This is a genomic window from Streptomyces roseoviridis (assembly GCF_039535235.1).
GTDB classification, from domain to species: Bacteria; Actinomycetota; Actinomycetes; order Streptomycetales; family Streptomycetaceae; genus Streptomyces; species Streptomyces roseoviridis.
The window spans coordinates 5,066,438-5,124,108 of sequence record NZ_BAAAWU010000001.1 but is presented as its reverse complement, the minus strand read 5'-3'; the positions used below and the strand labels follow the sequence as shown (position 1 = coordinate 5,124,108).

Below are 57,671 nucleotides of genomic sequence, written 5' to 3'. Positions count from 1 at the left end.
AGGTGTTGAAGTCGCAGTAGCCGCACCGGGTGGCGCAGTACGGCACGTGCAGATAGAACCCGAGCGGACGCTCCCCGGCCCCCTGCAGGGCGTGCGCGGGCAGCGCCCCGTCGTCGGGCATGGGCTCACCATCGGGCAGTACGGAAGGCATGAGCCCATTGTCCCGTACCGCCCGACGTGACCGCCGAGCCTGTGGAAAACCCCGGACGGGCTGCCGGATCAGGCCTCGCGGGCGCCCTCGTACATCTCGTCGATCAGGTGCTGGTAGGTCCGCTCCACGACCGGCCGCTTCATCTTCAGGCTCGGCGTGAGCTCGCCGTGCTCGATGTCGAGGTCGCGCGGCAGCAGCCGGAACTTCTTGATCGTCTGCCAGCGCTGCAGGCCCTCGTTGAGGCGGGCGACGTAGCCCTCGATGAGCTTCTCGGCCTGCGGGGAGGCGACGACCTCCGCGTAGGACTTGCCGCCGAGCCCGTGCTCGGCGGCCCAGCCGAGGATGGAGGGCTCGTCGAGGGCGATGAGCGCGGTGCAGTAGTTCCGGTCCGCGCCGAGCACCACGATGTTGGAGACGAAGGGACAGACGGCCTTGAACTGGCCCTCGATCTCGGTCGGGGCGATGTACTTGCCGCCCGAGGTCTTGAACAGGTCCTTCTTGCGGTCGGTGATCCGCAGGTAGCCGTCGGCGGACAGTTCGCCGATGTCGCCGGTGTGGAACCAGCCGTCCGCCTCCAGGACCTCGGCGGTCTTCTCCGGCAGGCCGTGGTAGCCCTCCATGATGCCGGGCCCGCGCAGCAGGATCTCGCCGTCGTCGGCGATGCGGACCTCGGTGCCGGGCAGCGGCTTGCCGACGGTGCCGGTGCGGTAGGCCTCGCCGGGGTTCACGAAGGAGGCCGCGGAGGACTCGGTGAGGCCGTAGCCCTCCAGGATGTGGATGCCGGCGCCAGAGAAGAAGTAGCCGATGTCCGGGGCCAGGGCGACCGAGCCGGAGACGGCGGCGCGCAGCCGGCCGCCGAACGCCTCGCGGAGCTTCTTGTAGACGAGGGCGTCGGCGACCTTGTGCTTGACGGTGAGGCCGAAGGGGGCCGAGGCGGTGCCGGTGCGGCGGAAGTTGTCCTGGGTGACCTTGGCGTACTCGCGGGCGACGCCGGCCGCCCACTGGAAGATCTTGTACTTGGCCGGGCCGCCTTCGCGGGCCTTGGCGGCGACGCCGTTGTAGACCTTCTCGAAGATCCGGGGGACGGCGGCCATGTAGGTGGGCTGCACGACCGGCAGATTGACGATGATCTTGTCGATGCGGCCGTCGACGGCGGTGACGTGACCGACCTCGATCTGGCCGGAGGTGAGCACCTTGCCGAAGACGTGGGCGAGCGGCAGCCACAGGTACTGCACGTCGTCCTGGGTGACCAGGCCGGTGGCGGCGATGGCCTTGGCCATGTACGACCAGTTGTCGTGCGGCAGGCGGACGCCCTTGGGGCGGCCGGTGGTGCCGGAGGTGTAGATCAGGGTGGCGAGCTGGTCCTTGGTGATCGCCCCGACCCGCTCCTTGACGACCTCGGGGTGCTTCTCCAGGTACGCCTGGCCGCGTGCCTCGAGCTCGGCGAGGGTGAGCACCCACTCCTCGGAGGTGTCGGCGCCCTCGGGGTCGATGACGACGACGTGGTGGAGCTGGGGCAGGTCGGCGCGGCGCTCGACGGCCTTGGCGAGCTGGTCGGCGTTCTCGGCGATGAGGACGCGCGAGTCGGAGTCGGAGAGGATGAAGGCCGACTCCTCGGCGTTGGTCTGCGGGTAGACCGTGGTGACCGCGGCGCCGGCGCACATGACGCCGAGGTCGGCGAGGATCCACTCGACGCGGGTGGAGGAGGCGAGGGCGACCCGCTCCTCCGGCGCGACGCCGAGGTCGATGAGACCGGCGGCGATGCCGTAGACCCGCTCGGCGGCCTGCGCCCAGCTGAGCGACTTCCACTCGTCGGGGCCCTGGCCGGAGGCGGAGGGGACCGGGTAGCGGTAGGCCTCCGCGTCCGGGGTCCGCTCGACGCGCTCAAGGAAGAGGGCCGCGACGGACGGCGGCCGGTTCTCGATCAGGGTCTGTGTGTCGCTCACGACGTCCTCCGGGCGGCGGCGGTGCGGTCAGGCGGTGTGATCGGGCAATGCGCGTGGCGTGGGGCGTTGCGTGACCACGTGACGCATCTAACTGGCGAGTAACCTTCGAGCGGCTTCAGAGTAGAGCTCCTGAGACTGGCGCGTAAGAGCTTGCATATAACGAACGGGTCTGTGCGCACATGGCGCACAGACCCGTTCGGTGTACACGGCAGCTACCGCGCGGTCTACTTCTTGGCCTTGCCGCCCGCCGCGTCGTCGCTGGAGAGGACGGCGATGAAGGCCTCCTGCGGGACCTCCACGGAGCCGACCATCTTCATCCGCTTCTTGCCTTCCTTCTGCTTCTCCAGCAGCTTCCGCTTACGGGAGATGTCACCGCCGTAGCACTTGGCGAGGACGTCCTTGCGGATGGCGCGGATGGTCTCGCGGGCGATGACCCGGGAGCCGATCGCGGCCTGGATCGGCACCTCGAAGGCCTGCCGGGGGATGAGCTCGCGCAGCTTGGCGACGAGCCGCACACCGTAGGCGTACGCGGCGTCCTTGTGGGTGATCGCCGAGAAGGCGTCCACCTTGTCGCCGTGCAGCAGGATGTCGACCTTGACCAGGCTGGAGGCCTGCTCGCCGGTGGGCTCGTAGTCGAGCGAGGCGTAGCCGCGGGTCTTGGACTTCAGCTGGTCGAAGAAGTCGAAGACGATCTCGGCCAGCGGGAGGGTGTAGCGGATCTCGACGCGGTCCTCGGAGAGGTAGTCCATGCCGAGGAGGGTGCCGCGCCGGTTCTGGCACAGCTCCATGATCGAGCCGATGAACTCGGTCGGGGCGAGGATCGTGGCGCGTACGACGGGCTCGTACACCTCGCTGATCTTGCCCTCGGGGAACTCGCTCGGGTTGGTGACGGTGTGCTCCGTGCCGTCCTCCATGACCACGCGGTAGACCACGTTCGGCGCGGTCGCGATCAGGTCGAGGCCGAACTCGCGCTCCAGGCGCTCGCGGATCACGTCCAGGTGGAGCAGGCCGAGGAAGCCGACGCGGAAGCCGAAGCCGAGGGCGGCGGAGGTCTCCGGCTCGTAGACCAGCGCGGCGTCGTTGAGCTGGAGCTTGTCGAGCGCGTCGCGCAGCTCGGGGTAGTCCGAGCCGTCCAGCGGATACAGACCGGAGAAGACCATCGGCTTCGGGTCCTTGTAACCGCCGAGCGCCTCCTGGGCGCCCTTGCTCTGGGAGGTGATCGTGTCACCGACCTTGGACTGGCGGACGTCCTTCACACCGGTGATCAGGTAGCCCACCTCGCCGACGCCGAGGCCGTCGGCCGGGAGCATCTCGGGCGAGTTGGTGCCGATCTCCAGGAGCTCGTGGGTGGCGCCGGTCGACATCATCTTGATGCGCTCGCGCTTGTTGAGCTGGCCGTCGACGACACGGACGTAGGTGACGACGCCCCGGTAGGAGTCGTACACGGAGTCGAAGATCATCGCGCGGGCGGGGGCGTCGGCGACGCCCACCGGCGCGGGGATGTCCCGGACGACGCGGTCGAGCAGCGCCTCGACGCCCATGCCCGTCTTGGCGGAGACCTTGAGGACGTCCTCCGGCTGGCAGCCGATGAGGTTGGCCAGCTCCTCGGCGAACTTCTCCGGCTGGGCGGCCGGGAGGTCGATCTTGTTGAGGACCGGGACGATGGTGAGGTCGTTCTCCATCGCCAGGTAGAGGTTGGCCAGGGTCTGCGCCTCGATGCCCTGCGCGGCGTCCACGAGGAGGATCGTGCCCTCGCAGGCGGCGAGCGAGCGCGAGACCTCGTAGGTGAAGTCGACGTGCCCGGGGGTGTCGATCATGTTCAGGATGTGCGTCGTGCCCTGGTCCGGCCCCGCGCTGGGGGCCCAGGGGAGACGGACCGCCTGGGACTTGATCGTGATGCCGCGCTCACGCTCGATGTCCATCCGGTCGAGATACTGGGCGCGCATCTGCCGCTGGTCGACCACACCGGTCAGCTGGAGCATCCGGTCGGCGAGCGTGGACTTGCCGTGGTCGATGTGCGCGATGATGCAGAAATTGCGGATCAGAGCCGGGTCGGTTCGGCTCGGCTCGGGCACGTTGGTAGGAGTCGCGGGCACGCAGGGTTCTCGTCTCGGGCGATGTTCAGAACGGATACGTAGGCTCCATGGTCCCATGACTGCGGGCCGGTGCTCGGTTTGGGCGGCGTGGAGAGCGGCTGATACCGTGGACAGCTGTGTCTCGTGTGCCCTCTCCTGGGGGTGCCTCCCGTGCCCGGAGGGCTACGGGGGAGTGGCACATCCTGAAGAAACATCGAACCTGTAAAGGCTCTTTCGTGGCGAACATCAAGTCCCAGATCAAGCGGAACAAGACCAACGAGAAGGCGCGCCTGCGCAACAAGGCCGTCAAGTCGTCGCTCAAGACCGCGATCCGCAAGGCCCGCGAGGCTGTCGCCGCCGGCGACCTCGAGAAGGCCACTGTGGCCGCTCGTGCCGCTTCGCGTCAGCTCGACAAGGCTGTCTCGAAGGGTGTCATCCACAAGAACGCCGCCGCCAACAAGAAGTCGGCGCTGGCCACCAAGGTTGCCTCCCTTCAGGGCTGAGCTCTGATCTCACGGCTTCACCCGGCCGCACGGGACCCAGCGGGCCCTCTCATCCGCTCCCGGTCGGCCACCCCGGCCTCGTACGCGAGACGCGTTCGCCACGCGTGTACGAGACCACCAGCTTGAACGCCGAAGGCCCCGCCGCCCTCCTTCCCCAGGAGGCGGCGGGGCCTTCGGTGTGTGCGTGTGTGCGGAGGATGGGGGACGGCGCACGCCGGGGCGGGGCGAAGCCGCCCTGATACGGGGCGGTGTCCGGCCCCGGGGGGTCAGGGGCGTCGCAGGCGGGCGGCGCGGGCGACGGTCACCACGGCCTTCTCCAGGGCGTACTCCGGATCGTCGCCGCCGCCCTTCACCCCCGCGTCCGCCTCCGCGACCGCGCGCAGGGCGAGGGCGACGCCGTCGGGGGTCCAGCCGCGCATCTGCTGGCGGACGCGGTCGATCTTCCACGGCGGCATGCCCAGCTCGCGCGCGAGATCGGCCGGGCGGCCGCCTCGGGCCGAGGAGAGCTTGCCGATCGCCCGGACGCCCTGGGCCAGCGCACTGGTGATCAGGACGGGCGCGACACCCGTGGAGAGCGACCAGCGCAGGGCCTCCAGGGCCTCCGCCGCCCGCCCCTCGACGGCGCGGTCGGCGACCGTGAAGGACGAGGCCTCGGCGCGGCCGGTGTAGTAGCGCCCGACCACCGCCTCGTCGATCGTGCCGTCGACGTCCGCGGTGAGCTGCGCCACCGCGGAGGCCAGCTCCCGCAGATCGCTGCCGACGGAGTCGACCAGCGCCTGGCACGCCTCGGGCGTGGCCGAGCGCCCCAGCGAGCGGAACTCCTGCCGTACGAACGTCAGCCGCTCGGCCGGCTTCGTCGTCTTCGGGCAGGCCACCTCCCGGGCGCCCGCCTTGCGGGCCGCGTCGAGGAGTCCCTTGCCCTTGGCGCCGCCGGCGTGCAGCAGCACGAGCGTGATCTCCTCGACGGGCGAGTCGAGATACGCCTTGATGTCCTTGCTCGTGTCCGCCGACAGGTCGTGGGCGTTGCGCACGACCAGGACCTTCCGCTCGGCGAAGAGCGAGGGGCTGGTCAGCTCGGCCAGCGTGCCGGGCTGGAGCTGTTCGGGGGCGAGGTCACGGACGTCCGTGTCGGCGTCGGCGGCCCGGGCCGCCGCCACCACCTCCCGGACCGCGCGGTCGAGCAGCAGGTCCTCCTGGCCCACGGCGAGCGTGACGGGGGCGAGGAGGTCGTCGGTGGAAGTCTTTCTGGTGGCCATCGCGCTCCAGCATCCCACGCGGCACCGACAGTCCGGCCATCGTCGAGAATGTGCACGTGAGCGATGTGAGACACGTACTGGTCCTTCCCGACCGCGACGCGGCCGAGGAGGTCGCCGAGGAGCTGCCCGACCGCTTCGGCGTGGCCGAGGAGCCGCAGCTCGTCCGGGACGCTCTGGCGGGTGAGGACGACGCCGAGGACGCCCAGTGGCTGGTGGTGGTCGAGGATCCCGAGGGCCGGCTGGATCCGGCGGCGCTGGACGAGCTGGCGGCCGAGTACGAGGGCTGGCTGGAGGCGCCGTAGGGCGTCAGGCCGGTGCCGCGGCCTTGGGCACGATCTGGATGTCCAGGTCCACGGTGATGCTGGAGCCGACCGCGGCGATGCCGCGCGCGAGCAGCGTCTGCCAGGTCAGGGTGAAGTCCTCGCGGTGCAGTTCGGTGGTGGCCCGGCAGGCGCACCGCCTCTCGCCCTGCAGCCCGTTGCCGAGGCCCAGGTACTGGGTGTCGAGGGTGACCGTGCGGCTGACGCCGTGCAGGGTGAGGGCGCCGGTCACGGCCCAGCGGCTGCCGCCCTTGTGGACGAAGCGTTCGCTGAAGAACTCCATCGTCGGGTAGGCGCCGACGTCGAGGAAGTCGCCTGAGCGCAGGTGGTCGTCGCGCATCCGCACACCGGTGTCGATGGAGGCGGCGTCGATCACGACGTGCAGGGCGGACCGCTCCATGCGCTCCGCGATGCGGACGGCGCCCGCGAAGGCGTTGAACCGGCCGTGGATCCGGGCGAGGCCGATGTGCCGGGCGGTGAAGCCGATCTGGGAGTGCATCGGGTCGATCTCCCAGTCGCCCGGCTCGGGCAGCGGCTGCTGGGGAGCGATCTGGAGCAGTACGTCGCCGAGGCCCGCGTGGGCGTTCTCGGTGACCAGGGCGTTTCCGTGGTACGGGGTGTAGCCCTCCGCCGTGACCGCGAGCCGGTACTCGCCGGCCGGCACGGTCGCGAGGACGCTGCCGTACGGGTCGGTCTCCCCGGCCAGGACCTTGCGGCCCGCGGTGTCGGTGAGCACGAACCCGGCCTGGCGGACCGGCTCGCTGACGGGGTCGAGCACCCGGCAGCTCAGGACGCCCGCCGACCGCGGCACGGGCAGTCCCGCCAGCGGGCCGCCCCGGGAGGCTCGCCCACCACTCTTACCGAACAGACCGAACACTTTCACGTACCCCCGGACAAACCGCACACGCCTTTTTGCTTCGACGAAGACGCATTCGATCACTGTTGCGGCGTTCGAGGCAAACGGCGTAAGTGTTACCGGAGGTCCGAATTGGGGAAGTCGCCACCGACGTCCGCCCGGCCTCGTTCACGGCTGCGGGACGACGGACGCCTTCTCCGGCAGGTCCCGCAGCCGCGACAGCGGCGAGGGCAGCACCCACAGCACCGCGAACACCGCGCCGACGGTCGCGATCCACAGCGTGGGCCGCAGTCCGAGGCCGGCGCCGAGCAGACCTCCGACGAGTGCGCCGACCGGCCGGAAGCCGTGGTTCAGCGTCCGGAACGCCCCCATCACCCGGGACCGGATGGCGTCGGGTATCAGCGCCATCTGCAAGGAACCCGCCGCGACGTCGACCACCATCACGCCGACGCAGGACAGGAACTCGGCGGCGAACAGCAGCCCGACGACCAGCGGCAGGGGGCCCTCGGCCGCGGGTATGAGCAGCAGCGGAAGCGTGAAGCCGAGGTAACCGGCCACGAGGGACGGTCCGATGCCGATCCGCCGGACGACGGCGCCGCTGGCCACCGCGCCGATCAGTCCGCCCACCGCCCCTGCCGCGAGCACCGCGCCCAGGACGCCTGCGCTCAGGCCGAGCTCGGTCGTGGCGTAGAGCACGAAGAGGGTGTGGAACATGTAGTTGAAGAGCTGGACCGTGCCGGCCGAGGCGAACAGGGCACGCATCGACGCGTCCCCCAGCAGCCAGCGCAGCCCCTCGGTGAAGTGCCCCTTCTCGACCGGCGCGGGGGGAGGTTCCACGGCGCGGATCCTCGCCAGGTATCCGGCGGAGACCAGATAGGTGAGCGCGTCGGCGAGCAGCGCGATGGGGGCGGTGAGGATCTGCACCAGCACGCCACCGATGCCCGGGCCCGCCAGCCAGGCCATCGAACGGCTCCCGTTGACGAGGGAGTTGGCCTGCACATAGCGCTCGGCGGGGACCAGCGCCACGAACAGGGTGGTGTTGCACGCCTCGAACAGCACGGACAGCGCCCCGACTCCGAAGGCGACCGCGTACAGCTGGCCGAGCGTCAGCGCGTCCAGGAGGTAGGCGACGGGGAGGGTCAGCAGCAGCGCGGCCCGGCCGATGTCGGCCGCGATCATCGCCCGTCTCCTGCGGGCCCGGCGGTCGGCCCAGGCTCCGAGCGGCAGGTTGAGCAGCAGTGCGGGCAGCAACTCGGCCGTCTTCAGCCAGCCCATCTCGGCTGCGTCGGCCCCCAGGACGAGCACGGCGGCGAGCGGGAGCGCCATGAGCGAGATCTGGTCGCCGACGAGCGAGACCGTCTGGCCGGTCCAGTACCGCCGAAACCGACGCTCGCGGAGCAGTACGGGTATGCGGGTGCCGAGCGCCATGGTCACTGCTCCTCGTCGTCGCCGGCCGCGCCTCGCGGGTGGACGGTGCGGGGTGCGCCCTCGGGGAACTCGCGGTCCAGGTAGGCGATGCGCACGAATGTCACGGGCCTGGCCCCTTCGGGCCGCCGGGCCGGATCGAGGTCACGGTCCTCGTAGGGGCGCAGCAGTTCCTGGATCCGCCGGCCGAGGCCGGCGAGCTCCTGCGGAGTGAGGTGGACCAGCGTGTCGCCGAACTGCTCGGCCTCCTTCCACTCCGGGGGGAGGGTGTGGCGGTTCTCCACGGCCCGCAGGACCCGTCGGAAGTACAGCTCGATCGCGGCTCCGCTCAGCGCGTTCGCCGCCTCGGCGACCGCCGCGTCCTCGCTGTGGTCGGGCCACTCGGTGAACTGGGCCGTCGCCCGCCACGGCTTCTCCCGCCCCTTGCCGCCGGGCGCCTGCTCGACCAGCCCGTACTTGGCGAGTATCCGCAGGTGGTACGAGCAGCTGGCGACGGATTCGCCGGTCAGCTCGGCCGCCTGGGTGGCGGTGAACGGCCCGCTGCGCCGCAGCAGCCCCACGAGGGTCATCCGGGTCGGGTGGGCGTAGGCGCGCAGGGCGCGGGGATCGGTGAGCCGGATGCTGCGCGGCTGCTGCTCAGTCATGATGTAAACATATCTTTAGAAAGACTCCTTTACAATGATCTCGACGCTGCACACGGGCGGTTCCCGGGCGTTCGCTCACGGGGACGCCACGGCGAACGTGTGCGCCGCGAGCCCTTGGCCGGCACCCGTCACCGCGATCGCCCCGTCCCGGTCCGTGCTCAGCACCCGCGCCCCGCCGGCCCGCAGCGCCCCCACCGTCAGCGGCGAGGGATGGCCGTACGGGTTGTCCCGCCCCGCCGACACCAGGGCCAGCCTCGGCCGCACCGCCCGCATCAGCCCCGGGTCCTGGTGGGCCGAACCGTGATGGGCGACCTTCAGCACGTCCACCGCGCCCAGCCCCGGATGGTCCCGCAACAGCGCCTGCTGCGCCGGGGGCTCCAGGTCACCGAGCAGCAGCAGGCGCACCCCGCCGGCGGTCCGGACGAGCAGCGTGACGCTCGCGTCATTGGGCCCCTCCGCCAGGTGCCGCCCACCGGCGGCGTGGTTCCTGGGCCACAAGACCCGCCATTCCAGCAAGCCGAGCACCCGCCGCTCCCCCGCCCCTGCCCGCACCACCGGCACCCCTGCCGCGAGCGCCGTCCGCCGCACGAACGCGGCCTGTCCGGGCGGCTCGTCGAGCCCGGTCGTCTGGATCGCGCCCACCGCCCGCCCCCGCAACACCCCCGGCAGCCCGGTGACGTGATCGGCGTGGAAGTGGGTGAGCACCAGGAGCGGGATCCGGCGCACCCCGAGGTCCCGCAGACAGCGGTCGACGGACGCCGGGTCCGGCCCGGCATCCACCACGACGGCGGTGTCCCCTCCGGCCGAGAGGACGGTGGCGTCGCCCTGGCCCACCTGGCACATCGCGAACACCCAGCCCGGCGGCGGCCATCCGGTGACCAGGCGGACCAGCGGAGGCGGCCGCACCACCGCGAGGAACAGCAGCACGGCGCAGCCCGCCCCGATCCACCGCCGTGCCGGCAACCGCCGCACCGCGAGGAGGACCAGGCCGGAGACCAGCGCCAGCAGCAGGCCGCCCCGCCAGCCGTCCGGCCAGGCCGTCTCCGCGCCGGGCAGCTCCGCCCCCGTCCGGGCCACCCGTGCGATCCACCCGGCGGGCAGACCCGCGACCCGCGCCACCGCCTCGGCCGCCCCTGGCCACACGGGCGCGAGCCCCAGGGCGGCGAACCCCAGCACCGTCGCCGGTGCCACGGCCGGCTCCGCGAGCAGGTTGGCGGGCACCGCCACCAGGCTCACCCGTGCCGCGAAGACCGCCACGACGGGCGCGCACACCGCCTGTGCCGCCAGCGTCGCCCCCAGTGCCTCGGCGATCCTGCCGGGCACCCGTCGCCGCCGCAGCGCATCGCTCCAGCCCGGGGCGACCGTGAGCAGCGCTCCCGTGGCCAGGACCGACAGCAGGAACCCGTAACTGCGCGCCAGCCAGGGGTCGTAGAGCACGAGGACCAGCACCACGGCGGCGAGCGCCGGGATCAGTGAGCGGCGCCGGCCGGTCGCGATGGCCAGCAGCGTGACGAGTCCGCACGCCGCCGCCCGCAGCACGCTCGGATCCGGGCGGCAGACCACCACGAAAGCGAGCGTCAGTCCTCCTCCGGCAAGAGCCGTGGCCCTCAGCGGGATGCCGAGCCTGGGCGCGAGCCCACCGCGCTCCGCCCGCTGGGCCGTCCCGGGTCTGCCGATCAGGAGCAGCAGGACGACGGTGAGGTTGGAACCGGAGACGGCCAGGAGGTGCGTCAGATCGGTGGCCTCGAAAGCCTCCTTCAGCTCCGGTCCGATCCGCGAGGTGTCGCCCACGACCAGCCCCGGCAGCAGGGCCCGGGCGTCCGGGGGCAGTCCGTCCGTCGCCCGCCGCAGTCCGGCGCGCAGATCACCGGCCGTGCGCTGGAGCGTGCTCGGGCGGCCCGCGATCCGGGGCGGTCCACCGCCGTCGGCCCGGAGGACCGCGGCGAAGACGTCACCGGAGCGTGCCGGCGCCAGCCTGCCCCGCACGGCGAGCCGGGTCGAGGGCAGCAGCGTCAGCCACTCCCCCCTGCCCTCGCCCGCGGGCACGAGGACCAGGACCGGTGCCCTCGTCCGGTGCGTGGTGCCGTCCCGGTCCCGGACCCTTGTCACCTCACCCGTCACGACCACGAGGCCGGGCGCCGCCCGGCCGCCGTCCACCCCGGGCCGGATGAGCCGCGGGTCGGCGGTGACCGTCACCTCGGTCTCCACCCGGCCGCCGACGGCGGCGAGTTCGGGCACGGGGCCGCGCCGTAGGTCGGCCGCGTGCAGACCACCGGAGGCGGCACCCGCGGCGGCACAGAGCAGGACCCCGGCACAGGCGGTCGCCCGCAGTCCGCGCCGCGCGGCCGGCACCAGCAGCAGCGCCGCCCCGGCCAGGCAGAGCAGCACGCCCGCGAGCGTCCACCAGCCGGCGACCCCCACAGCGAGCGCGGCACCGCCCCATGCGGCCAGGGCCGGCGGGACGAGCCGCAGATCGGCCGGGCCCTCGTCCCGGGGGGCCGCCTCGCGGAGGTCCTCGCTCATGGCCGGACCAGCGGTGCGAGCTCCGCGAACCGGCGTTCGCCGATGCCGTTGACGTCCCGGAGTTCGGCGACCGACCGGAACCCGCCGTGCCGGGCGCGGTGTTCGACGATGTGCCGGGCGAGCACGGGGCCCACCCCGGGCAGCTCGTCGAGCTGTTCCGCGGTCGCCGCATTGAGGCTCAGCGGGCTCGTCGGGCTCGGTGGCCCCAGTCCCGCACCCGACCCCGTGCCGGCCGCTCCCCCGGCTCCCGCACCGCTCGGCCCCGCCGGGAGTCCGACCACGACCTGTTCACCGTCCTGCAGCACCCGGGCCCGGTTGAGACCGGTCAGGTCCGTGCCCGGCCGGATCCCGCCGGCCGCGCGCAGGGCATCGGTAACGCGCGACCCGGCGGGCAGGGTGAACACCCCGGGCCGGCGCACCTTGCCCCCGACATCCACCACGACCACCGCACCCGCTGCCGGGCCGGCACCCGCCCCGGCCCCCGTGCCCGGCCCCGTCGGTACGGAGGGCACGGAAGACCCGGCGGACGTGAGAGACCCGGTCGGCCCGGACTCCGGGAGCGAGGGCGTGGCCCCGGGCAGGGGCCGGGCCGCCACGACGACCTCGGGCGCCCTGACCTGCTGGGGCCGGCCCGTCCAGAAGGAGGCTCCCGCGACGCCGGCACCCACGACCAGGACCACCGCGAGCGCCGCAAGCGAGCGCCGCTCCAGGCCGCACCGGGACTGGACCCACAGCGGCAGCCGCTCGCGCACCGCGAGCCGTAACCTCTCCGCGCGCCGCATGGGCGGCTCCGGTCCCGCCCGCTCCCCCGTGGCAGGTCCGGCCGGCTCCGGGGGCCTCGGGGCGGGCGGCGGAGGCGACGACGCCGGGAACAGTGCCTCGCCCCGTCGTCGCACCGTCTCCGGCGCCGGTCGTGCCGGACGAGTCGCCCCCGCCGTCCGTGGGGGCCGCCGTGCGGCGCGGCCGTCCGATCCCGGGGCCCGCCCGGGCCCGCTGGTCGCCGTACCGCGTCCTGATCCGATGTGTGTGCGAAGAGTCATGGATCCGACGGTAGGCAGCTTCACCGGAATCCGCTGAGACGCCTCAAATCCGGTGGACAACCACCCAGTTGTGGATAACTCCACCACCCGAACGAGGGACGGCACGAGGGACGCCACGGGACGGCACGCGGCAGGAAGCACGGCCAGGGACCGGAACGCCTCGTGGCCCGGCCGCGGATCAGCGCGGCGAGACGACCACCGCGAGCAGACCCGGTCCGGTGTGGGCGCCGATGACCGCGCCGACCTCGGTGACCTGGAGCTCCCCGAGGTCCGGCAGCCGCGCCAGCAGCCGCTCGGCCAGGGCGGCGGCCCGCTCGGGCGCGCACAGGTGGTGCACGGCCACGTCCACGGGGCCGGCTCCGGCCCGCTCGACCGCGATCTCCTCCAGCCGCGCGATCGCCTTCGACGCCGTCCGCACCTTCTCCCGCAGTTCGATCCGCCCGCCGTCGAGTTCGAGCAGCGGCTTCACGGCCAGCGCGGATCCGAAGAGGGCCTGCGCCGCCCCGATGCGCCCGCCGCGCCGCAGGTAGTCGAGCGTGTCGACGTAGAAGAAGGCGGAGGTGTTCGAGGCCCGCTTCTCGGCCGCCGCCGCGGCCTCGTCGACCGAGCCGCCCGCCTCGGCGACCTCGGCCGCGGCCAGCGCGCAGAAGCCCAGCGCCATTCCCATCATCCGCGTGTCGACGACCCGGACCGGCACGGGCGCGTCCCGGGCGGCCAGCACGGCGGCGTCGTAGGTGCCGGAGACCTCGGCGGACAGGTGGAGCGAGACGATGCCCTGGGCCCCGGCCTCGGCGGCGGCGCGGTAGGTCTCGGCGAAGACCTCGGGCGCGGGCCGCGAGGTGGTCACCGAGCGCCGCTTCTGCAGCGCTTCCGCGAGCGAGCGGGCCGAGATCTCCGTGCCCTCCTCCAGCGCGCGGTCCCCGATGACGACGGTGAGCGGAACGGCCGTGATGGCGTGCCGCTCCATCGCCTCGGGTGGCAGGTAGGCCGTGGAATCGGTGACGATCGCGACATGCCGGGACATGAGCGGGAGGTTACCCGCCGAGGCCGCCGCGCGGCAGCCCGGGCCCCGTCAGCGCTCTCCCGCGCGGCTCCCGGAGCCGCGCCCGGCCGGCCGCCGGGGCAGGTCTCAGGTGGTGCTCTCCGGGCGGGTGGACTTCTGCCACGGGTACGCCGTCAGACGGGGGTCGGGGCCGGTGATCGCCTGCGGCTGCTCGGGCGCCGCGGCCTCCGGTCCCGGCGCGGCCGCTCCCCGCTGTCCCGGAGCCGTGGCCTCGCCCGGGCCGTCGGTGTGGGTCCAGTGGCGCAGGGCGCCCGCCTCCATGTCGATCTGGGCGCTCAGCGAGGAGAGGTCGTCCTGGGCGAACTGGCGGGCCCGGTCGCGCGCCGCGAAGCGCAGCGCGTCGGCGGAGTGGGTGATCTGCTCGGTGCGCCGGCGGAGATCGGGCAGCTGTCCGGCGACGTGGGCCCGGTCCGGCTCGCGCTCCAGCCTCTTGAGGTCCTCGTCCAGCTCCCGCCCATGGGCGGTCAGCCGCTGGAAGAGGTCCAGGGACTCCCTCAGGGACGCGTCCTCGGCGACGCCCGCCTCCAGCGCGTCCTGGGTGGCGCGCATCGAGGTGCGCAGCGAGAGCCGCAGCTGGGCCAGCTCGCCGGCGACGCCGGTGTGGCCGAAGCTCTTGGCCCGCAGCGTGGTGTCCTCGACCGTGCGCTTGGCCTGGTCGATGGTGCGGTCGACGCCGCGCTTGGCAGCCTTGGCCACCTTCACCGTGGCATAGACCCCGAGCGCCACGAAGGCGACGAAGAGCAATGCCAAGATCGTGATCAAGGCTTCCATGTGGCTCGCCCCTCCGGCCTCGATTGTGGTTCCTCCACGGTAAACGGAAGGGGCAGGCCGACGGTTCCAGGGGAACCCCCAACCTGCCCCCAGCCTCCCCCTAGGGGAAGACCCGGTGGTCGTCGTCCGGCCGTCAGCCGGCCACGATGTTGACCAGCTTCGGCGCACGGACGATCACCTTGCGGATCGCCGCGCCGCCCAGCGCGGCGACCACGGCCGGGTCACCGAGCGCCAGGGCCTCCAGGTCCGCGTCGCTGATGGACGGAGAGACCTCCAGACGCGCCTTGACCTTGCCCTTGATCTGCACGACGCAGGTCACGGTCTCGTCCACGACGTACGCCGGGTCGGCGACGGGGAAGTCCTGGTGCACGACCGAGTCGGTGTGGCCGAGGCGGTGCCACAGCTCCTCCGCGATGTGCGGGGCCAGCGGGGCGACCAGCAGCACCAGCTGCTCGGCGACCTGCCGGGACACCGGACCGCCGGACTTGGTCAGGTGGTTGTTCAGCTCGGTGATCTTGGCGATGGCGGTGTTGAAGCGCATCGCGACCATGTCCTGGGAGACGCCGTCGATCGCCTTGTGCAGGGCCCGCAGGGTGTCCTCGTCGGCCGGCTCGTCGACGACGGTGACCTCACCGGTCGTCTCGTCGACGACGTTGCGCCACAGCCGCTGCAGCAGGCGGTACTGGCCGACGACCGCGCGGGTGTCCCACGGGCGCGAGACGTCCAGGGGGCCCATGGCCATCTCGTACAGGCGCAGGGTGTCGGCACCGTACTCGGAGCAGATCTCGTCGGGAGTGACCGCGTTCTTCAGGGACTTGCCCATCTTGCCCAGGACGCGGCTGACCTTCTCGCCCTGGTACCAGAACGCGCCGTCGCGCTCCTCGACCTCGGCGGCCGGGACGGCGATGCCGCGGGAGTCCCGGTAGACGAAGGCCTGGATCATGCCCTGGTTGTACAGCTTGTGGAACGGCTCGGCCGAGGAGATGTGGCCCAGGTCGAACAGGACCTTGGACCAGAAGCGGGCGTACAGCAGGTGCAGCACGGCGTGCTCGGCACCGCCGACGTACAGGTCGACGCCACCGGTGGGCATGCCCTCGCGCGGGCCCATCCAGTACTGCTCGATCGCCGGGTCGACCAGCTTCTCGTCGTTGTGCGGGTCCAGGTAGCGCAGCTCGTACCAGCAGGAACCGGCCCAGTTGGGCATGGTGTTGGTCTCGCGGCGGTACTTCTTGGGGCCGTCGCCCAGGTCCAGGGTGACGTTGACCCAGTCCTCGTTGCGGGACAGCGGGGTCTCCGGCTGGGTGTCCGCGTCGTCCGGGTCGAAGGTGCGCGGCGAGTAGTCGTCGACCTCCGGCAGCTCCAGCGGCAGCATCGACTCGGGCAGCGAGTGGGCGACGCCGTCCTCGTCGTAGACGATCGGGAAGGGCTCGCCCCAGTAGCGCTGGCGGCTGAACAGCCAGTCGCGCAGACGGAAGTTGACCGTGCCCTCGCCGATGCCGCGGTCGGCCAGCCAGGCGGTGATCCGCTCCTTGGCCTCGACGACGCCCAGGCCGTCCAGGGAGACCTCCGCGTTGGCGGAGTTGATCAGCTTGGCCTCGTACGAGGAGAAGGCGTCGTCCCAGGCGGCCGGGTCGGTGCCGCGGTCGTCGCTCGGCTCCACGACGCAGCGCATCGGCAGCTCGAAGGCGCGCGCGAAGGCGAAGTCGCGGGAGTCGTGCGCCGGGACGGCCATGATCGCGCCGGTGCCGTAGCCCATCAGGACGTAGTCGGCGATGAAGACGGGGACCTGCTCGCCGCTGACCGGGTTGGTCGCGTACGCGCCGGTGAAGACGCCGGTCTTCTCCTTGGCCTCGGCCTGCCGCTCGACGTCCGACTTCGAGGCGGCCTGCTTGCGGTAGGCGTCGACGGCCTCGGCGGGGGTGGCGTGACCGCCGGTCCACACCTCGTGCGTGCCCTCGGGCCAGGCGGCCGGGACGATCTTCTCGACCAGGTCGTGCTCGGGGGCCAGCACCATGTAGGTGGCGCCGAACAGGGTGTCCTGGCGGGTGGTGAAGACGGTGATCGCTCCGGCGTCGCCGACCTGGAAGTCGACCCGGGCGCCCTCGGAGCGGCCGATCCAGTTGCGCTGCTGCAGCTTGATGGCCTCGGGCCAGTCCAGCGCGTCCAGGTCGTCCAGCAGGCGGTCCGCGTAGGCGGTGATGCGCATGTTCCACTGGCGCAGCTTGGCTTTGAAGACGGGGAAGTTGCCGCGCTCGGAGCGGCCGTCGGCGGTGACCTCCTCGTTGGCCAGGACGGTGCCCAGGCCGGGACACCAGTTGACCGGCGCGTCGGAGGCGTACGCCAGACGGTACTCGCCCAGGACGTCGGCGCGCTCGACGGCGCTCAGGGCGCTCCAGTCACGGCCGCCGGGAACCTCGCGGGTGCCGTTCTCGAACTGCTCGACCAGCTCGGCGATGGGGCGGGCCTTCTTCGCCTCGTCGTCGTACCAGGAGTTGAAGATCTGCAGGAAGATCCACTGGGTCCACTTGTAGTAGTCCGGGTCGATCGTGGCGAACGACCGGCGCTTGTCGTGGCCCAGGCCCAGCCGGCGCAGCTGGACCTTCATGTTCTCCATGTTGGCCTCGGTGGACACGCGCGGGTGCGTGCCGGTCTGCACGGCGTACTGCTCGGCCGGCAGTCCGAAGGCGTCGAAGCCCAGGGTGTGCAGGACGTTGTGCCCGGTCATGCGCGCGTGGCGGGCGAAGACGTCGGTGGCGATGTAGCCCAGCGGGTGACCGACGTGCAGACCCGCACCGGAGGGGTACGGGAACATGTCCATGATGAACTTCTTGGGGCGGGCCGCCACGGCCGCGTCCCCGGCCAGGTCACCGGTGGGGTTCGGGGCCTCGTAGGTGCCCTCGGCGTCCCAGGCGTCCTGCCAGCGTGCCTCGATGTCGGCGGCCACGGCCGCCGTGTAGCGATGCGGGGCCGCCGTCTCGGCAGCCGTGTTGATCTCGGTCATGATCCTTGAAGCTCCATCGATCGTCTCTGCCCACTGCCAGCAACTGCCACGAAATGAAAAAACCCCTCGCACAGGAGGGGACGCCGCGCCGATGCCGACCGGATCTTCATCCGTCGGGACTGATCAGCGCGGCTCGCTAAGCAGAAGGCGTACGGCACGCATGGCGTCAGGGTACCGCAGGGCCCGAGCGGGCCGCACCGGCGTTCCGGGGGGTGACACGCGAAGAAGCGGGCCGTCCGTCTGGACGACCCGCTTCTCTCCTGTGGAGCTAAGGAGAATTGAACTCCTGACCTCTTGCATGCCATGCAAGCGCTCTACCAACTGAGCTATAGCCCCGTGCGAGGGATTCACAGTACCGCAGAAGCGGTGCGAACCGACCCTCCCGGGCGGCCCGCTTCCCTTCTGTGGAGCTAAGGAGAATTGAACTCCTGACCTCTTGCATGCCATGCAAGCGCTCTACCAACTGAGCTATAGCCCCTCACGTCCACCGCTCCGGCTGCTGCCGCGGCGACGGACAGAACAGTAACCGGCCCCCGGACCGTTCTCCAAATCCGTTTCTCCGGGGCCCCGCGGCCGGCCGGGTAGGGTCGCCGACTGTGTCCGTCTCCGTGCCCTCCCCCACCCGCGCCCGGTCCCTCGCCGTGGCCGCGGCGGTCTGTCTGTTCTCCTTCGCGGCCTTCTGGGCGGCGCAACGCCTCGCGCACGTGAACATGCTCGACGTGATGGTCTACCGGGCGGAGGCCGAGACGCTGCGGGCCGGAGGCGACCTGTACGCGATGCGCGCCACGTCGGCGAACCTCGCCATGACCTATCCGCCGTTGGCGGCCGTCCTGTTCCTGCCGCTGACCCTGGTGAGCGTCCCGCTGATGCGGACCCTCTCCACCGCCGGAAACCTGCTCCTGCTGCTGGCGCTGGTCCAGCTGTCGCTCCAGCTCGTGCGCCCGGCGCTGTCCCGCGCCGGATCCCGTGCCGATCTGTGGCGTACGGCACTGTGGGTGGCCGCCGTCGTGGTCTGGTGCGAGCCGGTGTGGACGACGCTGCGGTACGGGCAGATCAACCTGCTCGTCGCGGTGGCGGTGCTGTGGGACCTGACCCGCCGCGAGGGGAGCCGCTGGGCCGGCGCGGGCATCGGGCTCGCCACGGCGGTGAAGCTCACCCCGGGCCTCTTCGTGGTCCTGCTCCTCGCCGCCGGCCTGCTGCTGTGGCGCCGGGACCGGGCCCTCAACCAGTGGCTGCGGACGGCGCTGACGGCGACCGGGGTCTTCCTCGGGACGACACTGACCATGGCGCTGGTCCTGCCCGCCGACTCCAGGACGTTCTGGACCCGGACCCTGTTCGAGACGGGCCGGGTCGGCCACGCCGAGGAGACCGCCAACCAGTCCCTGAGCGGCGTCCTCGCCCGGCTGATGCACACCGACGCGCCGGGCCTGTGGTGGGTGGCGGCCGCGGCCCTCCTCGGCGGCGCGGCGATGGTGCTGGCGATACGGGCCGCGCTCCGCGGCGACAAGGCGGTGGCCGTGGTCGTCACCGCGTTCACGGCGCTGATGATCAGCCCGATCTCCTGGTCCCACCACTGGGTGTGGTGCGTGCCGCTGCTGATCCTGCTGTACGACCGCTCCACGCGCGCGTGGCCGGTGACGGGAGCGGTCGCGCTGGCCTTCGCCTCGTTCGCGCTGTGGTGGGTGCCGCACGACCCGGGCCGCCCCGAACTGCACCAGAACGCCGGTCAGATGCTGCTCTCGGCGGTCTATCCGCTGACGGCGACGGCGGTCTTCGCCGGCTACGCGCTGGCGCGGTGGCGGGCGCGGACGCCGCGGACGGTCACCGGCCGGGCCGCCGGGGCCACGGCCGGGGCGGCGGAGTCCGGGACCGCGGCCGCGGGGCGGGAGCCTCAGGCCGTGGCGAAGGAGTAGAACCGCTTCAGGGTGCAGTGCTCGTCGAGGAGCCGGCCGTAGATCGGCTCCCCCTCGAGCTCACGGTAGGTCTCGATGGGGTCGCCTTTTATGATCAGCGCCCGCGCGCACTCCTCGCACCAGTACTGGAACTCCGGGTTGACCGGATCCATGTCGCGGACGATGGGCGTACCGCTGCCGCACCAGTCGCACTTCCGCCTGTGAGCACCCATCACTCGGCTCCACAAGAGCACGGGGAACGGTCGAGCCGGGCCCGTGGCACCGGGGCGGCATCCGAGACGGCATCGGCTGTGATCTCCTCGGCACCGTCCACGGCCATGCGAGCTCCCTCCCGTCCGGACCCTCGTCCCCTCCGGCGGTCCGATTCTGCCATGGCCCCGCAAGAGGGGCAGCGCCGTCGGCGGACCGGGCGCGGGACGGGAGAGCTGACGAAACGACGAATCCCGCCCCCACTGGGGACGGGATCCGGTGACTGTGGAGCTAAGGAGAATTGAACTCCTGACCTCTTGCATGCCATGCAAGCGCTCTACCAACTGAGCTATAGCCCCTCGTGTTCTTCGCGCTCCGCGCTGCGAACAAGAAGAACTTTAGCCTGTGACCTGCCGGAAAGTGAAATCGGGGTCCGGCAGGCCGCCGACGGGGTCAGTCGTCGTCGCCGAGGACGGGCTCCGGCAGCGTTCCGGCGTTGTGCTCCAGCAGGCGCCAGCCGCGCGCGCCCTCACCGAGGACGGACCAGCAGCAGTTCGACAGGCCGCCCAGGCTCTCCCAGTGGCGGGCCTCCAGGTCGAGCAGCCGGCCGATGGTGGTGCGGATGGTGCCGCCGTGGCTGACCACGACGAGCGTGCCGTCCACGGGGAGCTTCTCGGCGTGCGCCAGGACCACCGGGGCGGCCCGGTCGGCCACCTCGGTCTCCAGCTCGCCGCCGCCCCGGCGCACCGGCTCGCCGCGCTTCCAGGCGGCGTACTGCTCGCCGAACCGCGCGGTGATCTCGTCGTGGGTCAGCCCCTGCCACTCCCCCGCGTACGTCTCGCGCAGGGCGGAGTCGTGCGCGACGGCGAGACCGGTGAGCGCGGAGAGCTCGGCGGCCGTGGCCGCCGCCCGCTTGAGGTCGGAGGACACGATGGCGTCCGGCTTCAGCGCGGCGAGCAGCCGGGCGGCCCGGCGCGCCTGGGCGACGCCGGCCTCGGTCAGCTCGATGTCCGTGGAACCCTGGAAGCGGCGCTCCAGGTTCCACGAGGTCTGGCCGTGACGCCACAGCACGATGCGGCGGCCCGCGCCGCCCTTGCCGCTGGTCAGCTCAGCTCACCGTCCGTTCCGTCGGTGCCCATCAGGCGGGCGTGCTCCTCCGCCTTGCCGCGCGTCTTCTGCGCGTCCTCGGGCAGCGGCAGCTCGGGGCAGTCCTTCCACAGCCGCTCGAGGGCGTAGAAGACGCGCTCCTCGCTGTGCTGGACGTGGACCACGATGTCGACGTAGTCGAGGAGGATCCAGCGGGCGTCGCGGTCGCCCTCGCGGCGCACCGGCTTGGCGCCGAGCTCCTTGAGCAGCCGCTCCTCGATCTCGTCGACGATCGACTTGACCTGGCGGTCGTTGGGTGCGGAGGCGAGCAGGAAGGCGTCGGTGATCGACAGCACGTCGCTGACGTCGTACGCGATGATGTCGTGCGCGAGCCGGTCGGCCGCCGCCTGGGCGGCGGTGGTGACGAGTTCGATGGAGCGGTCCGTGGCGGTCACATGCAGGCTTTCGTCGGCGGTCAGAGACACCTCAAGGGTCTCATGTACCGCCGACGGGCCCGAAAAGGATTATCGAAGAGTCATCGGCCGGCGCCGGGGATCTTGTAGTCCTGGCCCAGGACGACGGTGACCTCGGCGTTTCCGGCGGGCTTGCCCTTGGTGACGGAGCCGGCCGGCAGACCGAGCGTCTTGGCGACCTCCGAGGCGGTCGCCTTGTGGGCGTCGTCCCCGTAGACGACCTGGGACTTCTCCTCCGTGCCGGCCTTGGTGCCGCCGACCACCGCGTAGCCGCCGTTGATCAGGACCACGCGGGCCGCCTCGGTGGCGTCCTCGCCGGTGGCGTCGCGGATCGCGACCCGGGTCGCCGCACCCTGCTCCGGGGCGCTGACCTTGCCGCCGAGGATGTCCTCGACCACGCTGTCGCCGGTGGCCTCGCTGAGGGAACCGTCGGGCTCGACGGGCAGCAGCGCGGTCTTGTAGTCGCCGACCTTGGCGTGTTCGGCGAGCTTGGCGAGGGAGGCGCCGAGGTCCTTCTCGGGCAGGGAGGGGTCGAGGATCTGCGCGAGGGTCTCGACGGTGACCGTGGCGGCCTTGGGGTCGTCGGAGATCTTCCGCAGGACGCCGTACATGACCTGGCCGAAGCGCTGGAGCTGCTTGGCCTCGGCCTCGCCGGGCGCGCGGTAGGTGGCGTAGGCGACGGCGGCGCGGCCGTTGAGCGTCTGGTTCTCGCCCTTCTTGACCAGCGGCTCGGCGCCCGGCTTCTCGCCGGGCACGTCGGTGTCGGTGGTGATGTCGATGTTGCTGACGAGCTCGACCAGGTTCTCCAGGTACGGGGTGTCGAGCCGCCAGGTGCCCGCGATCTTCGCGCCGAGGAGGTTGCCGATCGCCTCCCGGGTGCCACTGGAGCCGTCGTCCTCGACGGACTTGGCGAGGGTGGTGGTGGCGCCCTCGTCGTCGGCGACGGCGAGGGAGTTGGGGAGCAGGACGGTGGTGCCCTGCTTGGTGGTGGCGTTGTTCACCAGGAGGGCGGTGGAGGTGCCGCCGCTCTTGGTGTGGTGGAGGTGGACGACGATGGTGTCCCGCTGCTGCGGTCCGGTGGCCGTGTTGCGCTGCTGCTCGTCGCCGCCCGTGAAGGGGAGCCGGCCGGCCGACCACAGGTAGCCGACGCCGCCGACGACGGCGAGCGCGAGGACGACGACGAGGGCGACGACGCGGTTGCGTCCCTTGCGACGGGCCTCCTCGCGCCGCTCGGAGCGGCTCTCGGTGAACTTCAGCCAGTCGATGACGTCTTCGGAGTCCTCGTCGGGCTCCTCGATGAACGAGAACTGCTCGGTGCGGTACGCGCGCCCGTCGTCCTCCGGCGCCGGGCGCGGCCCGGGCACGGCGGCGGACGGGGCGGGTTCCGGCGCCGGGGCGGGCTCCGGCGGAGCGGGAGTGGGAGCGGGCTCGGTCTGTACGGCCCACTGCTGTCCGGTGCCGTACTGCTGCTGGTAGTCGTAGCCGGGCTGCTGGGCGTACGGGTCGTAGCCGTAGTCCTGCTGCTGGGGCGGCTGCACGTGGTGCTGGGGCGGCTGCTGCGGTGCCTGGGGCTGCTGGACCGGCTGCTGCTGCCCGTACGGGTCGTACCCGTAGTCCTGGGCCGGGGGCTGGGCCTGGGCGTGCTGCTGCCCGTACGGGTCGTAGTGCTGCTGCGGGACCTGCTGCTGGTACACCGGCTGCCCGTACTCGTCGTAGCCGATGATCTGCGGCTGCGGATAGTACGGGTCGTACGGGTTCTGCTGGTCGTTCACCGGTGCCCCTCCCCGAGGCTCACTCGCCGCGGTACAACTGGCGCTTGTCGATGTAGCGCACCACACCGTCCGGGACCAAGTACCAGACCGGGTCGCCCTTGGCGACCCGTGCCCGGCAGTCGGTGGAGGAGATGGCGAGCGCGGGGACCTCGACCAGGGACACGCCTCCCTTGGGCAGTCCGTCGTCGGTGAGGTCGTGACCCGGTCGGGTGACGCCGATGAAGTGGGCGAGCGCGAACAGTTCCTCGGCGTCGCGCCAGGTGAGGATCTGCGAGAGCGCGTCGGCGCCGGTGATGAAGAACAGGTCCGAATCGGTGTTGAGGGAGCGCAGGTCCCGCAGGGTGTCGATGGTGTACGTCGGGCCGCCCCGGTCGATGTCGATGCGGCTGACGGAGAACTGCGGGTTGGACGCGGTGGCGATGACCGTCATCAGATAGCGGTCCTCGGCCGCCGAGACGGCCTTGTGGCTCTTCTGCCACGGCTGCCCGGTCGGCACGAACACCACCTCGTCGAGGTGGAACAGGGCGGCCACCTCACTGGCGGCCACCAGGTGTCCGTGGTGGATCGGATCAAACGTTCCGCCCATCACGCCGAGGCGGCGTTTGCCGCGACCGCCAGTAGGCACTTCCTGCTCTCCCATGCGTGCAGAGCCTACTGGCACGGCGGCGGACGCCGGATCAGCGGCCTCGGGGCTCAGCGGTCGCGGTTGAAGCGGGTCGTGATCCACAGCAGCAGGAGCAGGGCGGCGAGGGAGCCGAAACCGGTGAGGTACGGGTTGAGGCTTTCGTGGTTGCCGCCGTGCTCGGCGCCCCCCTCGGAGGCGAGCGTGACCAGGTTGGCGGCAGTGGCGTGGAGGCTCATCTTCGGCAGGACCTTCGATCGGGGATGGGAGCGAGACTTCGCGCACATCGTATGCGGCACGTCGCGGCGTGCTCACGCCGACTCAGGCGTTGGCGTCGCCGGGGCCGTCGGCGGGCTTCGTCCCGGTGCGGTCCGCGCGACGGTCCGGGCCGCCGGTCGCGCTGCCGCCGGGGGCGCCGTGCGGGCCGCTGCCAGGGGCTGCGTCCGTGCCGCCGCCCGGGTCGCCGTCCGCGCCCTTGCCATAGCCGCGCAGCAGGAACCAGGCGAGGAGGACCGCGCCCACCATCGAGGCGAGGAGCACGATCCGGAGCGTGTCGCCCGGGCCCTGCTCCTTCGTCGCGGCGAGCAGGACGGTGACGGCGGCGGTCGCGGTGTCCGTCATGGCGGTGGTGCTCCTCGCTTGTCCAGGGTGCCCGAGTTATCCACAGGCTCCGGCATACGGTAGTCGCCTCGCCTAGGCTGGGTCGCGTCAGGGGGACGAGCACCGACTCGTACGAACAGGGGGCATCCATGACCGAGAACCACCAGGGGAATCTGCCCGGCAGGCAGCGCAAGCGCTTCCCGGACATCTCCTCGCGGGCCTACGAGCACCCGGCCGACCGCTCGGCGCTCGTGGCGCTGCGCAAGCTCAGCGGCTTCGACACCGTGTTCAAGGCGCTGAGCGGGCTGCTGCCCGAGCGCAGCCTGCGACTGCTGTTCCTCTCCGACTCCGTGCGGGTGAGCGACGCGCAGTTCTCCCACCTCAACGACATGCTGAGGGACGCCTGTTACATCCTGGACCTGGAGAAGGTCCCGCCGATGTACGTGACGCAGGACCCGAAGCCGAACGCGATGTGCATCGGCCTGGACGAGCCGATCATCGTGGTCACCACCGGCCTGGTGGAGCTGCTCGACGAGGAGGAGATGCGGGCGGTCGTCGGCCACGAGGTGGGCCACGCGCTGTCGGGTCACTCCGTGTACCGGACGGTCCTGCTCTTCCTCACCAGTCTGGCGCTCAAGGTCGCCTGGATCCCCCTGGGGAACGTGGCCGTCATGGCGATCGTGACCGCGCTGCGCGAGTGGTTCCGCAAGTCCGAGCTGTCCGCCGACCGGGCGGGGCTCCTCGTGGGCCAGGACCTCCAGGCGTCGATGCGCGGCCTGATGAAGATCGCGGGCGGCAACCACCTCCACGAGATGAACGTGGACGCGTTCCTCGCCCAGGCCGACGAGTACGAGAAGGGCGGCGACCTGCGCGACTCCGTGCTGAAGATCCTGAACGTGCTGCCGCGCTCGCACCCCTTCACCACGGTGCGCGCCGCCGAGCTGAAGAAGTGGTCGGAGACCCGTGACTTCCAGCGGATCATGGACGGCCACTACCCGAAGCGCACGGAGGACAAGGACACCTCGGTGACCGATTCCTTCCGCGAGTCCGGGCGGCACTACGCGGAGTCGGTGCGCACCAGCAAGGATCCGCTGATGAAGCTGGTCACCGACATAGCCGGTGGTGCCGGGGACCTGGCGGGCGATCTCGGCGGGAAGCTGTTCGGCCGCTTCGGCGGCGGCAACGGCGGCGACGACACCGGCGGTCAGCGGGCCAAGGGCTCCCAGGGCGGCGACAGCGGGCCGGCCGGCGACGGGACCGGCGAGCGGGGTCAGGGCGAGGGCTGAGCGCGGGGCGCCAGGGTGCCGCAGAGCGGGGCGGTGGCCGGACGGTCCGTGGCGTACGGGTCGGTGACCGCCTGCCGGTCCCGGTCGGCGGCCCGTTCGCCGGCCAGCAGCGGGCGCAGCGCGCCGGTGGTGTCGCCGTCGCAGGACTGCGGGCCGGCCCGGACGGTGCTGGTGACCAGTTCGGCGCGGTGCATCCGCAGGTCCTCGCGGTCGAAGCGGAAGCGCAGCTCGCGGTGGACGGTGTACAGCGAGGCCCGCGGGGCCGGGCCGCTGCCGGAGGCGGCGGGCCGGACGGCGTAGGTGAAGGTGTGGTCCGCCGTGACCTCCAGGTGGTCGGTGTTGATCTCCGCGAAGCGGAGGGTGCCCTGGACGCGGACGGCCGGGTCGGCGAGGGTGACGCGCCGCGGGTCGAAGCGGACCAGCCAGCCGGAGACGGCGTGCCGGCCGTCGTCCCTCGGGGATTCGACGCTTCGGTCGAACTGTTCCTGCTGGTCCGGGTCGACGAGCAGGCGGGGCGGGCGGACGGTCGCGCCGGTCAGGACGCCGGGTTCGAGGGAGGAGGCCACCAGGTAGTCCTTGGCGATGCCGAGGGCGGTCATGACCTGGTTCTCGGAGAAGTGCCCGGTGCGGCCGGTCGGGGGGAGCGTGATGCCCGCGGCGCCGACGCGTTGTCCGGCGGCGGGGCTGCGGGCGAAGAGCCGGGCGGGTTCGCCGCCCGGCACGGGACCCTGCGGGGCGAGCGGGACCAGTGTGGTGCGCAGTGCTTCGGCCGGCTGGTCGACGGGCGGCTGGTAGGGGTTGCGGACGCCGAGGTAGACCGCGGTGCCGAAGGCCAGCAGGATCAGCAGGACGAGGAGCAGGGCCTGCCGGGAGCCGCCGCCGCGGCTCTGCGGGGCGGGCAGGGTGCGGACCGCCTGGGCGTGCTCTCCCATCCGTTCCTGGGCGGAGAACTCCTGGAGCCGGGCAGCGCGGACGAACGCCTCGTCGAAGACGACGGCTCGGTACTCGTCCTCACCGCCGGGGACACCCTCGGGGGTCCCCTCAGGCGGGTCGCCACGGCCTGCCATACCTTCAGGGTAGGTCGGCGGGGGTCCCGGTAAACGCCCAGGTACACGACAACTTCGGAAGATTTCGGACGCCGCTGCGGCGAACGGGCGAGGGACCTGCCCGGACCCGCGGGGGGCCTGCTCTAGCGGGCGCCGGGGACGGCGGGGACGGCGGCCGCGGTGGGGGCCGCAGGGGGCTTGTCCACGCCGGTGGTGGCCGGGGGGACGCGGTCCTGGCGGTTGGCGGAGGCGCCGCGGTAGACCGCGCTGAAGGCGAGGGCCACCATGCCGACTCCCATCACGAGGGCGAGCACCCAGGCCACCGGGCGGTGCCAGCGGGCGCTGCCGCGGTAGGGCCGCAGGGCGCCGCCGTGCGGCCCGTAGGGGCCGAACTCGTCGTCCTCGTCGTCCGGGTCGTAGCCGTCGGCGAAGCGGCCGCGGTCGTGGGTCTCGTCGTAGGGCTCGTCGTCCGCGAGCCCGGCGACGGCCCGGGCGCGGGCGGCCTCCGCCTCGGCGCGGGCCTGGGCCGCGGCGAGCAGCCGCTCGACGGCGGTCGGCTCGTGGATCTCGGCCGCCCGTACGAAGTCCTCGTCGAAGACCACGGGGGCGAAATCCTCGTGGGCGCCTCCGCGGTCGACAGAGTCCTCGGGGTCTCCGCCGTCCTGAAACGGCCTGCCCCCCACGTCGTCCGGCACGGGTTCAGAGTAGACCGGGAAGGGGGTTTTGGGCAGGGAGAGCGCGAACTGTCCCTGCCCTCGGCCTTCGTCCGAAAGAGGGGCGTCGGTTACCGGACGTGACCGTCGCCGGTCACGATGTACTTGGTGGAGGTGAGCTCGGGAAGGCCCATGGGGCCGCGGGCGTGCAGCTTCTGGGTGGAGATGCCGATCTCGGCGCCGAAGCCGAACTGTCCGCCGTCCGTGAAGCGGGTGGAGGCGTTCACGGCGACCGTGGTCGAGTCGACCAGCTGGGTGAATCGGCGGGCCGCGGCCTGCGAGGTGGTGACGATGGCCTCGGTGTGGCCGGAGGACCAGAGCCGGATGTGCTCGACGGCCTTGTCGAGGGAGTCGACCACGGCGGCGGCGATGTCGTAGGAGAGGTACTCGGTCTCCCAGTCCTCCGGTGTGGCCGGGACGACGGTGGCCTTGCCGCCCTCCGCGTGGGCGAGGACCCGCTCGTCGGCGTGGACGGTGACGCCGGCCTCCGCCAGGGCGTCCAGGGCCCTCGGCAGGAAGGTGTCGGCGATGTCCTTGTGGACCAGGAGGGTCTCGGCGGCGTTGCAGACGCTGACCCGGTGGGCCTTGGAGTTGACCAGGATGTCGACGGCCATGTCCAGGTCGGCCTCGGCGTCCACGTAGACGTGGCAGTTGCCGGTGCCGGTCTCGATGACCGGGACGGTGGACTCCTCGACGACCGTCTTGATCAGCGAGGCGCCGCCGCGCGGGATGAGGACGTCGACGAGGCCGCGGGCCCGCATCAGCTCGCGTACCGAGTCGCGGGACTCGCCGGGCACGAGCTGGATGGCGTCGGCGGGCAGTCCGGCGCCTCCGACGGCGTCGCGCAGGACCTTCACCAGGGCGGTGTTGGACGAGTACGCGGAGGAGGAACCGCGCAGCAGGACGGCGTTGCCGGACTTGAGGCAGAGGGCGGCGGCGTCGACGGTCACGTTGGGCCGGGCCTCGTAGATGATGCCGACGACGCCGAGGGGGACGCGGATCTGGCGCAGGTCGATGCCGTTGGGAAGGGTCGAGCCGCGGACGACCTCGCCGACCGGGTCGGGCAGGGCGGCCACGTGCCGGACGTCGGCGGCGATGGCCCGCACCCGCTCGGGGGTGAGGGTGAGCCGGTCGATGATGGCCTCGCTGGTGCCGGCCTCCCGGGCGCGGGCGATGTCCTCGGCGTTGGCCTCGACGATCTCGGCCGTGCGGACCTCCAGGGCGTCCGCGATCGCCAGCAGGGCGTCGTCCTTCGTCGCGCGCGGGAGTGGCGCGATTTCGGCGGCCGCGGCGCGGGCCCGGTAGGCGGCCTGTGCGACCGGGGACATGTTGTCGAAGGGCATGAGCGAGGTCATGTCCGCAGGGTACTGGCACCACTGCGGACATCCCTCACGTATCTCATCGCCGTCCCGCACTGCGAGACGTCCGGGCCCAGCTCCCCGCCGGGCTCCAGGACACCCCGCCGCCCGGCTCCCCGCCGGGTTCCCGGACACGCCGCCGCCCGGGCCCCGGCCGGGCTCGGGACCGGGCCGCTCCGGGGCCCGGGGCAGCGGCGCGGCGCCCGTCGGCCCGTCGGCCCGTCGGCCCGTCAGTACGGGTGGACGCCGACCGGGGCGGCCGGCGGCGGGCCGTAGCCCTCGGCGATGCGCTGGTGGTAGGTCTCCCGGTCGATGACCTCCAGACCGACGATCTCCCAGGGCGGCAGCTTGGCGCTCTGCCGGTGCTCGCCCCACAGCCGCAGGGCGACGGCCGCCGCGTCGTGGAGGTCGCGGGCCTCCTCCCAGTAGCGGATCTCGGCGTGGTCGCCGGCATAGCGGCTGGTCAGCAGGAAGGGGTGGTCGTGGGCCAGCTGCTCCAGGGCGCGGCGCACCTCCTGCAGCGGGGCCTCCGCTCCGGAGACGCTGAGGGTGATGTGCCAGAGCTTGGACAGCTCCCGCTCGGGGGTCCTCCCGTCCGTCTGCTCGGGCACGTCTCGCTCGTACCCGTCGAAATCGGCTCCGGCCTCGACGCTCGTCAGGGCGCGTTCGGCCGTCCCGCGGGGCATGGCCCCTGGGCGCGCTCGTCTCACCGGCGGCCTCCTGTGTGATGCCTGTGCTGCGTGCTGCTGCATGCTGCTGCGTGTACTGCGCCTGTTGTCGTCCCCGCCCTCTCCTGCCCCCGAGAGAAAGTTGACCAGCCCGCGGCGGCGCATGGGGCGGTTTTGGTAAAGGTCCCTACCGGATGACCAGAGTTTCAGCCGTTTCGGTTCACATGGGCCCGGGGCACATGCGTGCGGTCACGTGCGTGCGGGTGACACGCGCGGGTCACATCACGACCAGGTCGTCGCGGTGCACGACCTCGCGCTCGTACTCGGGGCCCAGTTCGCGCGCCAGGTCGTGGGTGGAGCGGCCGAGCAGCCGGGGGATCTCCTTGGCGTCGAAGTTGACGAGCCCCCGGGCGACGGCGCGGCCGTCGGTGTCCCGCAGCTCCACCGGGTCACCGGCGGTGAACTCTCCCTCGACGGCGGCGATCCCGGCCGCGAGCAGCGACTTCTTGCCCTCCACCACGGCCCGCACGGCCCCGTCGTCGAGGGTCAGCGCGCCCTGCGGGGTCGAGGCGTGCGCGAGCCAGAGCAGCCGGTCGGCGGAACGGCGGCCGGTGCGGTGGAAGTAGGTGCCGGTGTCGCGGCCCGCGAGGGCGTCGGCGGCCCGGCTGGCGGAGGTGAGGACCACGGGGATGCCCGCGGCGGCCGCGATCCTGGCGGCCTCCACCTTGGTGACCATGCCGCCGGTGCCGACGCCCGCCTTGCCGGCCGAGCCGATCTCGACGTGGGCGATGTCCCCGGGCCCGGTGACCTCGGCGATCCGCGAGGTGCCGGGCTTGGAGGGGTCGCCGTCGTAGAGCCCGTCCACGTCGGAGAGGAGGACGAGCAGGTCGGCGCGGACGAGGTGGGCGACGAGGGCGGCGAGCCGGTCGTTGTCGCCGAAGCGGATCTCGTCCGTGGCGACGGTGTCGTTCTCGTTGACGACCGGCAGGGCGCCCATGGCGAGCAGCTGGTCGAGGGTCCGGTAGGCGTTGCGGTAGTGGGCGCGGCGGCTGGTGTCGTCCGTGGTGAGCAGGACCTGGCCGACGCGGATGCCGTACCGGGCGAAGGAGGCGGTGTAGCGGGCGACGAGCAGACCCTGGCCGACGCTGGCGGCGGCCTGCTGCCGGGCGAGGTCCTTGGGCCGGCGGGTGAGGCCGAGCGGTGCGAGGCCGGCGGCGATGGCGCCGGAGGAGACCAGGACGATCTCCTTCTCGCCGCCGCTGCGGACCTTGGCGAGAACGTCCACGAGGGCGTCCACGCGGTCGGCGTCGAGGCCGCCGGAGGCGGTGGTCAGCGAGGACGAGCCGACCTTCACCACGATCCTGCGGGCTTCCGTCACGTACTGCCTGGCCTGTGTCACCTGCGTCGTCCTCGCCGTCATGCTCTCGCTCGTGCCGTCGCGCTCGTGCGCTCGCTCGCCAGGCAATCTACGCGAGCAGCACCGGGCGCCGCCCGTCTATTCCGTCGGCTGGACAGCGCTCCCGGTGTGCGCCCGCCAGGCCGAGGCGATCATGGAACGCACGTCGTGGCGGGCCTTCCAGCCCAGTTCGGCGGCGCTGCGTTCGGCGCAGGCGACGACCTTCGCCGGGTCTCCGGGCCGCCGGGCGACGACCTCGGGCTCGACGGTCCGGCCGGTGACCTCGCGGATCAGGTCGATCATCTCCCGCACGGAGACGCCCTCGCCGCGGCCGATGTTGAGGGTGAGGTCGCGGAAGTCGCCCGCGGCGGCGAGCTCGGTGAGCCGGCGCGCGGTGGCCAGGTGGGCGTCGGCGAGGTCGTCGACGTGGATGTAGTCGCGGACGCAGGTGCCGTCGGGCGTCGCGTAGTCGTCGCCGAAGATCAGCGGCGGCAGCCCGGCGTCGAGGCGCTCGAAGACCATCGGCACGAGGTTGAAGACACCGGTGTCGGCGAGCGCGGGCGCGGCGGTGCCGGCCACGTTGAAGTAGCGCAGACAGGCGGTGGCCATGCCGTGCGCGCGGCCGACGGAGCGGACCATCCACTCGCCCGCGACCTTCGTCTCGCCGTACGGGCTGAGCGGCGCGCACGGGGTGTCCTCGGTCACCAGCTCGGTGTCGGGCGTGCCGTACACGGAGGCGGAGGAGGAGAAGACGAAGCGGTCGACGCCGGCGCCGGCGGCCGCTTCGAGGAGGACCTGGAGGCCGCTGACGTTCTCGCGGTAATAGAGGAGGGGGCGCTCGACGGATTCGCCGACGGCCTTCTTCGCGGCGAGGTGGACGATGCCCCGGACCGCGTGGTCGCGCAGGACCCGGTCGAGGAAGGGCCGGTCGAGGACGCTGCCCCGTTCCAGCGGGACGCCGGCCGGGACTCTGGCCGGGTCGCCGCTGGAGAGGTCGTCGAGGACGACCACCCGCTCACCGGCCCCGGTCATGGACTTGACGACATGGGAACCGATGTATCCGGCACCGCCGGTGATGAGCCACGTCATTCGGGCAGCCTAACCCGAACGGCCCGGGGCCCCGCCCCGGTCCGGGCGGCACCCCGGGCCGGTCACGGGCAGCGCCCCGGGCCCGTGGCGGGCGGCACCCCGACCGGGAGCACGCGGCACCCCGGGCCGGTCACGGGCGCGCCCCGAGCCGGTGGCGGACGGCACCCCGACCGGGAGCACGCGGCACCCCGGGCCGGTCACGGGCGCGCCCCGAGCCGGTGCGCGGCGGCGCCTCAGGCCCGGTCCGCCAGCGAGCGGCGGAACGCCACGCACTCCTCGTACACCGGCAGGATCCCCGCCTCGCGGGCCTGGGCCAGGGTCGGGCCCTGGGCGTCCTTGGCGGAGAGCTCGGGCTCACCGGTGACCGGCCACTCGATGCCGATCTCCGGGTCGAGCGGGTACACCGTGCGCTCGCGCTGCGGCGCGTAGCCCTCGGAGCAGAGGTAGGTGACGGTGGCGTCGTCGGTGAGCGCGCAGAAGCCGTGGCCGAGGCCCTCGGAGAGGTAGACCGCCTTGCGGTCCTGGTCGTCGAGGCGCACGGCCTCCCAGCGGCCGAAGGTCGGCGAGCCGACCCGTACGTCCACGATGATGTCGAGCACGGCGCCGCGCACACACGTCACGTACTTGGCCTGGCCGGGCGGGACGTCGGCGAAGTGGATGCCGCGCACGACCCCGGCGGCGGACACCGACAGGTTGCCCTGCTTCAGTCCGAGCGGGTGCCCGACGGCCTCGGCGAGCGCGTCGGCCTTGTACCACTCGAGGAACAGACCTCGGGCGTCACCGTGCTGCTGCGGGACGAACTCCCAGGCACCCTCGATGCCCAGCGGGTTGACCTTCATGGGACCGATCCGTCCTCTCTCAGGCCTTCTCGGCCTCGTACGCGAGCAGGTTCAGCAGGTAGTCGCCGTAACCGCTCTTGGTCAGCGGCTCGGCGAGGGCGCGCAGCTGCGCGTCGTCGATGAAGCCGGCGCGCCAGGCGGCCTCCTCCAGGCAGCCGATCTTCATGCCCTGCCGCTCCTCGACCACGCGGACGTACTCCGACGCCTGGACGAGGGACTGGAAGGTGCCGGTGTCCAGCCAGACGGTGCCGCGGTCGAGGACCGAGACCTGGAGCTCGCCGCGGTCGAGGTAGTACTTGTTGACGTCGGTGATCTCCAGCTCGCCGCGGTCGCTGGGCTTCAGGCCCTTGGCGATCTCGACGACCCGGCTGTCGTAGAAGTAGAGGCCCGGCACCGCGTAGCGGGACTTGGGGTTCTTCGGCTTCTCCTCGATGGAGCGGGCGCGGCCCTGCTCGTCGAAGTCGACGACGCCGTAGGCGGTGGGGTCGGAGACGGCGTGGGCGAAGACGACGCCGCCCTCGGGCTCGCTGTAGCGGGCGAGCTGCCGGCCGAGGCCGACGCCGTGGAAGATGTTGTCGCCGAGGATCAGCGCCACGGGCTGGTCGCCGATGAATTCCTCACCGATGACGAATGCCTCGGCAATTCCGTTCGGGTGATCTTGAGTGGCGAACTGGATGTCGAGCCCGAAATCGGACCCGTCGCCCAGAAGCCGCTCGAACTGCGGGCGCTCCTCGGGGCCCGTGATGATCAGAATCTCCCGGAGCCCCGCCATCACGAGGGTCGACAGGGGGTAATAGATCATCGGCTTGTCGAAGACCGGCATCAGCTGCTTCGACACGGCCCGGGTGATCGGCCACAGTCGGGAGCCGGTACCACCGGCGAGCAAAATTCCACGCATGGGCACGCAGCCTACGGCAGGCCCGCGGGGCCGCCCGCCACCCGGGCCGCGCCCCGTCGGACGCCCGCCGTGAGAACGGTCACGAAGGTCCGGACAAACGACGGGGAACGGACGGAGGAACGGCCGGGGGAACGGGGGCCGGAAGCGGAACCCATAGAATGAGGCCCCTTATGAGGATTCTCGTCACCGGCGGCGCCGGGTTCATCGGTTCACAGTTCGTGCGGGCACTGCTCTCCGGAGAGCTGCCCTCGGGCGAGGGTGCCCAGGTCACCGTCCTGGACAACCTCACCTATTCGGGCAACGAGGCCAATCTCGCCCCGGTGGCGGACCGGCCCGGCTACACCTTCGTCCACGGGGACATCCGCGACCACGCGGTCGTCGACGACGTGATGCGCGGGCAGGACGCGGTCGTGCACTTCGCCGCCGAGTCCCACGTGGACCGCTCGATCCTCGACTCCTCGCCGTTCGTGACGACGAACGTGCTCGGCACCCAGGTCCTGCTGGACGCCGCCAAGCGCCACGGCGTCGGCCGCTTCGTGCACGTCTCCACCGACGAGGTCTACGGCTCGATCGCCGAAGGCTCCTGGACCGAGGACTGGCCGCTCGCGCCGAACTCCCCGTACTCGGCCTCCAAGGCCGGCTCGGACCTGCTGGCGCTCTCGTACCACCGCACCCACGGCATGGACGTGGTGGTGACGCGCTGCTCCAACAACTACGGGCAGTACCACTTCCCCGAGAAGATGATCCCGCTGTTCACCACGAACCTGCTGGACGGGAAGAAGGTGCCGCTGTACGGCGAGGGCCTGAACGTGCGCGACTGGCTGCACGTCTCGGACCACTGCCGGGGCATCGAGATGGTGCTGCGCGGCGGCCGCGCGGGTGAGGTCTACCACATCGGCGGCGGCACCGAGGTCACCAACAAGGAGCTCACCGGCCTGCTCCTCGAAGCCTGCGGCGCCGGCTGGGACATGGTCGAGCACGTCGAGGACCGCAAGGGCCACGACCTGCGCTACTCCCTGTCGATAGAGAAGATCCGCAACGAGCTCGGCTACACCCCGCTCGTCTCCTTCGAGCAGGGCCTCGCCGACACCGTCCAGTGGTACCGCGACAACCGCTCCTGGTGGGAGCCGCTGAAGGCGAAGGCGGCGCTGTCCGCATGAGCACCGAGCAGCACACCGGCGCCCCGTCCTCGACCCGCTGGCTGATCACCGGCGCCGCCGGCATGCTCGGCCGCGACCTCGCCGAGGTCCTGGCCGAGGCCGGCGCGGAGGTCACCGCGCTGACCCGCAAGGACCTCGACGTCACCGACGCCGAGGCCGTGCGCGCCGCCGTCGCCGGCCACGACGTGGTCGTCAACGCGGCCGCGTGGACCGACGTCGACGGCGCCGAGACCGAGGAGGCCGCGGCCACCCGGATCAACGGCGACGGTCCGCGCGCCCTCGCCGCGGCCTGCGCCGACAGCGGCGCCGTGCTGCTCCAGGTCTCCACCGACTACGTCTTCCCGGGCGACGCCACCGAGCCGTACCCGCACGACGCCGCCACCTCTCCGGTGAACGCGTACGGCCGCAGCAAGCTGGCCGGTGAGCGGGCGGTCGCCGAGCTGCTGCCGGAGCGCGGCTACGTGGTGCGCACGGCGTGGCTGTACGGCGCGCACGGCCGGAACTTCGTGTCCACCATGCTGGGCCTGGCCGAGCAGCGCGAGACCCTCGACGTCGTCGACGACCAGCGCGGCCAGCCGACCTGGACCCGTGCGCTCGCCCGCCAGCTGCGGGACCTGGGCGAGGCGGCCGTCGCCGGCCGGGCTCCGGCGGGTGTCTACCACGGCACCGCCTCGGAGACGGCGACCTGGTTCGACCTGGCGCGGGCGGCCTTCGAGCTGACCGGCCTGGACCCGCAGCGGGTGCGGCCGACGACGTCGGAGAAGTTCGTACGCCCGGCCCGCCGCCCCTCCTACAGCGTCCTCGCGCACGAGCGCTGGGCCGAGGCGGGCGTGGCGGTGCAGCCGCACTGGCGCGAGCAGCTCGCGGAGGCCCTGCGGACCATGGCCCCGGGGAAGAACCCGGGCGCCCCGCAGACTCCGGCCCCCCGTGGGCGGTCCGGCGCGTGACCGTGCTCGACCGCATCACCACCGCCCTGCCGCGCGGTACCGCCTTCGTGGGCATCGGTACCGCGCTGCTCGGCGGCGCCAACTACGTCCATCTCGCGGCGGCCGGCCACTCGCTGTCCGTCGACGACATGGCGAGCTTCTCGGTCCTGTGGACCGTCGTCGCCTCCGTCGGGCTCGGCCTGTTCTTCCCGGTCGAGCAGGAGGTCACCCGGGTGGTGGCCGCCCGGGTCGTCGCCGGCGACGGCGCCCTTCCCGTGCTGCGGCGCGGGGCGGTGCTCGCCGGCGGGCTGCTCGCCGTGGTGCTGGTGCCGCTGGCGCTGTTCGCGGGGCCGCTCGCCGACGTCTTCTTCCACGGCGACCGGAGCCTGGTCCTCGCGCTCGGCGGCGCCTTCACGGCGCTCGCCGTCGCGCACCTCACCCGTGGCGTCCTGGCCGGGCTCGGCCGTTTCGAGGTGTACGGGCTCCAGCTGGGCCTCGACGGACTGCTGCGGATCGTGCTGTCGGTGGCCCTCGCGCTGGCCGGCGTCACGTCGTCGTTCGTGTTCGCCGCCGTGATGACCGCGGCGCCGCTGGTCGCGGTCCTGGTCACCCTGCCGCCGGTGCTGCGCGGGGCGCGGTCCGGGTCGACGGCCGAGTGGCGCGAGCTCATCGAGCACCTGGGGCTCCTGGTCGGCTCGACCCTGCTGGCGCAGGTCCTGGTCAATGTCGCGGTGGTCAGCACCAAGCTGATCGCCACGGACGACAGCGCCCTGGTGGCGGCCCTCCTGTCGGCGCTGGTCCTGGCCCGGGTGCCGCTGTTCGCGTTCGGCGCCTTCCAGGCGTCGCTGCTCGCCGGCCTGTCGACCGCGCAGGCCGAGGGGGACACCCGCGGCTACCGGCGGCTGCTGCTGCGGGCCTCGGCGATGACGGCCGGCCTGGGCGCGGCCTTCGGTGTCGGAGCGGTCGCGCTCGGCCCCGTACTGCTGCCGGTGCTGTTCAACTCCCCCGACGTGCTCGGACCGCTCGACTTCGTGTGGCTCTCGCTCGGCACGACGCTGTACATGCTGGCGATGGTGCTCGGTCAGGCGCTGCTCACCAGCGGTGCCGCACGGCAGCAGCTGATGGCGTGGATCGTGGGTACGGCGGCGCTCGTGGCCGTCACTCTGTGTCCGCTGGAGCTGCGCTCCCGGGTCGAGATCGCCTATGCGGTGGGGTCACTGGCCGTGGTCACCGTCATGACGCTCGTTCTTCGCTCTCGTGTAGTCTACCGTTCGGTGCACTCATCGGAATGATCTTCATTCCCTCACTCTCCGTGATCGATTTCGACGGACAGTGGGATGCCGCCGTACGGCGCCCTTCGCCCCCTTTTCGAAGCAGACAGGCCGTTTCCATGAGTCGTCCGATAGACCGGAGCCCGGCGTGAAGTTGTGGATGCTGACTTCGGTCACCGGAGTCTTTCTCGTCGCGTGCATCGTCGAGCTGCTGCGCCGCCGCAAGCTCAAGGAGAAGTACGCGTTCCTGTGGGTGCTCACCGGACTGGTGATCATCCCGCTCGGGTTCTTCCCGAGCGGCCTCGACTCGGTCGCCCGAGCCGTGGGCGTCGCGTCGGGCGTCAGCCTCATCCTCTTCCTCAGCGTCGCCTTCCTCTTCATCGTCTGCCTCCAGCTCAGCTGGGAGGTCGGCCACTTGGAGGAGGAGGGCCGCACCCTGTCCGAGGAAGTGGCGCTGCTGCGCATCGACGTCGAGGAACTGCGCGAGCAGCTCGCGTCGCGGCAGACGGACACGGTGACCGGACGGGAGGGCCGCAAGTGATCGACGGCAAGCGTGTGCTGATCATCATGCCCGCGTGGAACGAGGCCGAGGGCGTCGCCGACGTCATCAAGGAGGTCCACACCACGCTGCCGGGCGCCGACGTGCTCGTCGTGGACGACGGCTCGGCCGATGACACGGCCGCCGTGGCCCGCCGTGCCGGCGCGACCGTGCTGAAGCTCCCGTACAACCTCGGCGTGGGCGGCGCGATGCGCGCCGGCTACCGCTACGCGTACGACCGCGGCTACGACGTCGCCATCCAGGTCGACGCCGACGGCCAGCACGACCCGCGCAACGTGCCCGAGCTGCTGGCCCGCCTGGACGCCGGCGCCGACCTCGTCATGGGCGCGCGCTTCGCCGGCACCGGCGACTACGAGACCCGCGGCCCCCGCAAGTGGGCCATGCTGGTGCTCGCGTTCTGGCTGACGCGGATGGCGAAGACCAAGCTGACCGACGTCACCTCGGGCTTCCGCGCCTCCAACCGCGACCTGATCGACGTCTTCGCCCACTGGTACCCGGTGGAGTACCTGGGCGACACCGTGGAGTCCACGATCGCCGTGGTCCGGGCCGGCTACCGCATCGAACAGGTGCCCGTCGCCATGCGTCCGCGCGCCACCGGCACCCCGAGCCAGTCCCCGTGGAAGGCCACGCTCTACCTGGGCCGGATCGGCATGATCCTGCTGCTCGCGCTCAGCCGCCGCTCCGCCCTCGGCCCGAAGAGGAAGGGCAAGTGACAGCGGTGCGAAACCCCGGTCCCGGCGAGGCGGGCGGCACCGACCGCCTCGGCACGCTCGACATCATGCTGCCGCACTACGGCGACACCGGCCTGATGCAGGCCGCCGTCCGCAGCGTCCTGGAGCAGACCGACGAGAACTGGCGGCTGACCGTCGTCGACGACGGCAAGGAGGAGGGCGTACCCGAGTGGTTCGCCTCCCTCGGCGACAGCCGGGTCCGGTACCAGCGCAACGAGACGAACCTGGGCATCACCGGGAACTTCGCCAAGTGCGTCGACCTCGTCGAGTCCACGCACTTCAGCATGCTCGGCAGCGACGACCTGCTGCTGCCGAACTACGTGGCGACCATGCGCGCGGCCGTTACGGCCCTGCCCGACGCGGCGATCTACCAGCCGGGCGTCCAGGTCATCGACGAGCACGGCAACCCGTCCACCTCGCTCGGCGACGAGGTCAAGAAGCGGCTGTACGCCCCGAAGACCGGCGGCCGGCGCCTGGTGCTGTCCGGCGAACCGCTCGCCGCCAACCTGCTCGGCGGCAACTGGCTGTACTTCCCCTCGATCGTCTGGCGCGCCGACGTCGTCAAGGAGATCGGCTTCCGCAAGGACCTGTCGGTCATCCAGGACCTGGCGCTGATCATCGAGCTGATCCGGCGGGGCGAGAAGCTGGTGGTCGAACCGGTCACCGCCTTCCGCTACCGGCGCCACTCCGGCAGCCTGTCCTCCTCCGAGGCCGTCTCCGGCGCCCGCTTCGGCGAGGCCGTCCGCTTCTTCCAGGAGGTGGCCGCCGAGCTCGACGGCCACGGCTGGCCCAAGGCGGCCCGCGCCGCCCGGCTGCACCTGTCGATGCGGCTGCACGCGCTGACCCTGCTGCCAGGAGCCCTGCGCCGGCCCGACGCCGTGCGCACTCTGCTGAGGTACGCCCTGACCGGCTCTCGATGACCGTCCGCGCGGGGCGGCGGGGCCCTCCCGCCGCCCCGCCGTATTCTGTCCGTCCCGCCCCCGCCCGTCCCGGAGCCCCGCCCTCATGACTCCCACGCAAGCAGCAGCCCGGCCATCGGCAGCCGCTCCCCGGTTCAGCATCATCGTCCCGGCCTTCCGCGTCGAGGCGTATCTGCGGGACTGCCTGGACTCCGTCCTCGGCCAGTCGTTCGAGGACTTCGAGCTGATCGCGGTCAACGACGCCTCTCCGGACGCGTGCGGCGAGATCATGGACGAGTACGCGGCGGCGGACCCGCGGGTGGTGGCGGTCCAGCTCGCCGAGAACGTGGGCCTCGGCCGGGCCAGGAACGCGGGCATGGCCCGCGCGAACGGCACCTACCTGCTGTTCCTGGACAGCGACGACACGATGCTGCCGGGGGCCCTCGCGGCGATCGACCAGCGCCTCGCCGAGACCGCCGACCCCGAGCTGCTGGTCTTCGACTACTCCCGGACGCACTGGGACGGCCGCATCAGCCCCAACGCCAAGGCGAAGGTCCTCGCGGACAGCCCGAGCGGCGCCGTCGGCCTGGCGGACAACCCGGCGCTGCTCGACCTGCTCCAGGTCGCCTGGAACAAGGCGTACCGCCACGACTTCGTGAAGCGCTGGGGCTTCGAGTACCCGCACGGTTACTACGAGGACACGCCCTGGACCTACCCGGTGCTGATCGCCGCCGAGTCGATCGCGGTGCTCCCCCGGGTGTGCGTGCACTACCGCCAGCGCCGCCAGGGCAGCATCCTGCACAGCACCAGCCGCAAGCACTTCGACGTCTTCGACCAGTACGAGCTGGTCTTCGCGTTCCTCGACGCGCACCCGGAGTTCGACCGCTGGCGCGGCCCCCTCTTCGACCGGATGATCACCCACTTCCGGGTGATCGAGAACTCCCCCGGCCGGCTCCCCGCCGAGGCCCGCGAGGAGTTCCGGGCGAAGTTCCTCCGGTACGAGGAGACCTACCGCCCCGCCGGGCACGTCAGCCCGCCGGCCGTCCGGCTCTCCGCCTCCCGCAGGGCCGTCGCCAAGCTGCCCGCCCCGCTGCGCGGTGCCGCCCGGCGCGCCTACCGCACGGCCCGCCGGGTCAAGGCGGCCCCGCGCAAGCTGCGCAAGCCGCTGCGCTCCGCGGTGCTCGCGGGCTACTACCGGGCCCAGCGGATGCTGCCGGTGCAGAACGACACGGCCGTCTTCGCCGCGTACTGGAACACCGACTACGCCTGCAACCCGGCCGCCGTCCACCAGAAGCTGCTGGAACTGGCGCCGAAGGTGAAGACGACCTGGGTCCTCAAGCCCGGTTCGCGCAACACCCCGCCGCCCGGCACGCGGGTCGTCCACCCCGGTTCGTTCGGCTTCTGGCGGGCGATGGCCCGCGGCAAGTACTTCGTGAACAACGTCAACTTCCCGACCCGGGTGGTCAAGCGCCCCGGCCAGATCCACGTGCAGACGCACCACGGCACCCCGCTCAAGCGGATGGGCGTCGACCTGGTCGAGTTCCCCGTCGCCCAGGGCGACCTCGACATGAAGACGCTGATGAAGCGGGTGGACCGCTGGGACTACAGCGTCTCGTCCAACAGCTTCACCACCGCCGTGTGGGACCGCGCCTACCCCGCCGAGTACGAGTCGCTCGACTACGGCTACCCGCGCAACGACGTCCTGGTGCGGGCCGGCGAGGAGGACCGGCGGGCGGCCCGCGAGAAGCTCGGCCTGGACGCGGACTCCACCGTCGTCCTGTACGCACCGACGCACCGCGACTACCAGGGCGTGCCGCGGCCGCTGCTCGACCTGGAGCAGCTGGCGGCCCGCCTCGGCGAGGGCTTCACCGTGCTGTCCCGGGCCCACTACTTCCACCTGGACGGCCCGGCGGACAGCGGCCCGAAGGGCGGCCGCGGCGTCATCGACGTCAGCCGCCACCCGTCGGTGGAGGAGCTGTTCCTGGCCGCCGACTGTCTGCTGACCGACTACTCGTCGCTGATGTTCGACTACGCGCTGCTCGACCGGCCGGTGGTCATCTACGCCAACGACTGGGAGGTGTACCGCGCGACCCGCGGCACCTACTTCGACATCCACGTGGAGTCCCCGGGGCACGTGGTGGAAACCGAATCGGACCTTCTGGACGTCTTCCTCTCGGGACGCTGGTCCGACGACGACTCCGCCAAGCTGCGGACCGAGTTCCGGAGGCGCTTCTGTGAGTTCGACGACGGTTTCGCCGCGGAGCGCGTGGTCCGCAGGGTCTTCCTGAACCAGGAGAATGAACCGCCGGTGACCCTTCCCACGGAGCGTCCGGGCCCACGCACCCACGGCTAGAGCTACCGTGTCCGGCGAGCCGTACGTCGCCGCCGCACACACGCACACCTTGAAGAAAGGCGCAGTACCCAATGCCTCCCCGCCTGTCAGTCGTCGTTCCCGTGTACAACGTGGAGCTCTTCCTCGACGAGTGCCTCCAGTCGATCGCCGACCAGACGTTCACCGACTGGGAGACGATCGTCGTCGACGACGGCTCGACCGACGGCAGCCTCGCCATCGCCCGTGCCTGGGCCGAGAAGGACGAGCGGTTCCGGGTGGTGGTGCAGGAGAACAAGGGGCTCGGGCCGGCTCGTAACACGGGTGTCGCGCACCTCACCGAGGGCACGGAGTACCTGGCGTTCGTGGACAGCGACGACATCGTGCTGCCGGACACGTACACGCGGTTCATCGAGAAGCTGGACGCGACGGGCTCGGACTTCGCCAGCGGCAACGTCAATCTGCTGAAGGCGGGCGAGATCCTGCCGTCGCCGCTGCACCAGAAGCGCCTGAGCAAGGACCGCGACCGCACGCACATCACCCGCGACAAGGACCTCGTCTACGACCGCACGGCGTGGAACAAGGTGTTCCGCCGGTCGTTCTGGGACAAGCACGCCTTCGAGTTCCCCGGCATCCTCTACGAGGACGCCCCGGTCACCCTGCCGGCCCACTTCCAGGCCACCGCCGTGGACGTGCTCGGCGACCCCGTCTACCTGTGGCGGCAGCGGACCGGCGGTGCCCCCTCGATCACCCAGCGCCGTACCGAGCCGGTCAACGTCCGCGACCGCATAAGGTCGTGCGACTCCGTGAGCCGGTTCCTCGCCTCCCAGCCGGGCGAGGCGTTCGAGGAGCACAAGCGCTGGTACGACCAGATCTTCATCAGCGACGAGCTGCCGCTCTTCATGGGCGTGCTCGACGAGGCCGGCACGGAGTTCCGCGAGCTGTTCATGAGCGGTGCCGCCGACTTCCTCGGCCGGGTCGACCCCAAGGTCCTCGGCCGGATCGACGTGTCGCTGCGGCTCAAGTGCCACCTGATCGCCGAGGGCCGGCTCGAAGAGCTCCTGCGGCTGATCACCTTCGAGCGCGAGACCGGCCGGGCGGTCCCGGTCACCCGGCAGGGCCTGCGCCACTTCGCCGACTACCCGGTGCTCGACAAGGCGAAGTCGGTCCCCCGTGACGTCCTGCGCGTGGGCGCCGACTTCTCCGCCCGTGCCCGGGTCGAGGAGGTCGTCTGGCGCGGCGGCCGGCTGCACATCGACGGCCACGCCTACATCCGCAACCTGGCCGCCCCGAAGCCGAAGCCGTCGCTGCGCGTCCTGATGATGCGCGAGAGCGGCAGCCGCCGCACGGTCCTCGTCCGGCCCAGCCGGAAGCGCGCCCCCAAGGCCACCCAGACCTCCGGCCAGTCGCTGCACAACTACGACTGGTCCGGCTTCTCCCTCGACCTCGACCCGGCCAAGCTGAAGGGCCGCGGCGGCTGGCGCGACGGCGTGTGGCGGATGACCGTCGCCACCGTCCAGGAGGGCGTGGCCCGCCGCACCCGGCTGAAGGCCGGCGAGAGCGGCAACGCCGAGAGCCCGGCCCAGCACTGGGTCGAGAAGGACGTCCGGATCGTTCCGTTCGTCGCCGACAGCCACCTGTACCTGCGGGTCGACAAGGTCCGCGCCAAGCTGACCGGTCACCGCCGGGCGGACGGCGCCGTCGAGCTGTCCGGTGCCCTCGGTCACGAGGCCGCCGCGCCCGGCGCGAAGCCGGTGCTGCGGCTCACCCACGCCACCTCCGGCGCGAAGCTCCAGCTCCCGGTCACCCGCGAGGGCGGCGCCGAGTTCTCCGTACGGGTCCCGCTCGCCGACCTCGACGTCGAGGGCCGTGACTCGGAGGACCTGGAGGTCACCGACAAGTGGACGGCCGAGCTGGTCGTCGGCTCGAAGAAGTTCCCGGTCGCCGTGGACGACCGTGAGGCCGACCTGGGCCGCCAGTACGCCGTCGACGGCACGGACACCACCGGGTGGGGCGCGCGTGCGGTGGCGGTCACCGGCGACGGCGCCGGCCGCCTGGTGCTGCGCACCCAGCCGGTCCAGCCCATGATCGCGGACGCCACCGTGTCCGCGGACGGCCGGATCACGCTGGAAGGCGCGCTGCCCGCCACCCTCGACGAGCCGCTGGAGCTCGTGCTGCGCCACAGCCGGCACGCCGAGGAGCACCGCTACCCGGTCACCGCCGAGGACGGCCGCTTCCGCGCCGGCTTCCTTCCGGTGCCCGACGGCTTCACCGAGGTGCCGCTGCGCCAGGGCCGCTGGTACCTGTTCGTGCGGACCGTCGACAGCCGGGTCGAGGTGCCGGTGCGGGCCGTGCCCAAGACGCTGGGCTCGCTCCCCGTCTCGTTCTCGCTGCGCGGCCGCGACTACGCGCTCACCCACCGCTTCTACGACCGGCTGCTCATCGAGGCGGCCTCCGACCTGGACGCGGACGAGCTCGGCTGGTTCCGCCAGCGCGAGATGCGGTCCACCGTCTACGAGCGGGCCCGCACCGCCCCCGTGAAGGACACCGTCCTCTACGCGTCGTTCTCCGGCCGCCAGTACTCCGACTCGCCCCGGGCGATCTACGAGGAGCTGGTCCGCCAGGGCTCCGACCTCGAGCACGTGTGGGTCGTGGAGGACCTGCGGTCCGAGATCCCCAAGGGCGTGCGCGTCATCCGCCGCTGGAGCCGCGAGTGGTACGAGGCGCTCGGCACCAGCCGCTTCATCGTGACCAACACCCACCTGCCGTTCTGGATCAGGCGCCGCGAGGGCCAGGTGATCGTGCAGACCTGGCACGGCACCCCGCTCAAGCGGATCGGCCACGACATCGACAGCGTGCAGTTCGCCGACCGCAAGTACCTGGACAAGGTCGCCCAGGAGACCCCGAGCTGGAGCTTCCTGGTCTCCCCCAACCGCTTCTCGACCCCGATCATGAAGCGGGCCTTCCAGTACGACGGGGAGATCCTGGAGTCGGGCTACCCGCGCAACGACGTGCTGCTGGCCCCCAAGACGGAGGAGCTGGCGCGCGCGGTCCGGGAGCGGATCGGGCTTCCCGAGGACAAGAAGGTCGTGCTGTACGCGCCGACCTGGCGGGACGACCAGTTCTACCAGGCCGGCAACTACAAGTTCGATCTCCGCCTCGACATCACCAAGGCGGCGCAGCGGCTCGGCGACGACCACGTCCTGCTGGTCCGCAAGCACTCGAACATCGTCGACGCGGTGCCCGGCGCCGGCGACGGCTTCGTCTTCGACGTGTCCAGCTACCCGGACATCGCGGAGCTGTTCCTGATCACCGACGTGCTCGTCACGGACTACTCGTCGCTGATGTTCGACTTCGCGAACACGGGCCGTCCGATGCTCTTCTTCACGTACGACCTGGAGTACTACCGCGACCAGCTCCGCGGCTTCTACTTCGACTTCGAGAAGCGGGCCCCCGGTCCGCTGCTGCAGACCTCCGACGAACTCATCGAGGCGCTCGGCGACATCGACCGCATCAGCGCCGGATACACCGACGCCTACCGGGAGTTCCGGGACGTGTTCTGCGACCTCGACGACGGCCGCGCCTCCGAGCGGGTGATCCGCCGGATGCTGGAGCTCGCGCACCCCGACAGCCCGTCCACCAAGGACAGCCCGTCCACCGAGGACGGCCCGTCCACCAAGTCAGCGGAGCAGCGGTGAAGACGCCTTCCCTCCCCCTCGTGAACCGGACCCTGGAACGGATCCCGCCGCAGCGGCGGCTTCCGCTGGCGGTCTACGCGACCACCCAGTTGATCTTCCTGGTGTGGTGGGCCGCGTTCTACCCGGGCGGGATGAGCTACGACTCCATCTCGTACGTGTGGCACGTCACCACCGGCCACTGGATGTCCAACCACTCGGTGGCGTACGACGTCCTGGTCTGGTTCAGCCTCCAGCTGACCGGTGACCTGGCACTGCTGACGTTCGCGCAGTCGGTGGCGATGGCGGCGACCCTGGCGTACGTGGCGGTGACGCTGCGCAGGTTCGGGGCGAAGGGGAAGTGGATCTACGCCGCGGCGGTGGCGTGCGCGCTGCTGCCGTCCATCGGCACGTTCGTGATCTACGTGTGGAAGGACGTCGCGTACGCGATCGGCGCGATCCTCGCCTTCGCCGCGGCGGGCCGTCTCGCGGCGCGCCGGATGCGGGGCGAGTCCCAGGTCCGCGACAAGGCGTTCCGCAACGAGATCGCGGTCCTGTTCGTGGGCTTCCTGTTCATGAGCATCTTCCGCAACAACGGCCTGCTGGTCGCGCTCATCGCGGTGCCGGTGCTGCTGCTGACGCTGCCGAAGGTGCGCAGGTGGCTGCTGTTCGCGACGGTGGTGCCGGCGCTGATCGGCGCCGGCCTGCAGCTGGTGGTCTACCCGGCCGTCGGTGTGAAGACGCCGACCAAGGACCAGGTGTACGCGATGAACTACGCGGACATCGCGGTGGTGTACGGGCAGGTGCCGCACACCTTCACCAAGGCCGACAAGGAGCTGATGGCGAAGGTCGCGCCGATGTCGCACTGGGGCGGGAAGGCGGCCAACTGCTACAACGCCGACTGGGCGATGCAGAAGCCGATGAACCGCAAGCTGGCGGAGAAGTACAACGACCAGCTGGTCGACCTGTGGTTCCGGGTCCTGGAGCGCACGCCGGACCGGATGATCTCGGCCCGGCTGTGCCGCTCGCACATCGCGTGGTCGCCGTACCCGGGTCCGGTGGACAAGATGGGCCACACCCTGATCAGCCCGCCCTCCGTGCCGAAGAACCTCTTCGGCTGGGCGGACTGGAACCCGGACATGAAGGAGAGCCCCTACCGGCCGATCCTGAAGATCCGCCCGCTGTCGTACAAGCTGAACGACGTGGCGTACTTCGTGTGGCAGGCGAGCAAGACGGCGCAGCTGCAGTGGCTGCTGTTCCGCGGGGCGATCTGGTGCTACGCGGCGTACGCGATCGTCCTGGCCTTCTCCCGCAAGCACCGCACCTGGGCACCGGTGGCCCTGCTCGCGGTCCCGCTGGCCCTCCAGCTCACGGTCGTCGCGGCGAACCCGGCCCCCCTGGCCCGCTACATGTTCGCCCCGCTGTTCCTGGGCATCCTGTGCCTGCCGCTGATCGGCGCGAAGCCCCGCTTCACGAAGCGAGCGGAGCCGGCCCCGGCCGCCCCGGCCCCGGAGAACGCCTCCGAGTCCACCCCCACGGACACCGACCCCGACCCGGAACCGGCGCGCGTGGCGTGACGCCCTGACCCCGCCCCCGGACAGCACCGAAGGGGCCCGCCTCCTCCCCGAGGAAGCGGGCCCCTTCGCCGTACACAGCCGCCGTCCGGAACGGTTCGAACGCGTCGAACTCCCGCTGCGCCGGACTCCGCCCGACGAACGAGCCGGGCCCCCGCCGGAGCATTCCGGCAGGGGCCCGCACACGTCCGCCTAGAACGGGTTGAACTCGTCGAACTCCCGCTGCGCCTCATCGTGCTCCGCCTGCCGGTCCCGACGCCGCTGGGCGGCGGGCCGGGGAGCCTCCAGACGGTGGTCCTCACCGCGGCGGCCGAGCATTTCGGCGCCGGCGACCATCGTGGGCTCCCAGTCGAAGACGACCGCGTTCTCCTCGGAGCCGATGGCGACGCCGTCGCCGGCGCGGGCGCCGGCCTTCATCAGCTCGTCCTCGACACCGAGGCGGTTGAGGCGGTCGGCGAGGTAGCCGACGGCCTCGTCGTTGTTGAAGTCGGTCTGACGGACCCAGCGCTCGGGCTTCTCGCCCCGCACCCGGTACACGTCCTCCTGCTCGTCGTAGGTGACGGTGAAGCCCGCGTCGTCGACCGCCTTCGGGCGGATGACGATCCGGGTCGCCTCCTCCTTCGGCTTGGCCGCGCGCGCCTTCGCCACGATCTCGGCCAGCGCGAAGGACAGCTCCTTCAGGCCCGTACGGGCGACCGCGGAGACCTCGAAGACGCGGTAGCCGCGCTCCTCAAGGTCGGGGCGGATCATGTCGGCGAGGTCCTGGCCGTCCGGGATGTCGATCTTGTTGAGGACGACGATGCGCGGGCGGTCCTCGAGGCCGCCGTACTGCTTCAGCTCCTCCTCGATGACGTCGAGGTCGGTGACCGGGTCGCGGTCGGACTCCAGGGTCGCCGTGTCGAGGACGTGGACGAGCACCGAGCAGCGCTCGACGTGGCGCAGGAACTCCAGGCCCAGGCCGCGGCCCTGGCTGGCGCCGGGGATGAGGCCGGGGACGTCGGCGATGGTGTAGACGGTCGAGCCGGCCGTGACCACGCCGAGGTTCGGAACCAGCGTCGTGAAGGGGTAGTCCGCGATCTTCGGCTTGGCGGCCGACAGGACGGAGATCAGCGAGGACTTGCCGGCGCTCGGGTAGCCGACGAGCGCCACGTCGGCGACGGTCTTGAGCTCCAGGACGATGTCCTGGACGTCGCCGGGCTCGCCGAGCAGCGCGAAGCCGGGCGCCTTGCGCCGTGCGGAGGCGAGCGCCGCGTTGCCGAGGCCGCCGCGGCCGCCCTGGGCGGCGACGAACGTGGTGCCCTCTCCGACCAGGTCGGCGAGGACGTTGCCCTTCTTGTCGAGGACGACGGTGCCGTCGGGCACGGTCAGGACGAGGTCCTGGCCGTCCTTGCCGGAGCGGTTGCCGCCCTCGCCGGGCTTGCCGTTGGTGGCCTTGCGGTGCGGGGAGTGGTGGTATTCGAGGAGCGTGGTGACGGACTGGTCGACGACCAGGATCACGTCACCGCCGCGGCCGCCGTTGCCGCCGTCGGGGCCGCCGAGCGGCTTGAACTTCTCCCGGTGGACGGAGGCGCAGCCGTGGCCTCCGTTACCCGCGGCGACGTGCAGCTCGACGCGGTCCACGAAGGTGGTCATGTTCTGTGCCTCCAGAGAGATTAAGCGTGGAATGTCTATCTAGTAACACGCGAAAGGCGGACCCGCTTCCCTGTACGGGAAGTGAGGTCCGCCTCCGCAAAGCGTCCGATCAGGCGACCGGAACGATGTTCACGACCTTGCGGCCACGGAAGGTGCCGAACTGCACCGAACCGGCCTGCAGGGCGAACAGCGTGTCGTCGCCGCCACGGCCGACGCCCGAGCCCGGGTGGAAGTGGGTGCCGCGCTGGCGGACCAGGATCTCACCCGCGTTGACGACCTGACCGCCGAAGCGCTTCACGCCGAGCCGCTGGGCGTTGGAGTCGCGACCGTTCCGGGTGGACGATGCGCCCTTCTTGTGTGCCATTGCTCAGTCCCTCTTTACTTCGCGGCCGTCGGGATGGACGTGACCTTGATCGCCGTGTACTGCTGACGGTGACCCTGGCGACGGCGGTAGCCGGTCTTGTTCTTGTAGCGCAGGATGTCGATCTTGGCGCCCTTGTGGTGGTCCACGACCTCGGCCTGGACCTTGATGCCCGCCAGGACCCACGGGTCGCTGGTCACGGCGTCGCCGTCGACAACGAGCAGGGTCGAGAGCTCGACCGTGTCGCCAACCTTGGCGGTGGAAATCTTGTCAACCTCAACGATGTCGCCGACAGCAACCTTGTGCTGGCGACCACCGCTGCGCACGATGGCGTACACGCGGATCTCTCTCTCACTCGGTAACGGGACCTCTGATGCCAGCCGCTCGCGCGGGCCCGGGGCCCGCGGCGATCCGGAATCGGACGAGCGGCCTCTCCCGGAGACCCGGGAGGGAGGTGCTCAGAGGTGTGGCGTGCATACCGACACGCCGACGGTCTAGGTTACGGGCGGCCCCCGTAGGGGGTCAAATCTCGGCCGTCTCGGCGACGAAGCCCTTGAGCCAGGCGCGGAAGTCCGGGCCGAGGTCCTCGCGCTCGCAGGCCAGCCGCACGATGGCGCGCAGGTAGTCGCCCCGGTCGCCCGTGTCGTAACGCCGCCCCTTGAAGACGACACCGTGCACCGGGCCGCCGACCCGCTCGTCGGCCGCCATCGTCTGCAGGGCGTCGGTCAGCTGGATCTCGCCGCCGCGGCCCGGCTCGGTCTCGCGCAGGACGCCGAAGACGGCCGGGTCGAGGACGTAGCGGCCGATGATGGCGAGGTTGCTGGGCGCGTCGGCCGGCTCCGGCTTCTCCACCAGGCCGGTGATCCGTACGACGTCGGCGTCGTCGGTCGGCTCGACCGCCGCGCAGCCGTAGAGGTGGATCTGCTCCGGGTCGACCTCCATGAGCGCGACCACGCTGCCGCCGTTCTCGCCGAGCACCTCCAGCATGCGGGCGAGCAGCGGGTCGCGCGGGTCGATCAGGTCGTCGCCGAGGAGCACCGCGAAGGGCTCGTCGCCGACGTGCGGGGCGGCGCACAGTACGGCGTGCCCGAGACCGCGCGGGTCGCCCTGGCGCACGTAGTGCATGGTGGCGAGCTCGTTGGACTCCTGGACCTTGGCGAGGCGTTCCTCGTCGCCCTTGCGGACCAGGGCCTCCTCCAGCTCGTAGTTCCGGTCGAAGTGGTCCTCCAGCGGCCGCTTGTTGCGCCCGGTGACCATCAGGACGTCCTCCAGCCCCGCCGAGACCGCCTCCTCCACGACGTACTGGATCGCCGGCTTGTCCACGACCGGCAGCATCTCCTTCGGCGTCGCCTTCGTGGCGGGAAGGAAACGCGTGCCGAGGCCGGCGGCGGGGATCACGGCCTTGCGCACGCGAGGGGCGGGGGTGTTGTTCATCGGGCTGGTTCCTGGTTTCCGATCCGGGGGTCAAAACGTGTGGACCGTCCTCGGAAGGAGGACGGCCCACACGGGTCGCGTCGGGGACTGGGGGTCAGTCCTGCGCGGGGGCAGCGGTCTTCTTCGCGGCCTTCTTCGCGGTCGTCGTCTTCTTCGCCGCGGTCTTCTTGGCCGCCGTCTTCTTGGTGGCGGCCTTCTTCGCGGTGGCCTTCTTGGCGGTCTTGCGCGCCGCCTTCTTGGCCGGGGCGGGGGCCTCGTCGGCCTCCGCCTGCGCCTCGGCGTCCGCGGGGACCTCGGCCTCGGCCGGAGCCGCAGCCGGGGCCGGGGACGCGACGACGACCACGGCGGCCTCCTCGGATCCGGTCGGCGAACCGGCCGGAGCGGTGGCCTTGCGGACCACCCGGCGCCGCGCCTTCGGCGGGGCGGCCGCGGGGGCCTCCTCGACGACGGGCTCGGGCGCGGGCTCGGCCGGGGCCTCTTCGGCGGCCGGCGGGGCCGCGGGGGCCTCGGCGACGGCCTGGGGCTCCGGGGCCGCGACCTGCTCGGCGGCCGGGGCCGGCGAACCGGCCGGGGCCGTGGCCTTGCGGGTGGCACGGCGGCGGGTGCGCGGTGCCGGGGCGGCCTCCGCCTCGGCGGCCGGCGGGGCCACGGGCTCCGCGACCCGCTCCGGCGCCACCTCGGCCTCGGCCTTCTCCTCCGCCTTCGGCTCCTGCTCGGGCTCCGCCTTCGGCTCCGGGACGACGACCTCGTACGTCTCCGTCTCGGTGACGGCCGGGGAGGCGACCGGCGCCGACACCCGGCGGGTGGCCCGACGACGGCCCCGACCACGCGTGGCGGCGGCCTCGGCCTCCGCGACGCTGCTGTACAGCTCCTCGTCCGGGGCGATCGGCTCGGGCAGCGCGACCGGGGCCGCGAGCTCCGCCGCGACCTCGGCCTCGGTCTCCGTCTCCGCCTCGGCCGAGTCGTCCGGGGTCTCGACGGCCTCGTGCTCGTGCTCGTGGACGTGCTCGGCGCCGCCGCGGCCGCGCTTCTTCGAGCGCTTGCCGCCGCCACCGCCGCCGGCGGTGGTCGGCTGCTCCATGTGGACGATGACTCCGCGCCCGTTGCAGTGGACGCAGGTCTCCGAGAAGGACTCCAGGAGGCCCTGGCCGACCCGCTTGCGGGTCATCTGCACCAGGCCGAGCGAGGTGACCTCGGCCACCTGGTGCTTGGTCCGGTCCCGGCCCAGGCACTCCAGGAGGCGGCGCAGCACCAGGTCGCGGTTGGACTCCAGGACCATGTCGATGAAGTCGATGACGACGATGCCGCCGAGGTCGCGCAGGCGCAGCTGGCGGACGATCTCCTCGGCCGCCTCCAGGTTGTTCCTGGTGACGGTCTCCTCGAGGTTGCCGCCCTGGCCGGTGAACTTGCCGGTGTTGACGTCGACCACGACCATCGCCTCGGTCTTGTCGATCACCAGCGAGCCGCCGGACGGCAGCCAGACCTTGCGGTCCAGCGCCTTCATCAGCTGCTCGTCGATCCGGTACGTGGCGAACACGTCGACCTCGCTCGTCCACTTGGACAGGCGGTCGACCAGGTCGGGGGCGACGTGCGAGACGTAGCCGTGGATGGTCTCCCACGCGTCGTCGCCGCTGACGATGACCTTGGAGAAGTCCTCGTTGAAGATGTCGCGGACGACCCGGACGGTCATGTCCGGCTCGCCGTAGAGCAGGGTCGGCGCGTTGGCGCTGCCGCTCTTCGCCTTCTTCTGGATGTCCTCCCACTGCGCCTGCAGCCGCTCGACGTCGCGGCGCAGCTCGTCCTCGCTCGCGCCCTCGGCGGCGGTGCGCACGATGACGCCCGCGTCCTCGGGGACGATCTTCTTGAGGATGGTCTTCAGACGCGCGCGCTCGGTGTCGGGCAGCTTGCGGCTGATGCCGGTCATCGAGCCCTCGGGCACGTACACGAGGTAGCGGCCGGGCAGGGAGACCTGGCTGGTCAGACGGGCGCCCTTGTGGCCGATCGGGTCCTTGGTGACCTGCACCAGGACCGACTGGCCGGACTTGAGGGCGGTCTCGATGCGGCGCGGGCCGTTGGCCATGCCGAGCGCCTCGAAGTTGACCTCGCCGGCGTACAGGACGGCGTTGCGGCCCTTGCCGATGTCGACGAAGGCGGCCTCCATCGACGGCAGCACGTTCTGGACCTTGCCCAGGTAGACGTTGCCGACGTAGGAGGTGGCCTGCTCCTTGTTGACGTAGTGCTCGACGAGCACGTTGTCTTCCAGGACGCCGATCTGGGTGCGCTCGCCGTTCTGGCGGACGACCATCACGCGCTCGACGGCCTCGCGGCGGGCGAGGAACTCGGCCTCGGTGATGATCGGGACGCGGCGACGGCCCTGCTCGCGGCCCTCGCGGCGGCGCTGCTTCTTGGCCTCCAGGCGGGTGGAGCCCTTGATGGACTGCACCTCGTCGGACGGCTCGGCCTTCTCGCGCGCCGGGCGGGGCTCGCGGACCTTGACGACCGTGCGGACGCCGTCCTCGTCGGTGGCCTCGGCCTCGGCGGCGGCGTCACCGCTGCGGCGACGGCGGCGGCGACGGCGGCGGGAGCTGCTGGAGCCGCCGAACGCCTCGGTGTCGTCGGACTCGTCCGACTCCTCGGCCTCGCCCTCGGCGTCGCCGTGGGCCTCGTCGGGCTCCTCGGAGTCCTCCGCGTCCTCGGTCTCGGCGAACTCGCCGCGGCGGCGGCGACGGCCGCCACGACGGCGACGGCGGGACGGGCGGTCCTCGTACTCCTCGGTCTCCCCGGTCTCCTCCGCCTCGGCCTCGGGCTCGGCCTCCGCCTCGGGGGTCGACTCGACCTCGGGCTCGTCGGCGACGGTGGCGGGGACGGGCTCGACGGCCACGGGCTCGCCGCGGCGGCGACGGCGACGGCGCGAGCCGGTCTCGGCGCGCTCGACGACCGGGGCGGCCTCGGCCGCCTCCGCGATCTCGTCCGTCTCCTCCTCGAGGTCCTCCTCCACGGCCTCGGCCGCGGCGATGGCGGCGGCGGTCTCGGGGGTCTGGAACATCGGCTCGGTGAAGACCGGGGCCTGGAAGACGGCGACGGCCGGGCGGGCGGCACGACGGGTGCGCGGCGCCTCGGCCTCGGCGGCCGGGGCGGCGAACTGCGGGGAGCCGGCGCGTCGGCGGCCACGGCCGCGGGTGGCGGCCTCCTCGGCGGCGGCGACGTCGGCGCCGTGCGAGGCGATCTCCTCGACGGTGTCCTCGGGCAGCGCCTCGCCGGAGGTCTCGGCGGCGATCTCGGCGGCGGCGGAGGCCGCCACCTCGGGCGTGCTGGTCTTGCGGGTGGCGCGGCGGCGGGTCCGGGGGGCCGGGGCGGCCTCCTCGGCCACGGGCGCCGTCTCGGCGGGAGCGGCCTCGGCGGCGGGAGCCGGGGTGGGCTCCGGGGCCGCGGCGGCACGGGTCGCACGGCGACGCGTACGGGGCGCGGGTGCGGGCTCCTCGGCGGCGGGCGCCTCGGTCGCCGGGGCGGTCTCGGCGGCGGGAGCGGCCCCGGCCTCGACGGGCTCGGGGGTCGCCACGGCACGGGTCGCACGGCGACGCGTACGGGGCGCGGGCCCCGCCGGCTCCTCGGCGGCCGGGTTCTCGGTCACCGGAGCGACCGGGGCGGCGGGGGTCTCGACGATCTCCGCGGCCTCGGCGGCGGCGGTCTGCGGTGCGGTGGCCTTCCGGGTGGCACGGCGGCGCGGACGCGCGGGCGCCGGCTCCTCGGCTGCCGGGGCCTCGGCCACCGGGGCGGCCGGGGCGGGCGTGGTCTCGACGACCTCGGTGGTCTCGGCGGCGGCCTCGGCCGTCACCGGCGGACCGGCCGGCCGGGACGCGGCGCGGCGCCGACGGCGCGGCGGCAGCTTGTCACCGGGTGCGTTGGTGTCGTTCTCTTCGAGCATGCGGGGTTCTCCCGTCACGCTCCCGGGCGCCGCGTCTTGTTCCGGTCCGGCGGCACGAACACGCGAGATGCGCGGTGCCGCCGTCCGGGGCGCGGGCGCCGCACGGGAGCTCTATGTCTGGCTCGCCGGTTCCGTACGCCCTGTGCGGACGGCCTGGCGAAAGTCTCCTGGTCAGTGCGCTGCCCGACCCAGGTGGCTCCCGAGTACCAGGGCGGCGCTACAACGACCGCTCCCTACGCGGTGCCAACACCCGGCGCCGTCGCTGAGGACGTCGCGGCGGCCGTGGGTGGAGCGGCCGTGACTGCCTCGCGGTCGGGCGCGAGCGGGTCGGTCACCGTGCCGGACTCCTCGTCGAAGAGCCCCTGCGCCAGCCTGGTCACCGCAGCGGGGACCGGCGGCGCCAGGTCGGCCACAGCTCGGAGACCGGACAGGACGTCGTCGGGTCGCACGGCAGGTGTCACGTGCCGAACAACCAGCCGCAGTATCGCACAGGCGCTGTCCAGCGGCCTATCACCCTGGGGATCGCCCGGGGCGGGGGCCGCGGTCAGCTCCACGACGGCACCGCGGGTGTCGAAGGTGCGCAGACCGTTCTTGGTCTTGCGCTGTACTTCCACGCTCTCGGCCGCGAGAAACGCGTCGACGGCCTTCCGCGCGTCCTCGGCGTCGACGCCGTCGAGCCGCAGCTCCCACACGGAGGCGGTGAGCCGGTCGGCGAGGCCGGAGGTCCGGGCCTCGACGGCGTCGATGATGTCGAGGCCGTTCGGCATGGACTCGTCGAGCAGGACCCGCAGGGTCTCCGGGTCGCGGTTCTCGGTGAGGGCGATCTCGAGGTACTCGGCCTCGGATCCCGTACCCGTCGGGGCGGCGTTGGCGTACGACACCTTGGGGTGCGGGGTGAACCCCGCCGAGTACGCCATGGGCACCTCGGCACGGCGCAGCGCACGCTCGAAGGCGCGCTGGAAGTCTCGATGGCTGGTGAACCGGAGGCGGCCGCGCTTGGTGTAGCGCAGTCGGATGCGCTGCACCGCCGGTGCGGGCGGCGGGCCTTCGGGCTGTCGCTTGCCCAGTGGTTCTTCTCCTCGGTGCGGGGCGGGCGCGGGTGGCGCGCCGCCCTCGAAATGCGGGTGTGCCCTGGGGGGGCCCGCCCGGTTCACCCCCGCGTCTGCGGGGTGATCTCGGGCGCGGGCGCCGCGCCGGGGACGTTCGTTGTACTACCCAGAGTACGCGCCCGGGCCACCTGACGTTCCCCGGGCCGGTTCGCCGCCGTCTCCCCGACCAGCGCGCGCCAGCTGTCGAGCCGGGCCCGGCGGACGGCGTCACGGGCGGAGGCGAGCGCGGTCCGGGCCGCCTGCCGCCCCTCCGCGAGGGCCTTGCGGGCGGGGGCCCAGACGGCGTCGCGGACCCAGTGGCCGACCGGGGTGCACACCTGGCGGTAGACCCAGGCGGCGGGGCGTACGAACAGGTGACGGGCGACCCAGGCGGCGGGGCGCACGAGCAGGTGACGGACCAGCCAGGCGAGACCGCGACCGACCGCCCGGGAGAGGAAGCCGGCGGTGCGCCAGCAGACGGCGAGGGCGTCACGGACCTCACGGCCGGCCGGGCGAAGGACGCGCCGCCACAGCCACACGGCCGGACGGGCGATCCCGTACGTGACGAGCGGCACGATCCCGTACCGCCAGGGCCACACCAACAGCACCGTGAAGAGCGCCCGCGCGACGGTCAGCAGTCCGCGGCCCAGCCATCCGGCACCGGCCGCGATCCCGCGCCCGAGCCCGCCGAGCACCCGGGCCAGGGCGCGCGCCGAACGCACGAGCGCCCACCCGATCGCCCGCCCCACCGGAGCCAGGACCGACCGGTACAGCCAGACGGCGGGGGCGGCGATCCCGTAGCGGGCGACGGGCACGAGCACGTGACGCCACAGGGCGGCGAAGGGCCGGGCGAGCCCCTTGCCGAGCAGCGCGGCCCCGGCCGAGAGCCCGCGCCACAGGCCGGCGAGCATCCAGGAGAGCCCGCGCCAGAGCCATCCCAGACCGGCGCCCAGCTGCCCGAGGCCCCAGGCAAGACCGCGCCACAGCCCGCCGAACACCCACGCGAGGCCCCGCCACACACCGCCGAACATCCACGCCAGGCCGTGCCACACACCACCGAAGACCCACGCCAGGCCCCGCCACAGACCGCCGAACGTCCAGGCGATGCCGTGTCCGACGGCGCGGGCGGCCCGGGTCAGGGCTCGGCCCGTCGGGGCCAGGATCCGCTCGTACACCCAGACGGCCGGGCGCTTCACCGTGTGGCGCCAGAGCCAGGCGAGGCCCCGGCCGGCCGGGCGCAGCAGAGCGCGGTCGAGGAGACGGCCGCTGGCTCGGAGGGCGTCCCAGGCCATGCGGACCGGGAGGACGAGGACCAGCACGACGAACCTGACCGGGATGCGGATCAGGGCGTGCGGGGCGGGCGGGACCGGCGCCGGGTTTTCCGTGCTCATGTCCCACAGGACGCCGACGGCCCGGCGGAGGGTTCACCCTCCGCCGGGCCGTCGCACGATCGTCGCGCCGGTACCGCTACTTGTTCACGACCGACAACGGGAGCAGCTTCTTGCCCGTCGGACCGATCTGGATGTGCGTGTCCATCTGAGGACAGACGCCGCAGTCGAAGCACGGCGTCCAGCGGCAGTCCTCGACCTCGGTCTCGTCGAGCGCGTCCTGCCAGTCCTCCCAGAGCCAGTCCTTGTCGAGACCGGAGTCCAGGTGGTCCCAGGGCAGGACCTCCTCGTAGGTGCGTTCGCGGGTGGTGTACCAGGCGACGTCCACGCCGAACTCGGGGAGGGTCTTCTCGGCGCAGGCCATCCAGCGGTCGTACGAGAAGTGCTCGCGCCAGCCGTCGAAGCGGCCGCCGTCCTCGTAGACCGCGCGGATCACGGCGCCGACGCGGCGGTCACCGCGGGAGAGCAGGCCCTCGACGATGCCCGGCTTGCCGTCGTGGTAGCGGAAGCCGATGGAGCGGCCGTACTTCTTGTCGCCGCGGATCTTGTCCCGGAGCTTCTCCAGGCGGGCGTCCGTCTCCTCGGCCGACAGCTGCGGGGCCCACTGGAAGGGGGTGTGCGGCTTGGGGACGAAGCCGCCGATGGAGACGGTGCAGCGGATGTCGTTCTGCCCGGAGACCTTGCGGCCCTCGGCGATCACGTTCATCGCCATGTCGGCGATCTGGAGGACGTCCTCGTCGGTCTCCGTCGGCAGGCCGCACATGAAGTACAGCTTCACCTGGCGCCAGCCGTTGCCGTACGCGGTGGAGACGGTCCGGATCAGGTCCTCCTCCGAGACCATCTTGTTGATGACCTTGCGCATGCGCTCGGAGCCGCCCTCGGGGGCGAAGGTGAGTCCGGAGCGGCGGCCGTTGCGGGTGAGCTCGTTCGCGAGGTCGACGTTGAAGGCGTCCACGCGGGTCGACGGCAGCGAGAGGCCGACCTTGTCGTCCTCGTAGCGGTCGGCGAGGCCCTTGGCGATGTCGCCGATCTCGGAGTGGTCCGCGGAGGACAGGGACAGCAGGCCGACCTCCTCGAAGCCGGTCGCCTTGAGGCCCTTCTCCACCATTTCGCCGATGCCGGTGATGCTTCGCTCCCGCACGGGGCGCGTGATCATGCCGGCCTGGCAGAAGCGGCAGCCGCGGGTGCAGCCGCGGAA

Annotated in this window: 48 protein-coding genes and 3 tRNA genes (2 of these 51 running past the window's edge); 13 read left to right on the top strand and 38 right to left on the bottom strand. The window is 72.1% G+C overall.

From position 1 onward, the window contains the following. The 3 genes from hemW to lepA all read right to left on the bottom strand — a co-directional run. Positions 1 to 151, bottom strand: partial view of a radical SAM family heme chaperone HemW gene (gene hemW, locus ABD954_RS23140; RefSeq protein WP_345488422.1) — the beginning only. It extends 1,082 nt beyond the left edge of the window; the window shows 151 of its 1,233 coding nt (coding positions 1–151); the start codon lies at positions 149 to 151; the stop codon falls past the left edge of the window. Positions 152 to 219: 68 nt separating this feature from the next. Then, positions 220 to 2,097 carry an AMP-dependent synthetase/ligase gene (locus ABD954_RS23135; protein WP_345488420.1) on the bottom strand — a complete coding sequence of 626 codons (1,878 nt, stop codon included), beginning with the start codon at positions 2,095 to 2,097 and terminating at the stop codon, positions 220 to 222. A 224-nt stretch (positions 2,098 to 2,321) separates the two neighbouring features. Further along, entirely contained in the window at positions 2,322 to 4,193 is a 1,872-nt protein-coding gene (gene lepA, locus ABD954_RS23130; protein WP_345488418.1) for a translation elongation factor 4, read from the bottom strand. Between the two features lie 215 nt (positions 4,194 to 4,408). Here lepA and rpsT point away from each other — a divergent pair, with 215 nt between their 5' ends. Further along, complete coding sequence (gene rpsT / locus ABD954_RS23125; protein ID WP_030211082.1) at positions 4,409 to 4,675, top strand: 30S ribosomal protein S20; 267 nt, start codon at positions 4,409 to 4,411, stop codon at positions 4,673 to 4,675. A gap of 266 nt (positions 4,676 to 4,941) precedes the next feature. Here the strand turns inward: rpsT and holA are convergent, their stop codons facing one another. After that, entirely contained in the window at positions 4,942 to 5,931 is a 990-nt protein-coding gene (holA, locus tag ABD954_RS23120) for a DNA polymerase III subunit delta (protein WP_345488414.1), read from the bottom strand. Between the two features lie 56 nt (positions 5,932 to 5,987). Between holA and ABD954_RS23115 the strand changes: the two genes are divergently transcribed. Further along, a complete protein-coding gene (locus tag ABD954_RS23115; protein ID WP_345488412.1) occupies positions 5,988 to 6,233 on the top strand; it encodes a hypothetical protein in 246 nt (81 codons plus the stop codon). A gap of 4 nt (positions 6,234 to 6,237) precedes the next feature. Here the strand turns inward: ABD954_RS23115 and ABD954_RS23110 are convergent, their stop codons facing one another. The 10 genes from ABD954_RS23110 to ABD954_RS23065 form a co-directional block, all read right to left on the bottom strand. Continuing rightward, complete coding sequence (locus ABD954_RS23110; protein ID WP_382745798.1) at positions 6,238 to 7,062, bottom strand: YceI family protein; 825 nt, start codon at positions 7,060 to 7,062, stop codon at positions 6,238 to 6,240. A gap of 213 nt (positions 7,063 to 7,275) precedes the next feature. After that, entirely contained in the window at positions 7,276 to 8,535 is a 1,260-nt protein-coding gene (locus ABD954_RS23105) for an MFS transporter (RefSeq protein WP_345488408.1), read from the bottom strand. Between the two features lie 2 nt (positions 8,536 to 8,537). After that, positions 8,538 to 9,176 carry a winged helix-turn-helix domain-containing protein gene (locus tag ABD954_RS23100; RefSeq protein ID WP_345488406.1) on the bottom strand — a complete coding sequence of 213 codons (639 nt, stop codon included), beginning with the start codon at positions 9,174 to 9,176 and terminating at the stop codon, positions 8,538 to 8,540. Positions 9,177 to 9,251: 75 nt separating this feature from the next. After that, positions 9,252 to 11,699 (bottom strand): ComEC/Rec2 family competence protein, encoded by a 2,448-nt coding sequence (locus tag ABD954_RS23095; RefSeq protein ID WP_345488404.1) that lies wholly within the window; start codon positions 11,697 to 11,699, stop codon positions 9,252 to 9,254. After that, entirely contained in the window at positions 11,696 to 12,481 is a 786-nt protein-coding gene (locus tag ABD954_RS23090; RefSeq protein ID WP_382745800.1) for a ComEA family DNA-binding protein, read from the bottom strand. The genes ABD954_RS23095 and ABD954_RS23090 overlap by 4 nt, the downstream gene beginning before the upstream one ends. Before the next feature lie 436 nt (positions 12,482 to 12,917). After that, complete coding sequence (locus ABD954_RS23085; protein WP_345488400.1) at positions 12,918 to 13,763, bottom strand: DegV family protein; 846 nt, start codon at positions 13,761 to 13,763, stop codon at positions 12,918 to 12,920. A gap of 105 nt (positions 13,764 to 13,868) precedes the next feature. Then, entirely contained in the window at positions 13,869 to 14,573 is a 705-nt protein-coding gene (locus ABD954_RS23080; RefSeq protein WP_345488398.1) for a hypothetical protein, read from the bottom strand. Positions 14,574 to 14,706: 133 nt separating this feature from the next. Beyond that, positions 14,707 to 17,574 (bottom strand): leucine--tRNA ligase, encoded by a 2,868-nt coding sequence (leuS, locus tag ABD954_RS23075; RefSeq protein ID WP_345488396.1) that lies wholly within the window; start codon positions 17,572 to 17,574, stop codon positions 14,707 to 14,709. 263 nt (positions 17,575 to 17,837) lie between these two features. After that, a tRNA-Ala gene (locus tag ABD954_RS23070) sits at positions 17,838 to 17,910 on the bottom strand. A gap of 69 nt (positions 17,911 to 17,979) precedes the next feature. Beyond that, a tRNA-Ala gene (locus tag ABD954_RS23065) sits at positions 17,980 to 18,052 on the bottom strand. A 118-nt stretch (positions 18,053 to 18,170) separates the two neighbouring features. On the opposite strand from ABD954_RS23065, the gene ABD954_RS23060 reads away from it, so the two are divergent. Continuing rightward, positions 18,171 to 19,487: a glycosyltransferase 87 family protein gene (locus tag ABD954_RS23060; protein WP_345488394.1), complete on the top strand. Its 1,317-nt coding sequence runs from the start codon at positions 18,171 to 18,173 to the stop codon at positions 19,485 to 19,487. Here the strand turns inward: ABD954_RS23060 and ABD954_RS23055 are convergent. The 8 genes from ABD954_RS23055 to ABD954_RS23020 all read right to left on the bottom strand — a co-directional run bounded on the left by ABD954_RS23055 (position 19,466) and on the right by ABD954_RS23020 (position 24,250). Further along, the gene (locus tag ABD954_RS23055; protein WP_264250025.1) at positions 19,466 to 19,639 is read right to left on the bottom strand and encodes a hypothetical protein; all 174 of its coding nucleotides are present in this window, start codon (positions 19,637 to 19,639) and stop codon (positions 19,466 to 19,468) included. The genes ABD954_RS23060 and ABD954_RS23055 overlap by 22 nt on opposite strands. A gap of 323 nt (positions 19,640 to 19,962) precedes the next feature. After that, positions 19,963 to 20,035, bottom strand: a tRNA-Ala gene (locus ABD954_RS23050). A 94-nt stretch (positions 20,036 to 20,129) separates the two neighbouring features. Then, on the bottom strand, positions 20,130 to 20,783 hold the full coding sequence (locus tag ABD954_RS23045) for a histidine phosphatase family protein (protein ID WP_345492406.1): 654 nt from the start codon (positions 20,781 to 20,783) through the stop codon (positions 20,130 to 20,132). Further along, complete coding sequence (rsfS, locus tag ABD954_RS23040) at positions 20,780 to 21,217, bottom strand: ribosome silencing factor (RefSeq protein ID WP_345492404.1); 438 nt, start codon at positions 21,215 to 21,217, stop codon at positions 20,780 to 20,782. The genes ABD954_RS23045 and rsfS overlap by 4 nt, the downstream gene beginning before the upstream one ends. Before the next feature lie 80 nt (positions 21,218 to 21,297). Next, the gene (locus tag ABD954_RS23035; RefSeq protein ID WP_345488387.1) at positions 21,298 to 23,007 is read right to left on the bottom strand and encodes an LCP family protein; all 1,710 of its coding nucleotides are present in this window, start codon (positions 23,005 to 23,007) and stop codon (positions 21,298 to 21,300) included. A 19-nt stretch (positions 23,008 to 23,026) separates the two neighbouring features. Beyond that, entirely contained in the window at positions 23,027 to 23,647 is a 621-nt protein-coding gene (gene nadD, locus ABD954_RS23030; protein WP_345488385.1) for a nicotinate-nucleotide adenylyltransferase, read from the bottom strand. A 53-nt stretch (positions 23,648 to 23,700) separates the two neighbouring features. Further along, positions 23,701 to 23,868: a hypothetical protein gene (locus ABD954_RS23025; RefSeq protein WP_345488383.1), complete on the bottom strand. Its 168-nt coding sequence runs from the start codon at positions 23,866 to 23,868 to the stop codon at positions 23,701 to 23,703. Between the two features lie 82 nt (positions 23,869 to 23,950). Further along, positions 23,951 to 24,250 carry a hypothetical protein gene (locus ABD954_RS23020; protein WP_345492655.1) on the bottom strand — a complete coding sequence of 100 codons (300 nt, stop codon included), beginning with the start codon at positions 24,248 to 24,250 and terminating at the stop codon, positions 23,951 to 23,953. 128 nt (positions 24,251 to 24,378) lie between these two features. On the opposite strand from ABD954_RS23020, the gene ABD954_RS23015 reads away from it, so the two are divergent. Next, positions 24,379 to 25,515, top strand: coding sequence for a M48 family metallopeptidase (locus ABD954_RS23015; RefSeq protein ID WP_345488381.1), 1,137 nt, complete (start codon positions 24,379 to 24,381; stop codon positions 25,513 to 25,515). Here the strand turns inward: ABD954_RS23015 and ABD954_RS23010 are convergent. The 8 genes from ABD954_RS23010 to rfbA form a co-directional block, all read right to left on the bottom strand. Continuing rightward, the gene (locus ABD954_RS23010) at positions 25,500 to 26,582 is read right to left on the bottom strand and encodes an SCO2583 family membrane protein (RefSeq protein WP_345488379.1); all 1,083 of its coding nucleotides are present in this window, start codon (positions 26,580 to 26,582) and stop codon (positions 25,500 to 25,502) included. The genes ABD954_RS23015 and ABD954_RS23010 overlap by 16 nt on opposite strands. A gap of 122 nt (positions 26,583 to 26,704) precedes the next feature. Continuing rightward, a complete protein-coding gene (locus tag ABD954_RS23005) occupies positions 26,705 to 27,256 on the bottom strand; it encodes an SCO2584 family spore wall biosynthesis protein (protein WP_345488377.1) in 552 nt (183 codons plus the stop codon). 89 nt (positions 27,257 to 27,345) lie between these two features. After that, the gene (locus tag ABD954_RS23000; protein WP_345488375.1) at positions 27,346 to 28,629 is read right to left on the bottom strand and encodes a glutamate-5-semialdehyde dehydrogenase; all 1,284 of its coding nucleotides are present in this window, start codon (positions 28,627 to 28,629) and stop codon (positions 27,346 to 27,348) included. Between the two features lie 233 nt (positions 28,630 to 28,862). Beyond that, positions 28,863 to 29,342 (bottom strand): hypothetical protein, encoded by a 480-nt coding sequence (locus ABD954_RS22995; protein ID WP_345488373.1) that lies wholly within the window; start codon positions 29,340 to 29,342, stop codon positions 28,863 to 28,865. Positions 29,343 to 29,577: 235 nt separating this feature from the next. Then, on the bottom strand, positions 29,578 to 30,699 hold the full coding sequence (proB, locus tag ABD954_RS22990) for a glutamate 5-kinase (RefSeq protein ID WP_382745804.1): 1,122 nt from the start codon (positions 30,697 to 30,699) through the stop codon (positions 29,578 to 29,580). A gap of 96 nt (positions 30,700 to 30,795) precedes the next feature. Beyond that, entirely contained in the window at positions 30,796 to 31,785 is a 990-nt protein-coding gene (galE, locus tag ABD954_RS22985) for a UDP-glucose 4-epimerase GalE (protein ID WP_345488369.1), read from the bottom strand. Positions 31,786 to 32,018: 233 nt separating this feature from the next. Next, positions 32,019 to 32,624, bottom strand: coding sequence for a dTDP-4-dehydrorhamnose 3,5-epimerase (gene rfbC / locus ABD954_RS22980; RefSeq protein ID WP_345488367.1), 606 nt, complete (start codon positions 32,622 to 32,624; stop codon positions 32,019 to 32,021). A gap of 19 nt (positions 32,625 to 32,643) precedes the next feature. Continuing rightward, on the bottom strand, positions 32,644 to 33,522 hold the full coding sequence (gene rfbA / locus ABD954_RS22975) for a glucose-1-phosphate thymidylyltransferase RfbA (protein WP_345488365.1): 879 nt from the start codon (positions 33,520 to 33,522) through the stop codon (positions 32,644 to 32,646). A gap of 170 nt (positions 33,523 to 33,692) precedes the next feature. On the opposite strand from rfbA, the gene rfbB reads away from it, so the two are divergent. The 9 genes from rfbB (at position 33,693) to ABD954_RS22930 (ending at position 46,648) form a co-directional block, all read left to right on the top strand. Continuing rightward, the gene (gene rfbB, locus ABD954_RS22970) at positions 33,693 to 34,682 is read left to right on the top strand and encodes a dTDP-glucose 4,6-dehydratase (protein WP_345488363.1); all 990 of its coding nucleotides are present in this window, start codon (positions 33,693 to 33,695) and stop codon (positions 34,680 to 34,682) included. Further along, positions 34,679 to 35,629: a dTDP-4-dehydrorhamnose reductase gene (gene rfbD / locus ABD954_RS22965; RefSeq protein WP_345488361.1), complete on the top strand. Its 951-nt coding sequence runs from the start codon at positions 34,679 to 34,681 to the stop codon at positions 35,627 to 35,629. The genes rfbB and rfbD overlap by 4 nt, the downstream gene beginning before the upstream one ends. Beyond that, positions 35,626 to 36,900, top strand: coding sequence for a lipopolysaccharide biosynthesis protein (locus ABD954_RS22960; protein ID WP_345488359.1), 1,275 nt, complete (start codon positions 35,626 to 35,628; stop codon positions 36,898 to 36,900). Before rfbD ends, ABD954_RS22960 begins: the two co-directional genes overlap by 4 nt. Positions 36,901 to 37,039: 139 nt before the next feature. Continuing rightward, positions 37,040 to 37,420 (top strand): DUF2304 domain-containing protein, encoded by a 381-nt coding sequence (locus ABD954_RS22955; RefSeq protein ID WP_345488357.1) that lies wholly within the window; start codon positions 37,040 to 37,042, stop codon positions 37,418 to 37,420. Then, positions 37,417 to 38,151, top strand: a complete 735-nt coding sequence (locus ABD954_RS22950; protein WP_345488355.1) for a glycosyltransferase family 2 protein — start codon at positions 37,417 to 37,419, stop codon at positions 38,149 to 38,151. The genes ABD954_RS22955 and ABD954_RS22950 overlap by 4 nt, the downstream gene beginning before the upstream one ends. Next, a complete protein-coding gene (locus ABD954_RS22945) occupies positions 38,148 to 39,089 on the top strand; it encodes a glycosyltransferase family 2 protein (protein WP_345488353.1) in 942 nt (313 codons plus the stop codon). The genes ABD954_RS22950 and ABD954_RS22945 overlap by 4 nt, the downstream gene beginning before the upstream one ends. Before the next feature lie 85 nt (positions 39,090 to 39,174). After that, positions 39,175 to 41,421, top strand: coding sequence for a bifunctional glycosyltransferase/CDP-glycerol:glycerophosphate glycerophosphotransferase (locus ABD954_RS22940; RefSeq protein ID WP_345488351.1), 2,247 nt, complete (start codon positions 39,175 to 39,177; stop codon positions 41,419 to 41,421). A gap of 71 nt (positions 41,422 to 41,492) precedes the next feature. Continuing rightward, the gene (locus ABD954_RS22935) at positions 41,493 to 45,095 is read left to right on the top strand and encodes a bifunctional glycosyltransferase/CDP-glycerol:glycerophosphate glycerophosphotransferase (protein WP_345488349.1); all 3,603 of its coding nucleotides are present in this window, start codon (positions 41,493 to 41,495) and stop codon (positions 45,093 to 45,095) included. Positions 45,096 to 45,115: 20 nt separating this feature from the next. Continuing rightward, the gene (locus ABD954_RS22930; protein WP_345488346.1) at positions 45,116 to 46,648 is read left to right on the top strand and encodes a DUF6020 family protein; all 1,533 of its coding nucleotides are present in this window, start codon (positions 45,116 to 45,118) and stop codon (positions 46,646 to 46,648) included. A 189-nt stretch (positions 46,649 to 46,837) separates the two neighbouring features. Here the strand turns inward: ABD954_RS22930 and obgE are convergent, their stop codons facing one another. The 8 genes from obgE to ABD954_RS22890 all read right to left on the bottom strand — a co-directional run. Beyond that, on the bottom strand, positions 46,838 to 48,277 hold the full coding sequence (gene obgE, locus ABD954_RS22925; RefSeq protein WP_345488344.1) for a GTPase ObgE: 1,440 nt from the start codon (positions 48,275 to 48,277) through the stop codon (positions 46,838 to 46,840). A gap of 109 nt (positions 48,278 to 48,386) precedes the next feature. Beyond that, on the bottom strand, positions 48,387 to 48,641 hold the full coding sequence (gene rpmA, locus ABD954_RS22920; RefSeq protein WP_030494090.1) for a 50S ribosomal protein L27: 255 nt from the start codon (positions 48,639 to 48,641) through the stop codon (positions 48,387 to 48,389). A gap of 14 nt (positions 48,642 to 48,655) precedes the next feature. After that, positions 48,656 to 48,976 (bottom strand): 50S ribosomal protein L21, encoded by a 321-nt coding sequence (gene rplU / locus ABD954_RS22915; protein WP_010476312.1) that lies wholly within the window; start codon positions 48,974 to 48,976, stop codon positions 48,656 to 48,658. 184 nt (positions 48,977 to 49,160) lie between these two features. Further along, positions 49,161 to 50,072 carry a UTP--glucose-1-phosphate uridylyltransferase GalU gene (gene galU, locus ABD954_RS22910; RefSeq protein WP_345488337.1) on the bottom strand — a complete coding sequence of 304 codons (912 nt, stop codon included), beginning with the start codon at positions 50,070 to 50,072 and terminating at the stop codon, positions 49,161 to 49,163. A 94-nt stretch (positions 50,073 to 50,166) separates the two neighbouring features. After that, on the bottom strand, positions 50,167 to 53,997 hold the full coding sequence (locus tag ABD954_RS22905) for an Rne/Rng family ribonuclease (RefSeq protein ID WP_345488335.1): 3,831 nt from the start codon (positions 53,995 to 53,997) through the stop codon (positions 50,167 to 50,169). Positions 53,998 to 54,230: 233 nt separating this feature from the next. After that, the gene (locus ABD954_RS22900) at positions 54,231 to 55,022 is read right to left on the bottom strand and encodes a TIGR03936 family radical SAM-associated protein (RefSeq protein WP_345488333.1); all 792 of its coding nucleotides are present in this window, start codon (positions 55,020 to 55,022) and stop codon (positions 54,231 to 54,233) included. 125 nt (positions 55,023 to 55,147) lie between these two features. Beyond that, positions 55,148 to 56,476: a hypothetical protein gene (locus ABD954_RS22895; protein ID WP_345488331.1), complete on the bottom strand. Its 1,329-nt coding sequence runs from the start codon at positions 56,474 to 56,476 to the stop codon at positions 55,148 to 55,150. A 76-nt stretch (positions 56,477 to 56,552) separates the two neighbouring features. After that, a protein-coding gene (locus tag ABD954_RS22890) for a TIGR03960 family B12-binding radical SAM protein (protein ID WP_345488329.1) crosses the window boundary here: on the bottom strand, positions 56,553 to 57,671 show its 3' portion. Its footprint extends 813 nt past the window's final position; the window shows 1,119 of its 1,932 coding nt (coding positions 814–1,932); its start codon lies off the right edge, out of view; its stop codon occupies positions 56,553 to 56,555.

Bases quoted from the DNA above. Each gene is read 5' to 3' on its own strand.
- holA (WP_345488414.1), bottom strand. From the start codon at position 5,931: ATGGCCACCAGAAAGACTTCCACCGACGACCTCCTCGCCCCCGTCACG.
- ABD954_RS23105 (WP_345488408.1), bottom strand. From the start codon at position 8,535: ATGGCGCTCGGCACCCGCATACCCGTACTGCTCCGCGAGCGTCGGTTT.
- ABD954_RS23100 (WP_345488406.1), bottom strand. From the start codon at position 9,176: ATGACTGAGCAGCAGCCGCGCAGCATCCGGCTCACCGATCCCCGCGCC.
- ABD954_RS23095 (WP_345488404.1), bottom strand. From the start codon at position 11,699: ATGAGCGAGGACCTCCGCGAGGCGGCCCCCCGGGACGAGGGCCCGGCC.
- ABD954_RS23090 (WP_382745800.1), bottom strand. From the start codon at position 12,481: ATGCGGCGCGCGGAGAGGTTACGGCTCGCGGTGCGCGAGCGGCTGCCG.
- ABD954_RS23085 (WP_345488400.1), bottom strand. From the start codon at position 13,763: ATGTCCCGGCATGTCGCGATCGTCACCGATTCCACGGCCTACCTGCCA.
- ABD954_RS23080 (WP_345488398.1), bottom strand. From the start codon at position 14,573: ATGGAAGCCTTGATCACGATCTTGGCATTGCTCTTCGTCGCCTTCGTG.
- leuS (WP_345488396.1), bottom strand. From the start codon at position 17,574: ATGACCGAGATCAACACGGCTGCCGAGACGGCGGCCCCGCATCGCTAC.
- ABD954_RS23055 (WP_264250025.1), bottom strand. From the start codon at position 19,639: ATGGATCCGGTCAACCCGGAGTTCCAGTACTGGTGCGAGGAGTGCGCG.
- nadD (WP_345488385.1), bottom strand. From the start codon at position 23,647: ATGGGAGAGCAGGAAGTGCCTACTGGCGGTCGCGGCAAACGCCGCCTC.
- ABD954_RS23025 (WP_345488383.1), bottom strand. From the start codon at position 23,868: ATGAGCCTCCACGCCACTGCCGCCAACCTGGTCACGCTCGCCTCCGAG.
- ABD954_RS23020 (WP_345492655.1), bottom strand. From the start codon at position 24,250: ATGACGGACACCGCGACCGCCGCCGTCACCGTCCTGCTCGCCGCGACG.
- ABD954_RS23015 (WP_345488381.1), top strand. From the start codon at position 24,379: ATGACCGAGAACCACCAGGGGAATCTGCCCGGCAGGCAGCGCAAGCGC.
- ABD954_RS23010 (WP_345488379.1), bottom strand. From the start codon at position 26,582: ATGGCAGGCCGTGGCGACCCGCCTGAGGGGACCCCCGAGGGTGTCCCC.
- ABD954_RS23000 (WP_345488375.1), bottom strand. From the start codon at position 28,629: ATGACCTCGCTCATGCCCTTCGACAACATGTCCCCGGTCGCACAGGCC.
- galE (WP_345488369.1), bottom strand. From the start codon at position 31,785: ATGACGTGGCTCATCACCGGCGGTGCCGGATACATCGGTTCCCATGTC.
- rfbC (WP_345488367.1), bottom strand. From the start codon at position 32,624: ATGAAGGTCAACCCGCTGGGCATCGAGGGTGCCTGGGAGTTCGTCCCG.
- rfbA (WP_345488365.1), bottom strand. From the start codon at position 33,522: ATGCGTGGAATTTTGCTCGCCGGTGGTACCGGCTCCCGACTGTGGCCG.
- rfbB (WP_345488363.1), top strand. From the start codon at position 33,693: ATGAGGATTCTCGTCACCGGCGGCGCCGGGTTCATCGGTTCACAGTTC.
- rfbD (WP_345488361.1), top strand. From the start codon at position 34,679: ATGAGCACCGAGCAGCACACCGGCGCCCCGTCCTCGACCCGCTGGCTG.
- ABD954_RS22955 (WP_345488357.1), top strand. From the start codon at position 37,040: ATGCTGACTTCGGTCACCGGAGTCTTTCTCGTCGCGTGCATCGTCGAG.
- ABD954_RS22940 (WP_345488351.1), top strand. From the start codon at position 39,175: ATGACTCCCACGCAAGCAGCAGCCCGGCCATCGGCAGCCGCTCCCCGG.
- ABD954_RS22935 (WP_345488349.1), top strand. From the start codon at position 41,493: ATGCCTCCCCGCCTGTCAGTCGTCGTTCCCGTGTACAACGTGGAGCTC.
- obgE (WP_345488344.1), bottom strand. From the start codon at position 48,277: ATGACCACCTTCGTGGACCGCGTCGAGCTGCACGTCGCCGCGGGTAAC.
- rpmA (WP_030494090.1), bottom strand. From the start codon at position 48,641: ATGGCACACAAGAAGGGCGCATCGTCCACCCGGAACGGTCGCGACTCC.
- galU (WP_345488337.1), bottom strand. From the start codon at position 50,072: ATGAACAACACCCCCGCCCCTCGCGTGCGCAAGGCCGTGATCCCCGCC.
- ABD954_RS22905 (WP_345488335.1), bottom strand. From the start codon at position 53,997: ATGCTCGAAGAGAACGACACCAACGCACCCGGTGACAAGCTGCCGCCG.
- ABD954_RS22895 (WP_345488331.1), bottom strand. From the start codon at position 56,476: ATGAGCACGGAAAACCCGGCGCCGGTCCCGCCCGCCCCGCACGCCCTG.